Consider the following 57,671-nt stretch of genomic DNA (forward strand, 5'->3'; position numbering starts at 1 on the left):
AGTTTTCTCAGTTCATTGTCCAGATCTTCCAGCATTTCCAGCGCACTTAAATCAATGGCACTAATACTGGAACCGTTGATTACCACATGCTCCAGTTCCGGTTTCTGGCTGACTGCATTAATCAGGAAACCTTTTAAGGTATTGGAGTTTAAAAAGGTCAGGTCTTCATCAATCCGGATCGACAGCACTTTGGCCGAGGTCATGACCTGATGACGCTGGATATTACGGAAATGCTGGGTGCCTTCGACCAGTCCAATTTCGGCAATATGCGGCCGGCTAATACGCCACAGCAGCAGAATAAAGGTTGAAACAATCCCGATAATCAGCCCGGTAGAAATATCAATAAATAACACGCCGAAGAAGGTAATCCACATCGCCAGACCATCAGCCTTGGAATAACGCCAAGTGTCGATAAACGGTTTTAGCTCGACCAGTTTCCAGATTGACACAATAATGGTTGCCGCCAGTACAGTCAGTGGCAGATCACGGAAAAAACCGGTGAAATACAGACTGACCAGCACAATAAACAAAGATGACAGCACGCCAGCCATAGAGGTTTTGGCGCCAGCATCGGCATTGACCACGGTACGTGATAGGCTGCCGGTCACCGGAAAGGCTGAACTGAGGCCGGCCCCAATATTGGCTGCACCCAAGGCAATGAGTTCCTGATTGCTATTCAGCTGGCTACGTTGCTGCAAGGCGGTGGCCTGGGCAATGGATAATGACTCCACAAAGCTGATCATGGCAATCATCGCGGCGCCGGGTAACAGTTGCAGTACCAGCTCCAGATTCCAGAACGGCATCGACAGCGCCGGGAAACCGGAAGGAATTTCACCGACAGTTTTAATGCCCACCTGTTGCAGATTGAAGAAATAGACCAGGGCAATGGAGACCACCACCAGCACCAGCGGTAAAGATTTAATAATAAATCCGCTGGCCCCGAGGCGCTGTTTGACTGCTTCCAGATTAAAAAACTTCGGCATGAAGACCAAAAACAGAATGGATGCGATACCAAAGATCAGGCTTTCCCAATGCATCAGGCCGATATATTCAAAGACACTCAGCACAAATTCTGGAATATTGTTGGCTTGTAACGGCACATTAAACAGAAACTTTAACTGGCCCAGTGCAATCAGCAGTGCCGAAGCAATAATAAAGCTTTTAATAACCGGATGGCTGATCAGCTGGATCAGGAAGCCAAAGCGCAGCATACCGAGCAATAGGGAAATGACCCCAACCATCAGCGCCAGCAGACAGGCGGCTTGAATATACACCGGAGAGCCGACTTCAAATAAGGGATTTAAAGTGGCAAAGGTCATCATGGAGATGATGGCCACCGGGCCAATCGAAAGCGTAGGACTGCTGCCGAAAAAGGCATAGATGATCATCGGCAGTACACTGGCATACAGTCCCATCACCGGTGGAAGACCAGCCAGCATGGCATAAGCCATACCTTGCGGCACCAGCATCGCAATGACAATTAGCGAGGCCAGCAGGTCAGATTTCAGGGTCACGGTATTATAATGTTTTAACCATTGCCAGGCGGGTAAACGATCGAGCAGGCGTGACTTAAAATCTGACATATAAAAATCTAAATCATAAATTTAGATATATTATGCATAAAAAATGCTAAGAAATCTGCCTATGCAAAATTTATTAAAGTGGGGTAGCCGGGCAATACAGTCGATAGAGCGTGCTGAGAACTTCAACCAGTTTCGGATCTTTAATGGTGTAATAAATCTGTTTACCGTCTCGGCGGGTGTTCACCACATCACTTTTACGCAACATCATCAGCTGTTGCGACAGGGTCGGCTGGCGAATTTGAGTAATTTCCTCAATTTGCGATACATTCAACTCTTGTTGGGAAAGATGGCAAAGAATCAATAGACGGTCGGTATTGGCAAGCGATTTTAAAATCGTTACAACAGTTTCAGCAGAATCACGCATTACGTCTATTTCAAGACCATCACTCATAGTTAATTTCTCTAAAACACGTTGCTGCTAGTATAGAGCGAGTCGGGGCAAAGCGCTGAATAAAAGCGCCAAAACCCCATTGTTTTTTGTGAATAAATATATCAAATTAACTGATAAGATCGTGTGATTAGTATCACAATAATATCTGAGAATCTGATACTTTATTTTTTACTATACTCTTTAAACTGTTTGATTTCTTTCTCAGAGAACAGCAGCTTATCTGCAATGTGCTGTTGCAGCTCAGGGGCATACCAGCCCAGATAATCTGATATTTCTGTATCAAATTGTGGTTTCAGTTGTAACTGCTGACCTTGCATCTCCAGCAGTCCAAGCTGTTGTAAACTGCCCATAAAGCTCTTTAACGTGGCACTGTCGAAGTAATAACCGCTGTTTAAATTGCCTGACTCTGCCAGCCGTTTAAATACGGTTTTGGCCATTTTTTCCAGCGCTTTTAAATCTAACTGATACGGCTCGGCATATTCCTGCAATAACTGGCTAATCAACACAAAGTTGTTCAGGCTGCTGCGTGCCAGCGTTGCCAGACTGTGCATTGGATGTGTTGCTTGGAGTTCAAGCAGCTGAATGTTCTCCGATACCTCAATCCAGCCCAGTTGCTGCATGCTGTCGAGAATACGGTCAATCTGTGCAGGAAGTTCTGTGGCCGACCATTTTAAAAACAGCTCCGATTTCAAGAATGGATATAAGCGGCTGACGTGCTGCTTAAGCTGCGCTGTGGTGATCGCCGGCATATCCTGCACGAGCAGGGCAATCAGTGCCGGTAAGCTTAAGCAGTGCAGAATATTATTGCTAAAGTAGCTGAGTAAAATACGCTGACTCTCGGCCACACGAATCCAGGTCTGGTTATCCTGCTGATAATGCTCGACCTGTTTCAGCTTCAGCGCATATTCAATAATTTCTGGTGCCGACAGCTGGGTGATAATCATCCGATCATCATAATGGGTGGCTTTAAGCAGCTCACGATACTGTTCAATTTGGCGCAGTAAATCATCCTGGCTTAAGGCATGTTGCGGTGCATTCAGCAAGATGGTGGAAATCAGCGAAATCGGGTTAATCACCACCGCTTTATTGATATTTTCCAGAATTTCCCGTGCTGCCTGATCAACCGTGTTGATGACTGGACGTGGCAATTCATCATGAATTGAAAGCTGGATCTGATCGGCCTGATTCTGTTGCAGAATATTGTCCAGAAACACCGGTTCGCCGAAGTTGACATAGACCTGGCCAAATACTTTTTCAATTTTCCGCGCCGAGTTCAAAATGCCCCATAACGATTCAGCTTCTTTGGGCTTGCCATTCAGCTCATTTAAATAAGAGGTACCTTCCATCAGCTTTTCATAGCCAAAATAGGTCGGAATAAAGGCAATCGGTTTGGTGGCACCGCGTAAATGGCTTTGCACCGTCATCGACAGCATGCCTTTTTTCGGTGGCAGCAATAAGCCGGTACGGGAACGGCCACCTTCAATAAAATATTCCAGCGGGGTATTGCGTGACAGCAGGCTGTGCAGATATTCCTTAAATACCGATGTATATAGTGCATTACCACTAAAGGTACGGCGAATAAAATAGGCACCGCCACCACGTAAAATTTGCCCAACCACCGGTAAATTCAGGTTAATGCCGGCAGCAATATGCGGCACCATCAGGCCACGGTTAAAAATCACATAGGACAGCAGCAGATAGTCAATATGACTGCGATGACACGGCGTATAGACAATTTCATAGTCTTTGGCCAGTTCACGCACGGTATCGAAATGATGCACTTCAATCCCGTCATAGAGCTGGGTCCAGAGTTTGGTCAGTGCCAGCTCGGCAAAGCGTAAAGTCGAATAGGAAAAGTCCGATACAATTTCGGTCAGATAGCTTTTGGCACGGTTTTCTGCCTCAAACATGCTGACTTTTTTATCAATGCTTTCTTTACGAATCGCCTGTTGCACCGCCTCGGTTTTCATTAGTTTATTGATCAGGTTGCGGCGGTCGGACAGGTCAGGGCCTAAAATGGCTTCTTTATATTGGTTAAAGTTCTGGTCCAGGGTTTGCACCACAAAATGCGCCGGAGAAAAGTTCGGGCGCTCGGTCTGCGCGGTTTCCAGCAAAGCTCTTAACGATACCGGCTTGTGAAATTCAATATAGTTTTCACGGCCATATAAGGAAATATTCAGGGTTTGTTTCAGCTTGTTCGGTTTGGCCCAGGCATCGGCAAACAGCGCTTTAAACCAGGAATCTTCATATTCCGGCGCACGACCCCAGAGCACAGTTACCGGTACTAGCTGCACATCCTGATCCGGATGCTGCTGCAAGGCCTCAATTAGACGAATCAGGCGGGCTGAATAATGATAGCTGTCATGCGGATGATCCTGCTCATTCAGTGCCAGCATCGAGTTATCTTCATTGTACTGGCCTAAAATCAGTGGTGAAAACACCGAAGGCAGGCCACGCGCTTGCGCTTCTTTATCAATCAGTACAGTATTACTTAAAGAGGCATCTTGCAGTACATAGCAGATACGGGTATGTAGCTGATTCTGCGCCAGATTCTGTTCCAGTTCGCTGGTGCTGCCCAGGACTTGCGGGGTCACAATCTTATCTAGAATTTTTTGCGTCAGGTTACGATAAAGTCGGCTGTAACTCTTGTTAGACATTGCATTCCCTAAATATTTTCATGGGCCGGATGGGCTGTTTTTACAGTAGAACCTGAGGCCGGTGGGCTGACACGGTCGTCAGTCAAGATCAAAATTGAACTAAGTTTACAGCGATTTATAGGCTGGACTGAATAGATTTCATGGGGTGATCACCTAATTTAACGAAAAACTGGCCGTATTTGTGTGAAACTTATTCAGTTTTTATTGTAACCAATCTTAGAGAAATCGAATTTTAAAATTTAAAGAAGCCTGTATGATAGAAGGTGAGGTAAATGAAAAAAGACTTAAGGAAAACATGATGACAACAGATACAGCTTTTACCGCCCCGGACAATTTGGGGATTGCGGTTTATGCCAACAATGCCGAAGCCATTGGCAATACGCCACTGGTGCGCATTAATCGTGTCATTGGCGGGGGAGCCAATGTATTTGCCAAAGTGGAAAGCCGTAATCCGGCATTTTCCGTCAAGTGCCGGATTGGTGCGGCAATGGTGGCCGATGCAGAACAGCGTGGCGCGCTTAAAGCTGGCATGCATATTGTTGAGCCAACCAGCGGCAACACCGGTATTGCGCTGGCTTTTGTAGCAGCAGCCAAAGGTTATCCGATTACTTTAACCATGCCGGCCAGCATGAGTATTGAACGCCGTAAAGTATTAAAAGCGCTGGGCGCCAATCTGGTATTGACCGAACCAGCCAAAGGCATGAAAGGCGCGATTGAAGAAGCCGAGCGTTTGGTGGCGGAGCAACCGGATGTCTATTTTATGCCGCAGCAGTTTGAAAACCCGGCCAACCCGGACATTCATGAAAAAACCACTGGGGTTGAAATCTGGCAGGCGACTGGCGGTCAGGTCGATATTCTGGTTGCCGGCGTGGGCACAGGCGGTACGCTTACCGGTATTTCGCGTTATTTCGAAAAAGTGCAGAACCAGCCGTTGTATTCGGTGGCGGTTGAGCCGGCAGAATCAGCCATTATTGGTCAGGCCAAACGTGGTGAAGCGATTAGCCCGGCACCACACAAAATTCAGGGTATTGGCGCCAACTTTATTCCTAAAAACCTCGATTTAGACCTGGTTGATGAAGTCATTGCCATTCCAAGCCAGGAAGCAATTGATTTTGCGCGTAAGACAGCAACGCAGGAAGGCATTCTGGTTGGAATTTCCAGTGGTGCCGCAATGGCGGCTGCGGCACAGCTGGCTGCACGTCCGGAAAATGCCGGTAAAAATATTGTGGTGATTTTGCCAGATGGTGGCGAGCGCTATTTATCTTCAGTGCTGTTTGAAGATATTTCTGCCGACTAAGTCTGTCGACTGCAAAAATAGCCATAAAAAAGCTCGCCATCGTTGCGGGCTTTTTTTATTCGGCGTGACCTGAGGGTAGCGGATAAATACAGCGTTGACTGACCGCAGCACTCTCCACCTCGGGCACATCCAGCGCATCCCATTTCAACATTTGCTCGGTAAGCCAGACAAAATCCTGCGCTTGCGGCTGGGCTGACGATTCATCCACCAAACTGCGAATAATATTCTGAATAAAATAATAGCGTTCGACATGGACCTGTGCGGAGCAAGGAAACTGGATGATGCCGGCCTCATTTAGCATTTGCCAGACTGCTTGTACATCTTCCAGCTGGTGCAATTCGGCTTGCGCGCGCTGAATGGCAGAGGTCATGGCATTTAAGGTATTCGGATGCTGGGCGGCCCATTCTGCGGTTACCGCCAGTACTTTATCGGCCACTTGCGGAATAACCTGCTGACCCGAGAGCAGGATTTTAGAATAGCCTTGTAATTCGGCCTGGGTATTCCAGGGTTCGCCGACGCAAAAGCCATCAATCTGCTGCTGGGAAATCGCTTCGACCATATATGGCGGTGGCAGCGTACTGAGCTGAATATTTTTCGCCAGGATCGGGTCGGCCAAGGCCAGCCATTCTCTTAAACAGTAATGATGAATCGAGGTGTGAAACACATGCGCCAGTTGTATCGGGCGTTGCTGATGGGCATTTATCAGTTTTGTGGCGATGTGTGCGGCATCATCTTCCGACTGGATGCCCAGTTCAAAACACAGCGATTGACTCAGGCTGATGTAAGCCTGATTGGTACTTAGCACCAGCGGCGTTTGCAGCGGAATCCCCAGTTGGTCGGTGCCGAGCGCCGCCGCCGGTAACATGGCCGACAGGCAATGCGCGGCATCCATAAAACCAAAGGCCAGCCGGTCTCTTAAACTGGCCCAGGACGGTTCTTTTAGCAGTTCGACATTGAGGCCGGCATCGGCAAAAAAGCCACGCTGTTTGGCCCATAAAATGGCGACGCAGTCGAGCAAAGGAATATAGCCAATCTGAAGTTCGGTTTTTTCTAAGTTATGCATGGCTAATCCTTAAATTGGTTTTGCAGGAGTTGCTGGGCATCGAGCAGGCGCCGTGCCATTTCACCAATGGTCATCCGGTGGCTCATGGCATTTTTGCGTAGCAGGCCAAAGGCATCTTCTTCGCTTAAGGCATGCATCTGCATCAGCAAGACCTTGGCTTTTTCGATATCTTTACGGTCAGCCAGTTTGCCTTTGGTTTCTTCCAGATCGTGCAGCAGCTTTTTGTGTTTTTTAAACTGCTCGATAGAAATTTCCAGAATGCTGTCCAGTTTGGCCGGATCAATCCCATCGACAATATAAGCCGTAACACCGGCATCAATGGCATTTTTGATGGTGTCTTTGTGGCTGTTTTTGGTGAACAGCACGGTTGGTAAATCAAACTGGCTGACGCAGCTTTCAATAATGTCCCGATGTGGATGGTCCATATCCAGCAGAATCACATCGGCATGCAGTTGCTGTAAATGGAACATATTGGAATGATTGATAATTAAACAGGCAACCACCTCAAATTCATGCTGAATCAAGGAGGTTTTGATGAACTCTGTGCGCTCGAGATCATCATCAATTAACGCGATTTTCAGTTTTGGCATGCAACTCTCAATAGAGTCTGTACAACGAGTACTTTTAATAATGCAAAGATGGTGCCAAACCCGAATTTATTAAAATAAAACCTTTAAAATCAAAAATTAAATCTGAGCTTGACGGGAAGATGCACTTGCATGAAACAAAACGCACCAAGATAAGGCAGGGGACTTCAAAAAATAAAACAGGAGGCTGCCAGAACCGTGAAATCGGGAGGTAGACAGCATCTGAATACATTCACCCAGAATAAATAACTTTCAAAACCCAATAAAAAACAGCAAGCTACTGAGTTTTTCTAAAAAGTTGGCACGCTATCTGCATTATTCCAGCTGAGTCAAAGAAGACTCCCAAAATTTGAAAGACGGCCAACGACGTCCGCTCTGTTCGAATCTGTTATACAGCTATCCGTATAGCAGGTTAACCCACACGTTCAGTTCAGGTGGGAGATGGTCATGTCTTCAAATTTGCAAGCGAATAAAGCGACAAAAATAAGTCTATTTAACTTTAAAACTTCAGCGATGAGAGCCTTCCATATGAGTTGGCTCGCATTTTTTGTCTGTTTCTTTGCCTGGTTTGCCTGCGCACCGTTAATGCCAGTCATTGCCGGCGAGTTCAACCTAACCAAAGATCAGATCGCCAATATCAATATTGCCGCGGTGGCCATCACCATTCTGGTCCGCTTAATTGTCGGGCCGCTGTGTGATAAATACGGCCCGCGCAAAACCTATACCGCCTTGTTAATTATCGGCAGTATTCCGGTGTTTGGGGTGGCGGCTTCCAACAGTTATGAATCTTTCCTGTTTTTCCGTTTGCTGATTGGCGCCATTGGTGCCAGCTTCGTGATTACCCAATATCACACCAGCATCATGTTTGCACCGAATGTGGTGGGAACCGCCAATGCCACTACGGCAGGCTGGGGCAATGCCGGCGGTGGTGCGACCCAGGCACTGATGCCTTTGCTGTTATCTGCCTTGGTGATGTTTGGGGTCGAGCAGGCCATGGGTTGGCGTATTGCTTTGCTGGTACCGGGCATCATGATGATTATTGTCGGCATCCTGTACTGGAAACTGACTCAGGACTGTACCCAAGGCAACTTTAAAGAATTACGCGAACAGGGCATTCAGGTCGGCAGCGACAAAAAAGGCGGTATGGCGATTCTGCTGCATGCTGCACGTAACTACCGCGTCTGGATTTTATTTGGTGCCTATGCTGCCTGTTTCGGGATTGAAATCTTTATTCACAACATTGTGGTGATGTATTACGTCGAACACTTCAGCTTTGGCCTGAAAGAAGCCGGCATGGCAGCGGGCATCTTCGGTTTGCTGGCCCTGTTTGCCCGTGCATTGGGCGGCATTGTCTCTGACAAGGTAGCACTAAAAAGCGGTCTGGATGGGCGTACCAAAGTGCTGTTTGCCATGATTTTAATGGAAGGCTTGTTCCTGATTCTGTTCTCGCAAATGAACAGCGCCATGCTGGCCATTTTAGTCATGACCATTTTTGCCCTGTTTACCCATATGGCCTGCGGCGCGACCTATGCACTGGTGCCATTTATTGACCGCGACGCACTGGGCGGCGTGGCCGGCATTATTGGGGCAGGTGGGAACGTCGGCGCAGTCGCCGCAGGCTTCCTGTTAAAAGGCGTACTGGATATTCAGACCTGCCTGATGGTTCTGGGCGGACTGGTGGTAATTGCCGCAAGTTTTGTCCTGATGATTCGCTTCTCGGTGGAGCATAAAGAAAAAGAACAACGCCTATTCGAACAGGCCATTGTTGAACGCAATAACGCAGCCTAAGCCAACACAGAATATTATTGAGGAGAACTGTATGAAACTTGTCATGATTGGCCACGGTATGGTCGGCCACAAATTTATCGAATCGGTTTTGGAAACTGCGGGCGATGAAGTTGAAATCACCATTTTGGCAGAAGAACCGCGTTTAGCTTATGATCGCGTACATTTAACTGAATACTTCACCGGCAAGTCTGCCAAAGACCTAAGTCTATGCCGCAGTGACTTCGCCGATGCCTATGGCATTGATCTGCGCCTCAATACCAAAGCCACGGCTATTGACCCGGTACATAAACTGGTCACCACCAATCAGGGTGATGTGATTGCCTATGACAAACTGGTACTGGCGACGGGCTCTTATGCCTTTGTGCCACCTATTCCGGGCAATGACCGTGAAAACTGCTTTGTTTACCGCACTATTGAAGATCTGGATGCAATTAAAGCCGCTAGTCTGAATGCCAAATCTGGTGTCGTGATTGGTGGCGGTTTACTTGGTCTGGAAGCAGCCAAAGCCTTAAAAGACCTAAATCTGGAAACCCATGTAGTCGAGTTTGCGCCGCGTCTGATGGCGGTGCAGGTTGATGACCTGGGCGGTAAGGTGCTGCGCAGCAAAATTGAAGATCTGGGCGTGAAAGTCCATACCCAGAAAGCCACCTCCTCAATTGAAGATGGCGCGTCGGCCAAGCATGTGATGAAGTTTGGTGATGGCGCTGAACTGGAAACCGATATCATCCTGTTTTCTGCCGGGATTCGTCCACGTGATGAACTGGCGCGCCAAAGCGGACTCAGCATTGGCGAGCGCGGCGGGATTGTGATTAATGATTACTGTCAGACTTCCAATCTGGATATTTATGCGATTGGGGAATGTGCGCTGTGGCAAAACAAGATTTACGGTCTGGTCGCACCGGGCTATGACATGGCTCGAATTGCCGCCAAGCATGTGATGCAGCAAAACCCGAACTGCTTTGCTGGCGCCGACATGAGCACTAAATTAAAGCTGATGGGTGTGGATGTGGCATCTATTGGTGATGCACATGCCATGACTCCAAATTCACTCAGCTATTTTTATGCCGATGAAGATGCGCTGATCTACAAGAAAATTGTGGTTAATGCGGAAAAAAACCGATTGCTGGGTGCGGTGCTGGTTGGCTGTGCCAAAGAATATAACGATCTACTGCAAATGATGCTGAATGGTCTGGCAGTTCCAGAACAGCCAGAAAGCCTGATCATGCCGGGCTTTGCCGAGTCAGGTGCCAAAGCCGGTGGCAGCGGTGTCGATTTGCTGCCAGACAGCGCCACCATCTGTTCCTGTAATAACGTGTCTAAAGCCGATATCTGCCAGGCGATTGAAGCCGGTTCAACTTCACTTGGGGCACTGAAGAAATGTACCCAGGCCGCAACTGCTTGTGGGGGCTGTGCACCTTTAGTGACTCAGGTATTAAAAGCCGAATTGCAGCGTCAAGGGGTGACGGTCAATAACCATCTTTGTGAACACTTTGCCTATTCGCGTCAGGAACTGTATCACCTGGTGCGTGTGAACGAGATCAAGACTTTTGAAGATTTAATCCAGCAACATGGTCACGGTCTGGGCTGTGATATCTGTAAACCAACTGTGGCCAATATTCTGGCCTCCTGCTGGAATGACTTTGTGCTAAAACCAAGTCATGCCGGCCTGCAAGATAGCAATGACTACTATCTGGGCAATATCCAGAAAGATGGTTCTTATTCGGTGGTCCCACGAATGGCCGGTGGTGAAGTGACTCCAGATGGCCTGATTGCCATTGGCCAGATTGCCAAGGAATACGGCCTGTACACCAAACTGACCGGTGGTCAGCGCGTGGATATGTTTGGGGCGCAGGTACATCAGTTACCGGAAATCTGGCAAAAACTGATTGATGCCGGTTTTGAATCGGGTCATGCCTACGGCAAGTCACTGCGTACCGTGAAATCTTGCGTGGGTAGCACCTGGTGCCGTTATGGCGTGGATGATTCAGTTGGTTTGGCGATTTTCCTGGAAAACCGTTACAAAGGCCTGCGCTCTCCACACAAACTGAAAATGGCCGTATCGGGCTGTACCCGTGAATGTGCCGAAGCACAAAGTAAAGATGTGGGCGTGATTGCCACTGAAAAAGGCTGGAACCTGTATGTTTGCGGTAACGGTGGCATGAAACCGCGTCATGCCGAGCTGCTGGCTTCCGATCTGGATACCAGCACCTTAATCAAATACATCGACCGCTTCTTTATGTTCTACATTCAAACCGCAGACCGTTTACAACGTACTTCGGTTTGGCGCGACAACCTGGAGGGCGGGCTGGATTATCTGAAAGACGTGATTGTGCACGATTCCTTAGGTCTGGCCGCAGAACTGGAACGTCGCATGCAGCATGTGGTGGGTACTTATCAGGATGAATGGCGTACTGCGATTGAAGATCCGGAAGTACGCAAACGCTTTAAAACCTTTATCAATGCCAAAGCCGAGCAGCAGCACGATCCGCACATCCAGTTTGCCACCGAGCGTGGGCAGATTCGCCCGAAAACGGCAGCCGAGCGTGATGAAAGCCGGATTCCGGTGATGCGGGCATAACCTTCAAGATCAAGATGCATCTTCTAAAGCAAATCCGCCAGAAAAACCAAATGGGATATGCAGCAGAAGATGCCAAAGCACAGGATAACGATGATGACAATTTTAAAAGATATGAATGAATTGGATTGGGTAGAGGTCTGTCATCTGGAGGAGATTACACCACATACCGGCGTGGCAGCCTTGGTGGAAGGCCAGCAGATTGCAATTTTCCGTGTGGGGCAGGAACAGCGTGTTTATGCCCTGAGTAATCAGGACCCGTTTAGCGGCGCCAATGTGATGTCGCGCGGCATTCTTGGCGATTTGCAAGGTGAGCGTGTGGTGGCATCACCAATCTATAAACAGCATTTCAGTCTGGCCACCGGCCGCTGTCTGGAAGATAAAGACCAGAAATTACTGGTGTTTCCAAGCAAAATTGAACAGGGCCGGGTTTTTGTCAGTCCGACCGCACAAAAAACCTATATCACCAATAATGGCGTGCAACAGGAAAAAATGAAGCTGGTGCTGGTGGGTAATGGTCTGGCGGGCATGCGCTGTCTGGAAGATTTGCTGGATATGGCACCTGATCGTTACGAGATTACCGTGATTGGCGAAGAACCGTGGGGCAACTACAACCGGATTATGCTGTCCCCGGTCTTGGCCGGTGATAAAACGGTGGACGATATCATGCTGCATCCGCATGCCTGGTATGCCGAAAAAGGTATTCAGCTGATTGCCGGTGATGCTGCGGTGAAAATTGATCGTCCACGCAAGCAAGTCTTCACCCAGTCGGGGCAGGTGGTGAATTATGACCGGCTGATTTTAGCCACTGGCTCGCAGCCCTTTATTCCACCAATTCCGGGCACAGAGCTGGACGGTGTGCTCAGCTTCCGCGATATCTATGATGTGAACAGGATGCTGCAATATTGCGAACAGAAACGAAATGCTGTGGTTATTGGTGGTGGTTTACTTGGACTTGAAGCGGCCTATGGTTTGAAACAGCGTGGCATGAACGTTACCGTGCTGCATCTGATGGACCGTATTATGGATCGTCAGCTGGATAGCAAAGCCAGCCTGATGCTGAAAAACAGTATTGAAGAAAAAGGTATTCATGTACTGACCGAAGCCAATACCGGAATGCTGCTTGGTGAAAATGGCCATGTCACACAAGTCCGGCTAAAAGATGGCACGCTGCTCGATGCCGATCTGGTGGTGTTTGCGGTAGGAATCCGTCCGAATATTGCACTGGCGCAAAGTGCCGGCCTGCGCTGTCAGCGTGGGGTGCTGGTCAATGACACCATGCAAAGTTATGACCCGAGTATTTATGCAGTCGGTGAGTGTATCGAACATCGTGGTCAAACTTTTGGTCTGGTAGAGCCGCTGTGGGGACAGGCCTTCATTTGCGCCTCGCATCTGGCAGAACACGGCAGCTTGACCTTTAAGGCACCTACTGTTCCGACCCAGCTCAAAGTCAGTGGTTGTGATGTGTTCTCGGCCGGTAATTTTGAACCGGAAGATGATTTTGAAGACATTGTCCTGAAGGATGAAAAACGTCAGATTTATAAACGCATCATCATCCAGAAAGACAAAGTCATTGGTGCAGTACTGTTTGGCGATACCGAAGATGGCGCCTGGTATGCCGAGCTGATTGCAGATCAGACCCCGATTCATCAAATCCGCAACAAACTGCTGTTTGGTAAAGATTTTGCATTAAAGAAAGCGGGTTAAGAACAAACTATTCTGTCCTGTACTTAAGCGGATACACGGAAACGTCATCCGCAACTGTTTGAGCCAGGACAAAATATGAAAATGAATGTTTCTGCAACCTTTTTGATAAATGCCCGATGAAGGCGAGTTTTGCGGTTCTTACGCCACAGTGTGGCTCAGGTTTTGCCTACTTTTCCCGAAAGAAAAGTAGGTCGAACCGAAGCTTAATCCAGATAAATGAGTTGCATTGAAAAGACAGCGTTGGAATGAATCTTTTTGAAAAGAATTAAATTGTGTTTCAGCATCTAAGGAGCATCCATGAACAGCATTCCCGTTGTGGAACTTGAAAGCTCCACAGAATTAAAAACGATGACTACGCAAACCACCTGTCCTTATTGTGGGGTTGGTTGTGGGGTGAGGGCTCATGTCAGCCATTCACCACAAGGCGTGCAGGTGAAAGTCGAAGGCGATGTGCAGCATCCAGCCAACTTTGGCAAGCTGTGTATTAAAGGTAGCAATCTGGCCGATACCTTGGGGCTAGAGACACGGGTATTAACCCCAATGCTGGGCCGTAAGGACAACCGTCAGCCAACAGACTGGCAGACTGCCACCACCGAAATTGCGCAAAAATTCCAGCATTGTATCGAGCAGTATGGTCCGGAAAGTATTGCTTTTTATGTTTCTGGGCAATTGCTGACCGAAGACTATTATGTGGTCAATAAATTCGTCAAAGGTTATTTGGGCACGGCCAATATTGATACCAACTCGCGGCTGTGTATGTCCTCTGCGGTGGCGGCGCATAAACGGGCCTTTGGTGAAGATCTGGTGCCTGCTAGCTATGCAGATTTTGAACAGACCGAGATGGTGGTGCTGGTCGGTTCCAATACTGCCTGGTGCCATCCGGTTCTGTATCAGCGTATGATGCAGGCCAAAGAACAGTGCAATCTGTTTGTGGTGGTGGTCGCCCCACGCTTTACCGCGACCTGTGAAGCGGCCGATTTACATTTGCCGATTATGCTCGGGCAAGATGTGGCGCTGTTTAACGGCTTGCTGCAGTACTTACAGCAAAACGGTCATCAGGACCACAATTTTACCGCTGCCTATACCGAAGGCTTGCAGCAGGCGTTAGAAGCCAGCGCCGCGGAGCAGCAGCTGGAAAATGTGGCAGCGCGTACCGGGATTTCTGCCGAGAAATTACAGCTGTTTTTTGAAAAGTTTGCCCAGACTGACAAAGTCATGACCCTGTTTTCGATGGGGGTGAACCAGTCTTCACAAGGGGTGAATAAAGCCAACAGTATTATCAATTGCCATCTGTTAACAGGCAAAATTGGCAAGCCGGGCGCAGCACCGTTTTCCATGACCGGACAACCGAATGCCATGGGTGGCCGTGAAGTGGGGGGACTGGCCAATATGCTGGCGGCACATCTGGATCTGGATCAGCCGGCCCATCAGCAGCTGGTACAGCAGTTCTGGGACAGCCCCAAAATTGCCTCTCAAGCCGGGTTAAAAGCGGTCGATCTGTTTGAAGCGGTAGAAGCCGGGAAAATCAAGGCACTGTGGATTATGGCCACCAATCCGGTGGTGAGTTTACCCAATGCCGATCAGGTCAAACGCGCCTTGGCGCAATGTGATTTTGTGGTGGTGTCGGATATCTGTCAGGATACCGATAGCACTGCCTATGCCGATGTTTTATTACCAGCTTTGGGCTGGGGCGAAAAAGAAGGCAGTGTTACCAATTCCGAACGGCGCATTTCCAGACAGCGTGCCTTTTTGCCCGTACCGGGTCAGGCCAAGGCCGACTGGTGGGCGATCAGTCAGGTGGCCAAGGCCATGGGCTTTCGAGGTTTCGATTATCAGCATGTGCATGAGATTTTTCTGGAACATGCGGCTTTATCGGCCTGTGAAAATGGTCCGGTGACACAGCGTCAGGACTATCCGCTATTTCGCTACTTTAATTTAAGCGGTCTGAGCCAGCTAAGCCTGCAACAGTATGAACAGCTGCAGCCGTTGCAATGGCCAGTATTAACGCCTCAGCAGAATCCACCGGTGGAACAGCTGTTTACCCAGGGGCAGTTTAGCTTTCCGAATGGCAAAGCCCGTTTTATTGCCACTCAGGCCATCGACCCGGTACATGGCGCTTGTGAAGATTATTCTCTCATTCTGAATACTGGCCGGATTCGTGACCAGTGGCACACCATGAGCCGTACCGGTTTATCGGCCAATTTAAGCACTCACAAAGCCGAGCCCTATTGTGAAATTCACCCCAATGATGCACTGAAATATGGCCTGAAAGATGGGGAACTGGTGGAGCTGAAATCCCGCTGGGGCAGTTGTGTACTGCGGGTTGAAGTTTCGACTGGTATTCGCCGTGGTCAGCTGTTTGCGCCCATTCACTGGAATGATCAGGTCGCTTCCGATGCGCGAATTGGAAAAGTGGTCAATCCGGTGGTGGATGCCATTTCCGGCGAACCCGAATTTAAACATACCCCGGCTAGCATCCAGCCATTTTATACCGACTGGCAGGGCGTGCTGTATATTCGCCACGGTCATGAAGCGGCAGTTCAGGCCACTTTGGCGCAGGTAGCGTGGTGGAGCAAGATTCAGACCGCCAAAGCGGTGCGTTATGAACTGGCCGACCGGAAAAAATTTAAACATACCGCCGCACAGATTAAACAGCTGCTGCAGCTGGAAGATAGCCGCTTTGAATGGCTGCAGCTGGAAGATCCATCGGCATTCATCAGCCATAGTGTGGTGTTACAGGACGGGATTTTAATTGCCAGCCTGTATATTGCGCCCAACGCTTTATTGCCCGATCGGGACTGGGTTGCCAGCCTGTTTAAACGTGAGCGTTTAAGTGCCACGCATCGCAAAGCCTTGCTGGCCGGACAGGCCATGTCGGTACAGAACAATGAAGGACCGCTGGTATGTAGCTGCTTTAAAGTCGGCAAAAACCGCATCATCCAGACCATTCGGGAGCAGCAGTTAAGCCATGAAAAACAGGTCACGGCCTGTTTAAAAGCTGGCGGCAATTGCGGTTCATGTTTACCGGAAATTCGTGGCCTGATTAAAGCCTGTCAGATGGAGGAAATGCCATGAATCGCAACTATGCCACCATTCAGATGGATTATCCTGCCACGGATCTGGTCATTCTGGCGGGCGGACAAGCCCGCCGCATGAATGGCATGAACAAGCTGCTACAAAAGTTTGATGATGATATCCAGCTGCTCAAAATCCAGCGGCGCTTTAAAACGGAAATTCAGCAATTGTGGATCAATAGCCATCGTGATCGTTCCATTTATGCCAGATTGCTGCCGCATCTGCATTGTTATCATGATGATGAAGGCGGTTTTCTAGGCCCGTTGATGGGCATGAAAAGCGCCTGGGGCCATGTACAGGCCGACTATGTGCTGTTTATTCCCTGTGATGTGACCTATATTCCGCCCGATGTGCTGCCACGGTTGCATCAGCGTCTGGCCAGACAGCCGCAGGCCGACGTGGCCTATGTGATGATGAACGGGCAGGCGCTGTATCCATTTTGTCTGATGAAACGCAGCAGTTTGCCCACACTTCGCGCGCATCTTGCACAACATCAGCGCAGTTTAAAGCACTGTTTCGCAGAAATGCATGCTCAGGTGGCAAAATTTAAAAATCGTGCGCTATTTTTTCACAGTATTAACTCGCTGGATGAACTGCAACAGTATCGTCAGCTGAAATTTCTTTAAAAATCATCTCATTTCTTCGCTTCTAGCATGTGCTGGGCAGAATTTAAACACTCTCTTTATTAAAAGCCCAAAGTTGGAACATTAATTGCAAATTCAAGCCTAAAGCGCGGCATGTGATCCGTGCAAACCTATTGCCTATTGCACAGCCATGAAGCAATTGCCCAGAGGATAACAGGCGTGATCAATCCCCAGATTCCCGTGAGACCCGCATATTTTCAGGATCAGTTTGGCCGGAGCAAACGCAAACTGCGGATTTCTGTGACCGATCGCTGCAATTTTAAATGCGTCTACTGTATGCCTGAACATCCTGAATGGATGAAGAAACATCAGTTGCTGAGTTTTGAAGCCTTGCTGCAGTTTTGCCAGTTGATGGTTGAGCAGGGGATTCAGCATATCCGCATTACCGGCGGCGAACCGTTGATGCGTCAGGGGGTGGTGCATTTTATCCGGGATTTACAGCCGCTACGCCAATTGGGGCTGGCGAGAATTTCCATGACCACAAATGGCCATTATTTAAGCCACTATGCGCAGGAATTAAAACAGGCCGGTCTGGATGATTTAAATATCAGCCTCGACAGTTTAGATCCGCAGCAGTTTTTTACGCTAACCCAAAAACAGTTAAAGCCGGTACTTGACGGGATTCAGGCCGCCCAGCAGGCGCATTTGCCTGTCAAACTAAATAGCGTGCTCATTAAAGGCATTAATGACGACCAGATGGTGCCACTTTTGCAGTGGAGCAAAGCCCGGCAGATTGCGCTACGTTTTATTGAATTTATGCCGCTGGATGGTGATGGTCGCTGGAGCGCCGCGCATGTAGTGACGGAACAGGAGATTTTGCAACGCCTAAGCCTGCATTTTCCGGTCGAAGCCATCCACAGCCAAGGCGCGAATCCGGCACGGGAATATCGGGTCGATGGCCACCCGGTAGGGATTATTTCCACCATCAGTCATGCCTTTTGTGGCCAGTGTGACCGGTTGCGTTTAAGTGCCCAGGGTGAACTGTATAACTGCCTGTTTGCCGAACAGCCTGTGCCCTTAAAAGTATTGATTGAACAGCTACAGACTCACACGGCGCCCGTGGCACGTGAGCAGTTACTGCAGCAATTACAAAGCTATATCTGGCAGAAAAAAGCCGGCTTTCATGCCATTCATTCTCAAGCCACAACCACTGCCGGGAGCACCCGGAAAATCAGCATGTATATGATTGGAGGTTAAGTATGCACGATATCCTGATTCAGATTGAAGCCTTTGGCGCTGTAAAACAGGCGCTGCCAGAAACTATTCAGATGCAGTGCCTGCCCGGTACGGCCATTGCGGACTTGTTGCTGCAGTTAAACCACAGTTATCCAGCGGCAGCGTCTCTGGTCGAACGTTGTGCCTGCGCGATTGGTGAAGATATTGTGCCACGCCAGCAGACTTTGCAGCACAGTACCACGCTGGTGTTGCTGTCACCGGTGGCAGGAGGTTAAACGATGCAACATCTAAAACAGTTTGCCCGGATTCAGGATATGCCACTCAGCCAGTCCAGCTTCGATGAGATTCAGCACTTTCCCGAATGTGGTGGCATTGGCATTTTTGTGGGCACAGTTCGCAACCATCATGAAGGTAAAGCGGTGCAGTCGCTGAAATATACCGCCTATGCACCGGTGGCAGAAAAAATGATCCGGCAGATTGAGCAGGAAATTCAGCAGCAATATGGCGTGTCGTATGTGCGGGTCATCCACCGGATTGGGGATTTAGCCATTGGTGAAACCGCAATTATTGCCATGGCGTATGCACCGCATCGCCGTGAAGCCTTTCAGGCCTGTGAGGTGGCGGTGGAGCGGGTCAAACATGAAGTCCCGGTTTGGAAAGAAGAATTTTATTGCGATGGCAGCAGCCAGTATGTCGAAGGCTGTTGTATTCGTAAAGATCATCCGCCAGTGGAAGCGAATACGCAAACCGATTGCTGCAATCACTCCCATGCAGGCGAAAACGCCTATCAATGGCCGCTTTAAATCCGATGTTAAGCCTAATTTTTTAAATCAATAATTCCGGAATAAAGTCATGAAAAATGTAGGCATGAAAGCCGAAACCTATCGTACTGCGGTGGCCAGTGCCATTTTATATGCGCCGCCGCACTGTATCGAGCTGCTGCGTCAGGGCAATACCGAAAAAGGCGATGCGCTGAAAACTGCGCGTATTGCCGGTATTCTGGCAGCCAAACGTACCGATGAGCTGATTCCGCTGTGCCATCCTTTACCCATTTACCGGGCTGATGTGGATTATGAACTGCATGAACAGCATGTCGAGATTATTGCCACGGTAGAAACTATTGGTCCGACCGGTGTCGAGATGGAAGCCTTAACCGCAGCCAGTCTGGCCGGACTGACCTTATACGACATGCTGAAACCGCATTGTGAACCGGAAGATTTGTGTCTGGATCAATGCAAATTACAGCAGAAAAAAGGCGGTAAATCCCATTTTAGCCGGGTCTTGGCGCAGCCGATGCCAGCCTCGGTGATTGTGCTGTCCGATACCGTCGCCGCGGGTAAAAAACCGGATACCGCCGGCCAGAAGATTCTGGAAATATTGGCAGAGGCCAATTTCCAGCAGGTTCAGTATCAGGTGATTCCGGATAGCCCGGAACAGCTGCTGGCTTTAATTGAACAGCAGAAAAATCAGTATCCGCTGATTTTAACCGTCGGCGGCACCGGTCTTGGCCCGAAAGATTTAACCGTAGAAACCCTGGCTCCGCTATTAGAACGGGAAATTCCGGGGCTAATGGAAGCCTCGCGCAGTTTTGGCCAGAAACGCACGCCGTATGCGGCTTTAAGCCGTGGAGTGGCTGGCTATATTGAAAATAGTCTGGTGATGACTTTACCGGGCAGCCGTCAAGGCGCGAAGGAATCCTTGCTGGCGGTATTACCGGCCTTGGTGCATGTCTTTGATGTGCAGAAAAATATTCCACATGCAGGAGGCTATCAATAATGTCAGGCTGTGGTGCAGAAAGCGGGCTGATCAGTCTGGATCAGGCGTTGGACAAGATAATTGCGGCAACGCCCTGTCTGGAGGTGGAAACCCTGCAGCTACAACAGGGCTTGCATCGCTATTTAGCTGAAGATATTTATGCGGGGATTGATCTGCCTTTATTTTCCCAAAGTGCAGTCGATGGTTATGCCCTGTGTAGCGATGGAGAGATAGCGCCAGGCGCGCAGTTCCAGCTGGTCGGTGAAATCCGGGCAGGTCAATCAGCCGATGTGACGCTGCAGCGTGGACAGGCGATGCGTATTTTTACCGGCGCGCCCATTCCTGCCGGCACCACCACGGTGGCACGTCAGGAAATTGTACAGCGGATGTCTAGTCATCTGATTCAGCTGGAGGCTGCGCTCAAACTGCATGCCGATATCCGGGATGTGGGCGAAGAAATTAGCCAAGGTAAGTTACTGGCGTCAGCCGGACAATATTTAAATATCGGCGCAATTGCCGCCTTAAGCATGGCCGGTATTGATCAGGTACAGGTCTATCAGCAGCCTAAAGTTGCCGTGCTGATTACCGGCGATGAAGTCGCGCAGTCGGCTGCAGATCTGCAAGCAGGAAAAATTTTTGATGCCAATGCGCCTTTAATTGCATCCTGGTGTCAGGCACGGCATCAACCTGTGCATATTGTGCATGTGGAAGATAATGAAATTGCCTTAATCCGATACTTTCAGCAACTTCAGGAGGAGTATGATGTCATCATCAGCACTGGCGGAATTTCGGTTGGTGATTATGATTTTATCCGTCCGGTGGCTTTAAATGTAGGCTTTGAGCAGGTGTTCTGGAAAGTGAAACAGAAGCCGGGGAAACCGGTTTTTTTCGCCAGATACCGAAAATCGGCTAACAAATTTTGTCACTTATTGGCATTGCCGGGCAATCCTGCGGCGGTATATGTTGGAATCTCGATCTATACACAAACTTTATTAGAAGTATTACAAGGGCAAAGTCAGCCGCCCGCGTGGTGGACAGGGCAAATACAACATGACTTAAAGCCCGATGCGAGAGAAAGGATTTTAAGAATGGCCGCCTGTTTTGAAGATGGGGTGTTGAAACTGCACAGTTTAGCCAAGCAGCAGTCGCATATGCTCAGTAATCTGATGTATGCCAACTGTCTGGTGCGTGTGCCTGCCCATCAGCCGATTCAAAAAGGCCAATGCTTAAAGGGAATATTCATACAGCATTGAGGGAGTGCGTTTTGAAGACCATCCAACTGGGTTTAATCTGTGTCGCCTTGTGCTTAAGCACATTCAGTCGAGCCAATTCCGTTCAGGTGTATGCAGCTGCAAGTCTGGGCCCGGCATTGACGGATGTGATTCGGCATTATCAGCTGCAACATCCAGAAGCCAAGATTGTACCGGTTTTTGGCACTTCATCGACCTTGGCCAAACATATTGTCCGCGGTGCAAAAGTCGATCTTTATTTTCCGGCCGATCAGGACTGGATGACCTATCTGGTGAAACGCAACAAGGTCAAAGCCAGTCAGGTCAAACCAATTATTTATAACCAGCTGGTGGCAATTGCCCTGAAAGATGCGCGGATTCCGTTTCGGGCGCATCCTACCTTTAATTTTCCTCAGGCCTTTACGGGCCGGCTGTGTACCGGACAGGTCGATTCGGTGGCGATTGGAAAATATGCCAAACATAGTCTGACCAAGCTGGGCTGGTATAAACGGCTGGAAAAACGCATTATTGGCGCGTCGGATGCCCGGGCTGCTTTGGCCTTTGTCGAGCGCGGTGCCTGTCAGGTCGGCATTGTTTATCGCAGCGATGCCGTCAGTAGCGATAAAGTAAAAGTGCTGGGTGCGTTTCCGGTACAGACCCATCCGGACATTGTCTATACCGCGGCTTTAACCAAACAGGGTGAAAAGAATCGTCAGGCGGTCAAGTTCCGGCGCTATCTGGGTAGCGTCGCGGCTCACAAGATTTTTGTTCAACATGGTTTTCGTCCCTAGGTTGCTGCTTTGATGCTCAGTCCCGAAGAACTAAGTGGTTTATATCTGTCTGCTAAAGTGGCCAGTGTCGCGACCTTGTTTTGCCTGCCATTTGCAATTTGTCTGGGCTGGATGCTGGCACGCTATGAATTTCGCAGCAAGTTTTTGCTTGAAGCCATGTTACAACTGCCGATGGTTTTACCACCGGTAGTGCTGGGCTATGTATTGCTGGTGCTGTTTAGCCCGCAAGGCTGGATTGGACAGGTTTTGGCCCACTGGGCATTGAGCTGGCGTTTAACTGGAAAGGCGCAGTACTGGCTGCCATGCTAGTGGCGTTTCCCTTGCTGGTTCAACCGATTCGTTTGTCTTTGCAAATGTTAAATCCACAGCTGGAACAGGTGGCAGCCTCACTTGGGGCTGCGCAGCTGAAAGTCTTTTTCAGTATTAGCTTACCGCTGGTGCTGCCCGGGATTCTTATGGGCAGTATTCTGGGCTTTAGCCGCAGTCTGGGTGAATTTGGCGCCACCATTACCTTTGTTGGCAATATCCCGGATGAAACCCGCACCATTCCCATCGCTATTTATACGCTCATTCAACAGCCTGATGGCGAAGCTGCTGCCATGCGTCTGGTGCTGTTATCCACCGGCTTGGCTTTTGCCGCCTTACTGGCCAATTATTTTATTCTGCACAGATATCAACGTAAATTGGGGCAAAGCTGATGCTGGATTGTCAGATTGATTATCAGAATGCGCAGTTCAAATTACAGCTGCAGCTGGCCTGTGCAGAGCAGATTGTTGGCATTCTGGGGCCCTCCGGTTCCGGGAAAACCAGCTTTCTGCATCTGCTGGCTGGACTGTTACGGCCGCAACAGGGCCGGATTGTGCTGAATCACCGTTTATTGCTCGATACCCAGCAGCAGGTATTTGTGCCTGTGCATCAACGTAAAATTGCCCTGATTTTTCAGAAAGCCCTGTTATTTCCGCATTTGAATGTTGAGCAGAATTTAAGATATGCAGAAGGTTTACAGCCGCTGGCACAGCGTAAATTTGAGTTTGAGCAGATTGTTGAGCTGTTAGAACTGTCCAGGCTGATTCGACGCAAAGCGCATCAATTATCCGGCGGGGAAGCACAGCGCGTTTCGATTGGCCGGGCTTTATTGTCTGCACCGCAGTTATTGCTGCTGGATGAACCTTTAAGCGGACTGGATCAGCAGTTAAAACAGCAGATACTGCCATTTTTAAAACGCATTCAGCGCGAATTGCAGCTGGGTATGATTTATGTGACCCATCATCCGGAAGAACTGCTGGAACTTCAGGCCACGGTGTATCAAATGCAAAAAGTGCAGGGCATCAGCAGTTTGCAACGGGACAAGGTAGTACCTTTGATTCAGCCGGTTTGTTAAAGCTCGGCAATTTGCTGTTGTAGCTGCTCCATCTGCTCGGTTAACTGTTTCATCATGATTTGCGCAATCCGGGAAAGCTGTCGTTTCGGTGCCACACACAGGGCCAGCGTCAGTGGATATAAACCTTTGTCCTGAACCGGTTTAAAGATGGCTGTTTGATGTTCCAGGAGCGGCAGTGCATCTAAATAACTCATTAGCCCCAGCCCCAAATTCTGCTTTAACAATGACATTAACATGCGAATGTCATTACATTCGATGCGGCTACGAGGACTAAACTGATGGTGCTTATACAGCGCGCTGACATATTCATGAATAATCAGCGGTGGTGCTGGCATTAAATGGGCATAAGGCAAGGTATCGGAAAAATACAGCGGTGTTTGTTCTGCCAGAGGATGCTCAACTGGAATCACAAAACCCAGCGGAATTTCCACAAAAGCCACCACTTCTAAATGCGGATGCGCTTGCGGATTCAGCAGCAGACCAAAATCCAGCTCCGCGGCCTGAATCATCTGCGCGACTTTTTCACTGTCCAGCACATGCACGTGAAAATCAATCCAGGGATAATGCTGGCTCATGTGTTGCATCGACTGCAGCACAAAACTTTCGCTGAGCGCTGAAATTAAGCCAAATTCAATGCTGCCACGATGCAGGCCCTGAATTTCATCAAAACGGATGCGGGTCTGCTGAAATTCCTTTTGCCATTTTAACAGATCGGCATACAGTAACTCTCCGGCCAAAGTCAGCCGTAGCCCATGATTCAGACGTTCAAATAGTGCAATCCCAAGTTCCTGCTCGGCCAGTACAATTTGTCGATGCACGGCAGATACCGAAATAAACAGCTGTTCGGCTGCCTTACGCAAGCTGCCGGTTTGCGCCACCGCAATAAAATAGTCTGAAAAACGCGAAAATGGGGTATTCACCATTTAAGACCTGACCAGCGTGATATTGATAGATTTTAAAAGAGCAAGATCTGCGCCAGTTCAGGCCAATTTTGACTAAAGTGTTCGAATATTTAGAACAGATCATCAAAAACATTCTAATAGACAGAAAAAGCAGAAGCTCTTAATTTAAAACAGGAAATTAACAATAAACGACATGAGAAAACCGCGGATTTCCGTTTGTTCTTGACCCTGTATAGCTTAAAAGTGAGCCAGCCTATGAATGCGATTCCTGTAATCCACCTGTTTGCCCAACCCCATGACAGCCGCTTTGATGCCAGTGACTGGCATATTCTGGCGCAGCATTGGTATCCGGTGGCGCGAATTCAGGATGTCAGCAGCCAGCCGCAACAGGTGACCTTGCTAGATGTGAAAATGGCGCTGTACCGGACAGAAAGTGGTGACATCCAGCTGGTGCGGGATATTTGCCCACATCGCGGTGTGCCTTTAAGCAAAGGCTGGGTAGAGGGCGTGGAAATTGTCTGTCCTTATCATGGGCTGCACTATAACCGTGCCGGCAAATGCACCAAAATTCCGGCCCAGCCCGACCTGACCCAGATTTCGGAGCGTTTTAGCCTGACCACGTTTCCGGTGGTGCTGAAATATGGTCTGGTCTGGACCAGCCTGTTCGGGCGCGATGAACAGGCAGCCAATTTTCCGGTGCTGGATACTTGGGAAGATGCTGAGCATCAATCCATTTTACCACCCAGTGTGGATATTGCCGGTTCCAGCGGCCGTCAGTTAGAAGGCTTTATTGATGTTGCACATTTTGCCTGGGTACATCATCAGGCCTTTGCCGATCGGGACAATCCGGTGGTGCCGAAATATCATACTGAACGTACTGACTATGGCCTGAAAAGTATCTATATTTCCAATGTCAGTAATTATCCGCATGGCATGCAGCATTTAGCACCCGAAGGCTTTTTATGGACGCGTGAGTTTGAGGTTTATCCACCCTTTGCAGCGACCTTGACCATTTATTTTCCGAATGATGGCATCTTGAAAATCTTAAATGCCTGCTGTCCGGTATCGGCCAATCAGACCCGGCTATTTGTGCCTTTAACCCGGAATTTTGATACCACCGGTGACCTGCAAGCGGTTTACGATTTTAATGCGCAGATTTTTGCCGAAGATCAGGACATGGTAGAAAGCCAGAAACCGGAAGAGCTGCCGCTGGATTTAAGCATGGAAGCCCATTTTGAGGCAGATCGCTCCTCGGCCTTATACCGCCGGATTCTGGCCGAATGGGGTCTAAGTAAACGCTATATCGTGTAGCAAATTTCATTGAGTTGAAAGCGAGGAATTGAAGGCGAGTTTAGGCAGGATGACTGGCCTGATTGGATTTAAAGGCTTTATCCAGCACATGCCGGTGAATAAAACGCAGCTTGTCTTTTACTGGCTCGGTCAGTTTAAACGGATAGGCATCATCCAGCCCGATACTGCGATTCAGCGCATTCAGATTAAAGGTCAGGGCAATCCAGTTTTCTAGAATATGTTCAATATCCTTGCCGCCAATGGGACATTCGGTAAAGTACAGATTGGCCAGGGTGCGGCCGTTACCTTGCACCCGGATTCCGGCAAAATAGGCGGTTTCCAAAGTATCCATCATGTGCAGATAATGCGCCCAGGTTTCAGCCCAGTCTTCCCAGGGATGGGTAGTGGCATAGGTGCTGATATAGCTGTCTTGCCAGTCGGAGGGCGGGCCTTGTTCATAATGGCGTTTGAGCGCCATACCATAATCCTGACGCTCATCACCAAAATAGTAGCGGAATTCATCGACCAGTTCCGGATGGCGGTTTTGCATCACATCAAAATAATAATGGCCGCTTTCATGGCGAAAATGGCCGAGCAGGGTACGGTAGTTTTCTCCCATGGTTACGCGCGTGGTTTCCCGATAAACCACATCGGCTTCAATGGCATTGAGGGTAATCAGACCATTGGCGTGGCCGGTCAGCACCGGTTGGCCTTCCATGGGCATTAAAAATTCATAGCGCAGGCCATAGCGGTCATCTTCAGAACGTTTTGGCCGCGGCATAATATTCATGCGCTGCGCCAGATATAAAAACCGCCGTTTAGCCTGTTCCAGATAACGCCAGTACTGGATATTTTCCGGTTCATCTAAATTGGGGATGGTGTGGGTAAGCTGGCAGGATTCGCAATAGATATTTTCATCATCGACGGGAATCATCCAGTTGCAGACCTGATAGTGACTATAATTAAAACAGGGCTTAAATTTCTGATTACGATAGCTTTCATTCAGGCTGACCCATTCATTGTCGCTATCCTTACGAAAGGTGCCCATATCTTTTTCGGAGGCAACAAAGCCAATGGGTGCCTTGCAATATTCACAAAATGAGGCACCAAAAAAAATCTGCTGATGGCATACCGCACATTCAAAATACTTCATTCTTGATCCTCAGCCTGCAGGATACGTCCATTTATCTAAACATAGATTGAGTCAGGAGGGTATTTGAAACCCGCTATAAAATTGTAGCAGATTTACAAAGTTGCCTGATGCGATCAGTCGCTTAGCCTCATTTTGAGTCGAAAAACCATGTGGATGCAAACGGCAAGCATGTGCCTTGCAGTCATTGCATTCCGGATTAAAAGGAACATAAAAGCTGCAAATAGACAGAATTGGAGATTTATTCAGCAAAGCCACGGTAAATGAATGAAAAATGGTCGAATATGCGCCATGAAAGGAGTAGATTAAACCTTATTCCCGATCATATTTTTCATACTCGCATGGCCAGTACCTGGATTCTTTTTACCCTGATGGCTGCATTTATGCAGGCCTGGCGCAATGCCTTTCAAAAACAGCTCAGCATGACGGTCGACGTTTATGGCGTCACGCTTGCACGCTTTATTTTTGCCTTGCCGTTTGCGGTCGGTTATTTGAGTTTTTTATATCTGCAGCAGCCTGCCGCAACGCCGGTTAGCTTTAGCGGGAAATTCTGGCTGTATATTGCTGTGGTGGCTTTTTGCCAGATTCTGGCCACCATTCTCATGGTGCAGCTGTTCAAGCAGAAAAACTATGCCATTGGGGTCGGACTGGCCAAAAGCGAGGCGATTCTGGCGGCTTTAATTGGCGTGGCACTACTGGGCGAATATTTAAGTCTGCTGGGCTGGGTTGGCGTCGTATTAGGCGGCGTGGCAGTCTTTTTACTCAGTAAAGGGCCGGCCAATACCAAGCTTTCTGTCAGCACGTTGGCGATTGGGGTGGGCAGTGGTCTCAGTTTTGCCATTACCTCACTGCTGGTGCGTGAAGCGAGTCTGGAACTGGAGAATTTACCCTTTTTACATCGTGCCGGCTGGGTATTATGTTTTGTGATCGGGCTGCAATGTATCAGCATGTTGTTGTATTTGGGGCTGTTTAGCCGGCATACCTTACAGGCCATGTGGCAGCGACTGGGACTGACCTTTAAGGTGAGTATTTGCAGTTTTCTGGCCTCCCTTGGCTGGTTTAGTGCCATGAGTATGCAGACTGTGGCCTTGGTCAAAACTTTGGGACAGATTGAAATTCTATTTAGCTTGCTGATTTCTGCCTTTTTCTTTAAGGAAAAACTGGCCCGAACCGATCATCTGGGCTTGGTACTGGTGGTGATTGCCGCGATGCTGGTGATCTGGGCTTAAAGTTGAAGTAGATGGGCAGGGCATCTCAGTAGAATCATCAATCTTTTTAAAAATTGCCTAAAAACAAAAAAAGATAATCCGGAGATTATCTTTTTTTAAATGCTTTCAACCGAGCTGGGTTTAGCGTTGAATAAACGCCTGCACCGCCTGATTAAAGGCTTCTGGCTGTTCAATATTGGAAATATGCGAAGCATTAATTTCAAACAGTTCAGCGTTGGCAATGCGTTGTTGCATAAATTCACCATCGGCTACAGTTGTTACCGGGTCTTGCTGACCAGCAACAATGAATACCGGTACCTGAATGTCTTTTAACTGTTCACGTACATCCGCTTTAGCCAAAGCTTCGCAGCAGCTTGCATAACCCTCAGGGCTGCCAGCTCCCAGGTCGTTTGAAAGAGTCGCTACAGTTGCTGCGTTACTTTGGATAAAGGGTTCGGTAAACCAACGACCGGCCGCCGTTGATGCAATAGGGGCCAAACCTTGTTCCCGGACCAGTGCGGCACGCTCATTCCAAGCCTGTTCCTGACCAATTTTAGCGGCTGTATTACAGACCACAACATGGCTAAAACGTTCAGGCTTGTTAATTGCCAGCCACTGACCGGTCAAACCACCCATCGAAATCCCACAGAAGGCTGCTTTTTCAATATTTAAATGATCGAGCAGATTCACCACGTCTTGGCCGAGCTGGTCAAGCGTATATGGACCTTGTGGAGCAGAAGATGCGCCGTGACCACGGGTGTCATAGCAAATGACAAAAAAGTCCTGCTGGAAGTGGTCAATTTGCGGTTGCCACATTTTAAAGTTGGTACCTAGCGAGTTAGAAAATACCAGCGCAGGTTTTGTCGCATCACCAAAGGTTTGGTAATTAATTTCAGCATCTTGAGATGTAAATGTTGGCATTGAATCCCTCCCGACCTCCCTTTAAAAAAGGGAGGGGAAATTTAATTTGTTATCGTATCTTTAAACGCGTTCAATAATCAAAGCGATGCCTTGACCGACACCAATACACATTGAGCACAGGCCATATTTGCCGCCAGTGGCTTCCAGCTGGTTCAGGGCCGTGGTGACCAGACGCGCACCTGATGCACCGAGTGGATGACCCAGTGAAATGGCGCCACCATTCGGGTTCACTTTCGCGGCACAATCTTCCAGACCAAGGTCACGGGTACACGCCAGTGCTTGAGCAGCAAAAGCTTCGTTTAGCTCAATCACATCCATCTGCTCTAACGTCAGACCGGTTTGGGCCAACAGTTTTTTAATGGCTGGCGCTGGACCAAAGCCCATAATGCGTGGTTCTACACCGACTACTGTTGCACCAATAATTTTGGCACGTGGTTTTAAACCGTATTCCGCTACCGCTTCATCAGAGGCAATTAATAATGCTGCTGCACCATCGTTAATACCTGAGGCATTACCAGCAGTCACGGTACCATCGGCTTTGACCACAGGTTTTAGCTTGGCCAAACCTTCTAACGTGGTTGATGCACGTGGATGCTCATCGGTATCGACCACAACTGGTTCGCCTTTACGCTGTGGAATCACTACAGGTACGATTTCATTTTTAAAGAAACCTTTGGCTTGTGCGGCAGCGGTACGTTGCTGGCTTTCAAACGCAAACTTGTCCTGATCTTCACGGTTAATGTTGAACTGTTCTGCCACGTTTTCTGCAGTTTGTGGCATGGTTTCAACACCATACATTTCTTTCAGTTTCGGGTTAATGAAGCGCCAGCCCATGGTGGTGTCTTCAATTTTCTGGCTACGGCCATAGGCAGATTCAGATTTACCCATCACAAATGGTGCACGTGACATGCTTTCTACACCACCCGCCACAATCAGATGTGCTTCACCGGCTTTAATGGTACGCGCCGCCATGGCAACCGCATCCAGTGATGAACCACATAAACGGTTTAAAGTTGTTGCAGGCACCTGATGCGGCACACCCGCTAATAGCGCAGACATACGACCCACGTTACGGTTGTCTTCGCCGGCCTGGTTGGCACAGCCGTAGATCACGTCATCTACTTTTTCCCAGTTAACACTTGGGTTACGCTCCATCAGCGCCTGAATGGGAATGGCACCCAGGTCATCTGTACGTACAGGAGCAAGTCCACCTGCGTAGCGACCGAATGGGGTGCGAATAGCATCAATGATATATGCGTTTTTCATTTTTTCTGTTTCCTAAATTCTTTTTTAATCCCCCTAAATCCCCCTTTAAAAAAGGGGGACTTTTCCTCCCTTGCTTGCGCTGAGTTTTTAAAGCCGTGCTTTAAAACTCGCTCAGGGAGGTTGGGAGGGATTACTTAACCCTGTGTCGCATCAATCAGCTTCGCACCGGTCAGGGATTGCAGCTCTTCAAATGACAGACCGTCAACTTTCTCAATCACTTTCATGCCTTCAGCAGTCACATCAATCACGCACAGGTCGGTATAAATACGATCTACACATTTCAGGCCAGTTGCTGGATAGCTCAGCTCCGCTACAATTTTCGGCTCGCCTTTTTTAGTCACGTGATCGGTAGTGATAAAGACTTTCTTGGCACCAACTGCAAGGTCCATTGCACCACCTACTGCAGGAATTGCATCTGGGGCACCAGTATGCCAGTTGGCCAGGTCACCATTTTCTGCAATCTGGAAGGCACCCAATACGGCGATGTCCAAGTGACCGCCACGCATCATCGCGAAAGAATCTCCATGATGGAAGAAACAGCCACCGGTTAGCATGGTTACATATTCTTTACCGGCATTGATCAGTTCCGGATCTTCTTCACCTGGCGCAGGTTTTGGACCAAAGGCCAATAAACCGTTTTCAGAATGCAGGAATACATCTTTATCTGCAGGCAGGTAGTTTGAAATTTTGGTTGGCAGGCCAATCCCGAGGTTGACATAGGCACCATCTGGAATGTCTTGGGCAACGCGTTCAGCAATCTGGTCACGTGTTAATTTGGTATAGCTCATCGTGTTCTCCTTCACGTATTTATGCTGATTGTTCAGGCTGTTTGGCAGCAACTGACACCACATGCTGTACAAAAATACCCGGAGTGATGATGTGCTCAGGATCAAGCTCACCCAGTTCAACCACTTCTGCGACCTGTGCAATGGTGACATCTGCCGCCATGGCCATAATCGGGCCAAAGTTACGAGCAGATTTACGGTACACCAGGTTGCCCCAACGGTCGCCTTTGTAGGCTTTAATTAAAGCAAAATCGGCTTTAATCGGGTTTTCCAGAACGAATTCTTTGCCTTCGTAATTTAAGGTCGGTTTACCTTCAGCCAGTAAAGTACCAAAGCCAGTTGGGGTGTAGATTGGGCCTAAACCCATACCTGCAGCCTGAATACGGCAAGCCAGGTTACCTTGCGGCACCAGTTCCAGCTCGATTTTGCCAGCACGATACAGTTCATCAAAAATATAAGAGTCAGACTGACGAGGGAACGAGCAGATGATTTTACGTACAGCGCCTGCTTTGAGTAATTTGGCCAAACCGTAGTCGCCATTACCGGCATTGTTATTGACGATGACCAAATCCTTGATGCCCAGTTCAATCAGGCCATCAATCAGTTCAGCAGGCTGACCTGCTGTACCGAAACCACCAATCATGATGGTTGAACCATCTTTAATTTGAGAGAGCACATCTTTTAAAGATGCTGAGCTTTTATCAATCATAGTTGTTTCCTAGTCAAACAAACTTCATTGACCCGTGCTTTTGCTTGGGCTTGAAGGTGAGGTCAGTCCTGATAAACCGGTTCTGCTTAAAATGACATGAGCCAGAATACCCAGACAAATTCCCCAAAAAACTGAGCTGAGACCTAAAAACTGCATACCCGATGCAGTTGCCAGGAAGGTAATAAGTGCTGCGTCACGCTGGTTTTCCTGATGCATGGCGGCATTTAAATTGATGCCAATGGCTCCTAGAAGTGCCAGACCGGCCAATGCTGCCACCAATTCTTTCGGGAGCAGGCTAAACAGCATCACAATGCTGCCGGCAAATAAACCGCCTAAAATGTAGAACAGGCCGTTGGCAATCCCGGCGATATAGCGCTTTTCTTTCAGTTCATGCGCGTCTTTGCCCATGCACAGCGCGGCGGTAATTGAGGCCAGGACAATAGTGATCCCGCCAACACACGCCACCGCCAGCGAAGCGATACTGGTGGTGGTAATAATGGGTTTAGCCGGCGTGTCGTAGCCACTGAGCTTTAAAATGGCCATCCCCGGTAGAAACTGACCAGACAGGCTGACTAAAATCAGCGGTAAGGCCAGGTTAAGGGTCGAGTTCCAGGTCCATTCCGGCGCAATAAACTGCGGCACTGCCAGGCTAAAACTCATTTCGACCGGATTCATGGTGCCGAGCAACAGGCTCAGGCCAATTCCGGTCAATAGTACATACAGCATGGCATAGCGCGGACTAAAACGTTTGGCCAGTAAGAACACCAGCAACATGCCAAATACAATAAACGGCATGTTATTACTGGCAGTAAACAGGCCAAAGCCAAACTGGCACAAAATGCCGGCCATCATGCCCGCTGCAACCGCTTGCGGAATTAAGGCCAGCAATTTGTCGAAATAACCGGTAATCCCAATAATGAAAATCACCACGGCTGAGGTGATGTAGGCTGCAACGGCTTCGTTCAGGGAAATATCAGGAAAGAGGGTGACCAGCAAGGCCGTTCCGGGTGCCGACCAGGCGGTAACCACCGGAACTTTGAATTTAATTGAAAGGAAGATACCGGCAACGGCTGCGCCAATAGAAATGCCCCAAATCCATGAAATCATCATGGCATTGGACACTTGAGCCTGTTGGGCTGCCTGGAAGAAGATGATTAAAGGACCGGCATAGGAAATCAGTACAGCTAAAAATCCTGCAACTGTGGCTGATAAGGACCAGTCTTTTCTTAAGGTATCTAACAGGTGACTCATTGTTTGCCTCCGTGCAAGTCTGGCAATGATCCTGTACAAAAAAGATGATCAGGTTAACCCTGATCACCACCACCTACAGGTACAACCGTACCTGTCATGTACGATGATTCATCAGAAGCAAGGAATAAAATCGCATTCACTTGTTCCTGAATGGTGCCGTAGCGCCCCAAGAAAGTACGATCAATTGTTTGATCTACCACTTCTTGCATCCACGCTTGTTCTGATTCAGAAAGCGGGTTGGCATTACGTGGTACTTTGCGTGGTGGTGCTTCAGTGCCGCCTGTGGCAATTGCATTGACGCGAATACCGTCTTTGGCGTGTTCAAAGGCAAGGGAAGCGGTTAAGCCATTCACACCACCTTTTGAAGCCGAATACGGCACACGGTTAATACCACGTGTTGCAATAGAAGATACGTTTACAATCGTACCTTTTTGATTCTTAATCATTTCTGGCAACACGGCACGGCAGCACCATAGGGTTGGGAACAATGAACGATTCACTTCCTTGATAATTTCTTCTTCAGAAAATTCTTGGAAAGGTTTCATCCAGATTGCACCACCGACGTTGTTGATGAGTACATCTACACGACCATAGGTATCGAGTGCTTTTGCAACGACAGATTCTGCACCTGCAAAAGTTTCAAGATTGGCTTTTACAGTAACAGCATCGCCACCAAGCTCTTCAATTTCAGCCAACACTTCTTCTACATAAGGAGAAAGGTCAGCCATGACTACTTGTGCGCCTTCGCTAGCCACTTGTAAAGCCACACCGCGACCAATGCCTTGAGCAGCACCAGTCACGATTACAACTTTGTTTTCAAATCTTTTTGAGCGATTCATTGTATTCTCCGACTATGTTTCTAGACTGTCTAACAAACTTAGTTGGCAGAGAATTTTTCAAATAGGAAGCTTGCAGGTTTAACACCTTCTGCATCTAACCAGCCACGTACCGCTTCTACCATTGGCACTGGACCACATAGGTAGATGTCTACATCACCACCGTTGAGCCATTCGTTTTCGATATGGCCAGTCACGTAACCTTTACGCTCGTGTGCAGATTCTGGATTTGCCACAACAGTGCGGTACTCGAACCAAGAGAATTTTTCTTGTAGTTCGTTTAATTTTTCAATTGCAACCAAGTCAAAGTCATTGGTCACACCAAAGACTAAACGTACAGGGTGCTCAGAACCTTTTTCTTCAAGCACTTGCAGCATAGACATAAATGGTGCAATACCCGTACCACCCGCTAACATCACCACAGGGCGTGCTACATTACGTAAGTAGAAGCTACCAAATGGACCCGTAAAGGTCATTTTGTCGCCAGCTTTAGCGTTTTGGCTTAAGAATTCGCTCATTTTGCCGTTTGGTACGTTACGTACCACAAAGCCAGTTAAGCGGTTGCCAGGCTTAGAGCTGAAAGAATACGAACGAGTTTCTGTTGTGCCTGGAATACCCACATTCACATATTGACCTGCAAGGAAGTGAATATCTGGTTGACCTTCATCTAACTGAATATCAAAGGTAATAGTCGAGTCAGATAAGTTTTCAACACGTGCCAATGTACCTTCAAATGCATGAATTTCAGTTTTACATACATCAGAAGTGGCTTGAATTTGGAATACTGCGTCTGAAGTTGGTTTACATTGGCATGCAAGAATATAGCCTTGTTCAGCTTCTTCTGGTGTCAATGCATCTTCAATATAAGTTTCTTCAGGCATGTCATACGAACCTGATTCACAAAACGCACGGCACGTTCCACATGCACCGTCACGGCAGTCCAAAGGAATATTGATCTTTTGACGGTAAGCTGCGTCTGACAGTGTTTCACCATCTGTAACAGAAATAAAACGTGTAACGCCATCTTCAAATTGAAGTGCAACATTGTGGTTTGACATGGCTGAATATCCTATAGAAATCTTTAAAACTTGACCTTTCAGCCAAAATTCCATCTGGCTGAAAGGTTTTTACCTAGCTGTAAATCAATACAGTCTTAGAGGTGATAAATGTCGATTACTTGGTTGATGTAATCGTTTTTCAGCACCACGTACTTGCTTAAAATTTGTGGTTTGTCGCCAGAAAAGTCGATTTCGTAGCGTGACATACCAAAGTAGCTGTAGTTGGTTTTGTAACGGAAACTTAAGGTGTTCCAGTTAAAACGTACAGTCACTTTATCGCCATCACGTTCAACAATTTCAATATTGCTGAGGTTATGGCAGGTACGTGTGTCTGGCATGGTTGCAGACGAACGTTCAGTTTTGATACGGAACACACGGTCTTCCAAACCTTGACGGTCTGGGTAGTAAATCAAAGAGATTTCAAACTGTGGATCTGTAGTTAATTGGTCATCGTCATCCCAAGCTGGCATCCAGAAAGAAGCAGTAGGAGCGTAGCACTGTAACCACTCATCCCATTGTTCATCATCTAAAAAGCGAGCTTCTTGATAAAGGAACTGTGCAACTTTTTCTAAAGTGATGTCGCTCATGCGTTTTCTCCTTCAGTTGCAGCAAGCTCTTTCTCGTCAGCAATCGCTTTTTTCATAAGTTTGAGCCAGAATTCGTGTTGAGCAAGGTATAAACCTTCGTCTTCAGTTTTAATACCTGAAAGTTTTGGTTTTAAACCAATTTCGTTGGCTGCATCGTCTGGACCTTGGATCCAGTGTTTGGCACCACGGCTCATGTCGTTCCATTCCAGGGCAATACCGGCATAACCTGCCTGACATGCACGGAATTCTTCAAGATCGTCTGGGGTTGCCATACCTGATGCGTTAAAGAAATCTTCGTATTGACGGATACGGCGTGCGCGTGCTTCTGGCTCTTCACCCACAGGTGCGATACAGTAAATAGTCACTTCAGTCTTATCTACAGACAGCGGACGTAACACACGAATTTGTGAACCGAACTGATCCATGAAGTACACGTTTGGATAGATACACAGGTTACGGGAACGCTCGATCATCCATTTCGCCATTGGCGCACCGAATTTCTCGGTATATTCATCTTTTTTGGCAAAGTTTGGACGGTCTTCCGGGTTGGCCCATTGTGTCCAAAGCAGCATGTGACCATTTTCAAAGCCGTAAGAACCACCGCCTTGTTTGCCCCATGAACCTGCACTCATAGCACGAATATTGTCGCCAGCTTCTTTTTCTTTACGTTGCTGAGTTGTTGCAGCGTAGTTCCAGTGTACTGCAGATACGTGGTAACCATCGGCACCGTTTTCAGCAGTCAGCTTCCAGTTACCTTCATAGGTATAGGTTGATGAGCCGCGTAATACTTCCAGACCCTGGTCAGACTGACCCACGATCATGTCAATAATTTTGGTGGCTTCGCCAAGATATTCTTCTAGTGGTGGAACATCCGGGTTTAAGCTACCGAACAAGAAACCTTTATAGCTTTCAAAACGGGCAACTTTTTTCAAGTCGTGTGAACCGTCTTTATTGAAGCAATCTGAATAACCCGCATCGGCAGGGTCTTTCACTTTTAACAACTTACCAGAGTTGTTGAAAGTCCAACCGTGGAATGGGCAAGTATAAGTTGCTTTGTTACCACGCTTGTAACGACATAACTGTGCACCACGGTGTGAACACGCATTGATCATGGCATTCAGTTCACCTTGACGGTTACGTGCAATGATGATTGGCTGACGGCCCATGTAAGTGGTGTAGTAGTCATTGTTGTTTGGAATTTGGCTTTCGTGTGCCAAATAAACCCAGTTGCCTTCAAAAATGTATTTCATTTCTAGGTCAAACAGGGCTTGGTCTGTGAATACTGAACGGTGTAGTTTAAATTCACCAGATTCAAAATCATCAACCAATAGCTCATCAATGCGGTCTAAGTGGCTGGTGTTAATTACAGGAATACGAGGCATGTCCTTTCTCCGACTTTCCAAGGAGGGGAAGTCATCGGGATGAATCTAATGATTACATCCCGATTCCATTCAAATTATGCGCTTGCGCGGCGACGTTCAACTTCAGTAGAAGGAGCGCCTTCTTTATCTTTCTGAAGAACAACGTTGAATTGGATATATTTGAAAGGACCTTTCAAACCACGACGTGCGATTTCAGCTTCGTCAGTTACGTCTACAGCTTCAGCAACTAGACCTTCACGAGTACCGAATGCGAAGTCGTCCCAAAGGTATTTATCACCTTCGATGTTGAACTGAGTCGTAAGCTTACGGTAGCCAGGTGCAGAGATGAAGTAGTGCACGTGAGCTGGACGTTGACCGTGACGAGAGATTTGGTTCAATACACCTTGAAGTGGACCTTCAGGGTTTAAGCCATAACCTACAGGCATAGTTGTTTGAGCAACATATTGACCTTTTTCGTCAGCTAAGATTGAGCGACGTAGGTTGAAGTGGCTTTGTGACTTATCAAAGAATGAATAGTTACCGTGGCTGTTTGCATGCCATACTTCAACTTTAGCACCAGGAATGATGTTGCCGTCAGTGTCAGTTACTGTACCTTCAATGATTAAAGTCGGGATTTTGCCTTCTTCAGAACCATCGTCCATACGAGCAAAACCAGTAGATTCAGGCGCACCTGCAACATACAATGGACCTTCAATTGTACGTGGCGTACCACCAGTCAAGCCTGCTTTCGCGTCAGCTTCGTCAGCACGTAAGTCTAGGAAGTGTTCAAGACCTACAGCAGAACCCATCAATGCAAACTCATCAGCTTTTGCAATATCAATGATAGTTTCAATACCTTTCCAAACTTCTGATTGGCTTAAATCTAAGTCTTCAATCGCTTGGAATAAATCTGTAACTAAACGAACAAGTACCTGTTGTACACGTGCATTTACTGGACCTTCTGAAGTGTCCACGTTACAAGCTTTAACTACATTTTCAATGGTTTGACGATCCATACAATTACTCCTTGAATGTATGTATATAGTTGTCGTGGCTGCCTGAATGCTTGTTTGGCTGGCTGATCTGGCTGGCCACAATCCTTGTTTATTTACCCTTTGGACTTCTAAAGTCGCTACCCCGATAGCGGCTTTAAATTCTTAAAATACCGATATGAACTGTGAATCAGGTGTCATCATCACGGACAGAAGATGGGTGGCGGTTAAGCGCCATCACTTCAATATTCATGTATGGATACAACGGCAGACCTTGCAGCAGGTTGTGCAGTTCTTCGTTGCTCTCAACATCAAAAATACTGATGTTTGAATACTGGCCTGTAATGCGCCAGATATGACGCCATTTACCTTGGCGCTGTAATTCCTGCGAATATGCCTTTTCAACGGCTTTAATTTCATTAGCGCGTTCAGCTGGCATATCGAGTGGAATATTGACATCCATGCGTACGTGGAAAAGCATGTCTAGCTCCTTTATTGACGACGTAAGCGGTCAAGCTTGTCTTCATCCAGTTCAATACCTAAACCGGCAGTGGTTGGTAACACCAATTCAAAGTTTTGATATTGCAATGGTGTTTTTAAAATTTCTTCCGTCAGTAGCAATGGACCAAACAGTTCGGTGCCGTAAGCCAGGCTTTCAAACGTCGAGAACACATGCGCTGAAGCAATGGTTCCTACCGGGCCTTCAAGCATGGTGCCGCCGTATAGGTCGATATTGGCCAGCTTGGCAATTTTGCCAACCTCACATCCTTCAATCAGGCCGCCGGACTGCGCCACTTTAACTGCAAAAACTGATGCGCCATTGTTACGGGCAATCTGGTAAGCGCTGTTTGGACCCATTAACGATTCGTCTGCCATAATGGCAATATCGAAACGGCGGGTGAGGCGACGCATCGCATCGAGGTTTTCAATGCCGCATGGCTGTTCAATCAGGTCAACACCGCCATCTTGCAGCAGCTGAATACCTTTAATGGCTTCAAGCTCTGACCAGGCACGGTTGACGTCAACACGAATAGAAACGTCTTTGCCTAATGCTTTTTTGATTGCCAGCACGTGTTCAACATCTTCTTCAACCGGACGAGAACCGATTTTCAGCTTGAACACATTGTGACGTTTGATTTCAATCATCTTCTGCGCTTCAGCGATGTCTTTTTCAGTATTGCCTGAAGCCAATACCCAAAGCACAGGAACGCTGTCACGTAAACGGCCACCAAGAATTTCACTCAGTGGTAAACCGAGGCGCTGTGCCTGAATGTCCAGTAAAGCAGTCTGGATGGCACATTTGGCAAAACGGTTGCCGTTAATATTCTTTTTCAGGGCACGCATGGTTTGTGCAAAGTTCAAACCTGCCAATGTTTTTAGCAAAGGTGCGAAGTAAGTATCAATATTGGTTTTTACGCTTTCTGGGCTTTCTTCACCGTAGCCTAATCCACCAATTGTGGTTGCTTCGCCCCAGCCCACAAAACCATCGTCTGTGGAGATCTTTACCAATACCAGGGTTTGCGTCTGCATTGTCGCCACCGCCATTTTGTGTGGACGAATGGTTGGAATCTCGACAAGCATGGTTTCAATGGATTTATACATCACTTTACTCTTCGCAATCTTGCGTTGTGTATCTGATGTGATATACCTTAAAAGAATAGAAACGCACTGTCGAAGATCATTTTGGCATTTTATTATATTCTAAAGGTATGGAAAGGGTATGGAACTTAGACATCTCAGATACTTTGTTGCTGTGGTAGAAGAACAGAGTTTTACCAAAGCAGCTGAAAAACTGTTTATTGCGCAACCACCTTTAAGCCGTCAGATCCAAAATCTGGAAAGTGAGCTTGGAATTCAGCTATTTGAGCGCGGTAGCCGCCCATTACAGACCACTCCGGCAGGCCAATTTTTCTATCAGCATGCCGTAAAACTTTTGTCTAATGCGGAAGAGATCAAAACCATGACCAAGCGGGTGGGAATGGTCGAGAAAACCGTGACCATTGGTTTTGTGGGCTCTTTACTTTATGGTTTACTCCCCAGAATAGTCTATTTATTCCGCCAACAACATCCTAATTTAAAGATAGAACTGGTTGAAATGACCACCACCAACCAGATTCAGGCCTTAAAGGAAGGTCGTATAGATGTCGGATTTGGCCGTTTACGCATTTCCGATCCGGCCATTCGACGTATTTTATTGCGTGAAGAACCGCTCATGGTCGCTGTGCATGACAGTCATATATTTGCAACAAAGCGGCAGGGTATATACCTTTCAGATATTGTCGAAGAAAATATTTTTCTCTATCCAAACCATCCCAAACCGAATTTTTCGACCCAAGTGCGCGGCCTGTTTTCCGAATACAGTCTGGAGCCGCGCAGTTTAAAAGAAGTGCGTGAAATTCAGCTGGCTTTGGGGCTGGTAGCTGCCGGCGAAGGTATGTGTATAGTCCCGGAAAGCGCGCGTACCATACAGTTGCCGCATTTGAACTATATTCCTTTACTCGATGATGCTGCTAAAAGCCCGATTTTCCTGGCGATTCGCAGTATGGATGAAAGCGAAGATATCCGCTCACTGTTTGACAGTATTTATCAGGTCTATGATCTGGAAGCGATTAAATATGATCGTACTGTAATTTAAGGGCGTTGAAGTTTAGCTCTTTCCATCCTTTATATAGATAAAGTTGCAACAGGTCTGAACGGCGCGCTTTTGTTCAGACCTTTTTTTATGTTTCACAGTTTAAAAATAAACTTTAATTTATATTTCCTACATAAAGATAGATTGTTTAAAACATAAACAATTGTTTATAAAACTAATTTTTTCGCCTAACTTTTTAGGTATGAATATATATGCAATCGGTTTTGGACAAAAATAACGCATTGGGTCATTGTTTACAAAAATTTGGACGGTTTCACAAGCAGGAGGCTTATCGTGAATACAACAGATTCAGTAAACATCAATACGGTGGTTGATAACGCGAAATTTACGCCATTTCACTGGGGCGTACTTTTATGGTGTTTATTAATTATTATCTTCGACGGCTATGACCTGGTTATTTACGGGGTGGCTTTACCACTATTGATGCAGGAATGGTCACTTGGTGCGGTAGAGGCAGGGCTATTGGCCAGTACTGCACTATTCGGGATGATGTTCGGTGCCATGAGTTTCGGAACGCTCTCCGATAAACTGGGCCGAAAAAAGACCATTATGATCTGTGTGGCCATTTTCAGTGGCTTTACCTTCCTGGGCGCTTTTGCCAGTAACCCGATTGAGTTTGGTATTTTACGTTTCCTTGCCGGTTTAGGTATTGGCGGCGTGATGCCAAACGTGGTGGCATTAATGACTGAATACGCGCCAAAACGGATTCGGAGTACTCTGGTTGCCGTGATGTTCAGTGGCTATGCTATTGGCGGGATGACCTCTGCCTTGTTAGGTGCATGGCTGGTGGCAGATTATGGCTGGAAAATCATGTTCTACCTAGCAGGTACACCATTATTGCTGTTACCGCTGCTGTGGAAATTCTTGCCAGAATCCCTGATGTTCCTCACCAAAAAAGGTGAAACAGAACAGGTCCGCACCTTTGTACAGAAAATTGCTCCAGAACAGAATATTGCGCCAAATACCCAGTTTGTGCTAAATGAAGTGATGGCCGGTGATGAAGCCCCATTACGTGCACTGTTCCAGCAAGGTCGTACCTTCAGTACCTTAATGTTCTGGGTTGCGTTCTTCATGTGTCTGTTAATGGTCTATGCATTGGGCAGCTGGTTACCAAAACTGATGATTCAGGCCGGTTATTCACTCGGTGCAAGTATGCTGTTCCTGTTCGCGCTGAATATTGGCGGTATGGTCGGTGCAATTGGTGGCGGTGCCTTGTCAGATCGTTTCCATCTGAAACCGGTATTGACCATTATGTTCACCGTGGGGGCAATTGCGCTAATCCTGCTTGGCTTTAACAGTCCACAGCCAGTGCTGTATACCTTAATTGCCATTGCCGGTGCAGCCACCATTGGATCACAAATTTTACTATATACTTTCGTCGCACAGTTTTACCCGACTACAGTACGTTCAACCGGTATGGGTTGGGCCTCTGGAATTGGCCGGATCGGCGCGATTGTCGGGCCTGTGCTGACTGGTGCACTGCTTACTTTAAACCTGCCACACCAGATGAATTTCATGATGATTGCCATCCCTGGTCTAATTGCAGCCGTAGCGATCTTTATGGTAAATCTGAAAGTCTCGGTAGATGGTGCCAAAGCCAAGCAGGAAAGCTTCGCCAACAGCAATGTCAAAGCAGTCAAAAGCTCTGCACATTAATCTCTGAGCAAACCGCTAGCTTGAGTTCTTCAGGCTAGCCAAACTTTAAAACAATGAAACTTTGTCAGGAACGACAAAAACGGATAGTCACAGGATAAGTGTGCCCATGAAAACAATGATGATCAAACCTTTAGTAATTGCTGTCGGTTTAACAATGAGTGTAATGGCCAATGCGCAAAGCAGCCAGGAAGTTGAGCAGCTTCGTCAGGAAGTGCAACAACTGAAAGCACTTGTTCATCAATATGCTCAACAAAATCAAACGGTTCAAGCGAATTTAAACCAACTTGCCAATACTGCGGTACAACCACCTGTTGCACAAAAAGCCAGCACTGAAAAGCGCGGCTTGGGTATGACGCTGGGTAATGCTGAATTTAACCTGTATGGAAACGTCCGTATGGATGGTTCTTATCAGGTTGAGGGCAGTAGCCGAGATTTGCCATATAACCATATTAATGCCGTAGCGTTAGAAGGCAATAATGAAAGTAGTGATCGTTTAAGATCAACACTTTCTGCTACACGTTTAGGTTTGGATTTCAAAAGCCCTGTGGGTGATCAAGACGTAAAAGGTAAAATTGAAGTCGACTTCTTGGGCGGTTCAAATTTTGATAACTTACGTATTCGTCATGCTTACTTAAATTATGGCAACTGGTTAATTGGTCAAACCTGGTCTAACTTTGCGGTACCGGATTATATGCCGGAAACAGTCGATGCTTTGGCCTATGCCGGTGGCGCAGTTAAACGTACCCCGCAAGTGCGTTATACCGCGAAATTCAGCCCGCAAACCAATCTGGTGGTGGCTGCTGAAGACCCAAAAGATAACAGCATCACCCAGCGTTTACCGGCTTTAACTGCGCGCTTAAATCATCAGTTCGCCGATAACATGAGCGTGAGCGCACGTGCCATGGGCCATGAAAAACGCATCAATTCTGATGAAGAAATGGCGTGGGGTGTGGGCTTGGGCGCTAAATATGATGTGACCCCAAGCACGACTTTAAAAGCAGACTACTACCATGTGAAGGGTGATAGCAGTTTTGTGTCTTTTGCCAATACCGGCACCATCCAGGGGGTGAATGGTCTGGAGCAAAGCGAGTTTGATTCGATTACTGTCGGTCTGACCCAGAAGTTTAATGAAAAACTGCGCGGCACAGTGGGTTATGGCTATATGAGCTTTGATCAGGATGCTGATTATCTGGCAGCGACTCCAGCAGATAAACGAACTGGCGTTAACAAAGACTTATGGCAGGCATGGGCCAATGTCTTCTATAGCCCGATCAAGCCGGTTAGCTTAGGTCTGGAATATGTCTATGGTGAGCGTGAAGCAGTAGTTCCTGCGGCCAATGGCAGCAAAACAGGTGAAGACAACCGTATTAATATGGTGGCCATCTATAACTTCTAATTACACGCTATACATTAAAAAAGCCAGAAGGACACTTCTGGCTTTTTTTGTTTTAGACTTTTTTGGACTTAAGTCTAATGTGGGGGGGAAATTACAGCAAAAATATCAGGCATTTTCACCGAGTCTGACAAAAGCATACGACATTTTCATGAAAAATCCTGCGCCTGCACAAAAGCAAATCAGAACAATAAAACTTCTCCCATCGAAGTCGGGACCGAAAAAGTGCAGAATCTTGTCAGACAAAACCAGCTAAAACATAAGGAAAAGACAAGTTTTGTCCTGCATTCACATGGAATCGAGATCATGAATCTATATAGTGGGCATGAACATTAAAAAAAGAACATCCGTTCACTGAAAAAATCATGAGGCCGCTATGAGCACTTCTGTAGAGTATAAACCCGAGTGGATTCGAGAAGATTTTATTGATTTTATTGCAGAAAAAATAAATCCAGTCTGGGCATTGAAAAAGGTCAAAGCCTGCGTTGTTGAAATTCAGGCATTAAGTCCAGACTTTTATAAAATTCATTTACGTCCCAACCAGAATTTTCAGGCACAGCGTTTTCAGGCCGGACAAAGTATTCTGGTCACGCTGGCGATGAATGGGGTACGCCAGCAGCGCAGCTATTCCATTGTCACTTTGCTCGATAACGGCGATGTGATTCTGGCCATCAAACGACAAGGTAAAATGTCCAATGCTTTGACCCGGTTACCGGCAGGGGCTGTGGTGGAGCTGTCCCAGCCGCAGGGCAATTTTGTGCTGCCGGCACAAGTTCCATCTTTATGTTTTATTGCATCGGGCAGTGGGATTACCGCCATTTATTCCTTATTACAAAAAGCCGTGGTCAGCTCGACCCAGCCGATAGACCTGCTGTATTTCACCCGGGATGATGCCTTCCATGCCGAAATTAAAACCCTGGCGCTGATGTATCCGCATTTTAAATATCATCATTTTAATACCGTAGAACAGCGTCAGCATTTGTCTTTGGCCTTACTGCAAAACACGGTCGAGCAACTGGGTGAGCGACATATTTATGCTTGTGGTTCAGCCTCGATGATGCAGGCCGCCCAGCAGATTTGTCAGCAGCTGGATTTAAGCGAGCAGTTTCATTCCGAGTATTTTCAAATGACCGCAGATGAAACTCTGGAGGCGCAGCCGGTGCAGTTCTTGCGCTCGCAGCAGGATTTTCAGGCCAACAGCAATTTGCTGGACAGTGCCGAAGCCGCCGGGCTAAGACCGGCCCATGGCTGTCGTATGGGAATCTGCAATACCTGCTCCTGTACCAAAGTCAGTGGCAGCGTGCGTAATCTGCTGACCGGTGAAATTGACCATAACCATAATACCCAAATCAAACTTTGTGTGACGCAGGCAATCAGTCCTGTCGTGATTAACTTATAATCTGGAGGGAACATCACATGAATATGCCTGCCGCGTTACATCCGAACAGCAAGTCAAAATATTTAACCGAGGCTCAGATTCAGGAATTTGGTGCCAAAGTGGAAGCCATCCGCCGTGAAGTCATGGACGATCTGGGCGAGAAAGATGCCCAGTATATTTATAAAATCCGTAATTTTGTCCGCTATAGTGAAATTGCCTCACGTGGGATGCTGATGTTTGGCGGCTGGATTCCGCCAGTATGGTTATTGGGGACTGGTTTACTCGGATTATCCAAAATTGTTGAAAATATGGAGCTGGGTCATAACGTCATGCATGGCCAGTTTGACTGGATGAATGATCCGACCCTGAACGGTGCCAGTTATGACTGGGACACCATTGCCACCGGAGACGACTGGAAATATACCCATAACTATATTCATCACACCTATACCAATATTGTCGACAAAGACCACGATGTCGGCTATGGCTTGCTACGGGTTAGCGAAGCACAAAAATGGGAACCGCGTTTTTTGATGAATATTCCGCTGGCCATTCAGCTGATGGTATTTTTTGAATGGTATGTGGGGCTGCAACGTCTGCATTTAGAAGATGTACTGGTTTATAAAACCAAAACCTGGAAACAGGTCTGGGATGAAGCGGCCGGTTTAAGAAAGAAAATGCGCCGTCAGGTGGTCAAAGATTATGTCTTTTTCCCGCTGCTTGCCGGGCCAAATGCCATTCCGGTTTTTGCCGGCAATGCTGTCGCCAATGTGATTCGCAGCCTGTGGGCATCCGCGGTGATCTTTAACGGCCATTTCACTGAAGATGCGGAAAATTTTGAAGCCGACAACACCGAAAATGAAAGCCGGGCTGAATGGTATATCCGCCAGATTCGCGGTTCGAGTAATTTTAGTGGCACCCAGTGGCTGCATATTTTAAGTGGAAATTTAAGCCATCAGATTGAGCACCATTTATTTCCGGATATGCCGGCCAACCGTTATGCCGAAGTAGCGCCAAAAATTAAAGCGCTGTGTGCAGAATATGGTATTCATTATAATGAAGCCAATTTTATCCAGCAGTTTTCCAGTGTCTGGGTGCGTCTGGCCAAGTGTTCGGTGCCAAATCACTGGCAGGACAAAATCGGGCAGGGCGGTCACCTGATTCGTACCTGTCTGGCCCAGCTGAAAGCCAAATTCCAGTAACAGCAGATTTAGCCAGCTTTTATAAGACCAGAAGATAAGATGTCTTTTGGTCTTTTTTTATTTTGCATAACTGCTGCATTTTTTACTCAAGACTCAAACTTGAGTGCAACAGCGCTACAGGAGCATGAGCTATTTTTACAGAAAAAACGCCCGGTCTTGCCGATTATGTAACTGAATTATATTTATAAGTTTCTGATATCTCTGCGCTTTATTTTTGAGCAGCTGGCAAGTTAACGTGGTTTAACAAAACTGAACTATGGTGATTTTGGCGAATCTCCTAAGCTGGTTTGAGTGAAAAATAATGGAAAATAACAAGATGTCAGTTGTCTCTCAGAACAGTTATCGCCCCTTAAAACTCGAACGACAAAAAAGCTATCGGGAGCTGTTTCATTTCTTTCTGGATGAAAGCACGCCAGCACCAGAAAAAGAAAAGCTTTCGGCCCAGCTTTTACAGCGCGAGCTTCACCAGATAGATCCCCCATCTATTCCTTTACCCGATGAGCCAGTCCAGATCAAAGACTGGCTTTTTCAGCAGAATATGCAGAATTGTGAACGCTATCAGCAGTATTTAAGCCGGCGTCAGGCAGGTGGTCAGCGTGAATACTTTCAGCATGTAGCAGCAGCCTATGACTTTCTGGTGAAAGTCGCGCCAGTAAAATATGTCGATGGTTCCTGGCTGTATAGCACCTTAAAACATTGGTCTGATCCGAATTTTCAGCATCTGATCATGATTTATCTGGAAGAGCTGGGCCTCGGTTCAGCCAAAGCCAATCACGTGTCGATGTATCAGCAATTGCTCAGCAGTCTGAATCTGCAAGATCTGGTCGAAGGACTGGAAGATGAATACTATTATCAGCCCGTGGTACAACTGGCGCTGGCCTATGCGCCGCAGCAATATCTGCCGGAAGTGATTGGTTTTAATTTAGGCTATGAACAGTTGCCGTTGCATTTGCTGATCAGTAATTATGAACTGGCTGAACTGGGGCTGGATCATCAGTATTTTAATGTGCACATTACCATTGATAACCTGGACAATGGTCACGCGCATCGTTCAGTCGCCGCACTGGAATATGGCTATAGTCAGGCCGCCAATAAAACAGAGTTTATTGACAAACTGAAACGCGGCTATGCTCTGAATGATGTTGGCCTAGGCTCGACTGAAATTATTAAAAACAGTGATTTAACCCCGCTGATTGAAAAGATTTTCAAGAAAAAAGCCGTGGTCGGCAAGCTGATTCATAATAACCGCTGCCGCTTTGCTCAAGCATCGGTGAATGAATGGCTCAGCAATGACCAGAAAGTGGTCGAGTTCCTTCAGGTATTACAGGATAAACAGTGGATTAAACGCGGCCAGCATCCGAGTGAAAGCCGCTTCTGGCAGCTGATTCACAATGAAGAAGGCAAAATGTTCGGTGTATTTTCAGTCGCTGAACAGCAGATTATTTATGACTGGATTGCTCAAGCCTATACCGAACGCCGTGCGCCGTTCAAAGCCATAACGCCAGTGCAGCAGGCCGATGATTATATTGTCGATTATTTCAATTCCAGCGAACAGCAGGCCTTGCAGCAACAACTGAAGCTGGCGCGTAACGCGGAAGAAAAAATCAATCTGCTGTTGCCTTACTTGGCGCCGCATCAGCATCATAATCCCACTGGTTTATGGGCCACGCGTCAACTGACCCAGTTTTTATTCCCGCAGGCGCTGCAGCAGATTCAATAAAATCTGATGATCTACTTGTCATCACCTAACAAAATGCCAATCCTAAGGATTGGCATTTTTATAGAAGTTTAAAAGGGTTCCAGCAGAACAGAAGGGCATTTAGTGAGATTTCTTTTTACCGCCGCCATCCTGTTTATTGACGGTAGACCAGCCAATGCGTTCTGCTTCTTCTTCGGAATGGCCTCGCTCTTTTTCCGATTCAATAATATGGCGGGCCTGACGTTTCTGCTTGTCGGTATAGGCCGACTTATCACCTCTAGACATCAGTTTCACTCCTGTATAGATCTGCATGTTTCAATAAAACTCAAAATGTTATCTACATTGCTTGTGTGCCTTTAAATGCCGTTAACCATTGACAATAGTACCGCCATTAACATGAATCACCTGACCGGAAATATAGCTGGCTTCATCGGAGGCTAAAAACAGATAAGCTGGCGCAACTTCACTTGGCTGACCCATACGGCCCATGGGGGTATCTTCACCAAAACCTTTTAGCTGTTCTTCATCAAAACTGCTTGGAATTAACGGCGTCCAGATTGGGCCGGGTGCGACACCATTCACCCGAATCCCGGTTTTATTTTTTAGCAGGTTGGTCGACAGGCTACGGGTAAAGGCAGTAATAGCCCCTTTGGTACTGGCATAATCAATCAGCTCATTATGGCCCTGATAGCTGGTGATACTGGTGGTATTGATAATACTGTCACCGGGCTGCATTTGAGGAATGAGTAACTGGGTCACATAAAACAGCGGGTAGAGGTTGGTTTCAAAGGTTTTATGCAGCTGTTCGGGATTAATGTCCTCAATGGTTTTTTGTGGATATTGCACAGCAGCATTATTGACCAGAATATTAATATGCGGAAACTGCTGCAAAGCCAGATCGACCATCTGCTGCACTGCCGCATGTTGGCGCAGGTCACACTGAATCAGCAGACATTGACGACCTTCCTGCTCAACCAGTCGCTTGGTGTCTTGCGCATCCTGATCTTCTTCTAAATAGGGAATAATAATATTGGCACCTTCGCGGGCAAACAGCACCGCCACAGATCGGCCGATGCCGCTATCACCGCCGGTAATTAAAGCTACCTTGTCTTTGAGTTTTTGACTGCCCTGATAATGGTTTTTAATAATTTCAGGTTCGGGCGTCATTTTATATTGCACACCGGGCTGATGCTCCTGTTTCTCTTGCGGAGATGGGCTGTCAGGATAATGATTCATGGGGTTCTCCAAATTTTTGGGTCGATTTATTGTTTTGCTCAATCAGATGAAATCGTTAGCGATAAAAAAGCACGAGTCTGGGCAGATCGTGCTTTTTAGAAGTTATACCGCTTCCCACTGACGGGTGACTTCTTCAGAATTCTTGTTCAGGATAATCTGGTTGCCACGAATTTCTTCCACCCAAGAGATCGGAATGTAATGGTGCATCCCATCGCCAGAATCCTGCTTGGTCAGTTTGATTTTATCGCTGCCTTCCAGATGATCGACCGTACCGACATGGGTGCCGCATGAGGCAATAACTTCGCTATGTTTCTGAATGTTATTTAAATTAATATCAGCCATTTTTATTACTCCAATTCAGATGAAATAAATATCTCTATTTAATTTAAACGCCTCAAAGAGATAAAAATAGCTTTATTTAAAATCGAAACAACTCCGCCATAGAGTATAACAATTCACTACATGGAGATATATATTACACATTATGAAATATCTAAATGATTGAGGCTAAATTTAAATAATTAAAGCTATTGTTATATTGAAATAGATGAGTTGAGATAATCAAAAATCATATATTTATAAATCTCATTTTATTATTTTTAAATAAAAATTATAAACTACAGAAGATCTCTAGCTACTTATTGGTTTAAACGCTTAATCCTGAAACAGCTAGCTGGTTGAGCGGTCGGAATAATCAAAACTGAAAGGGCAGGGCTGTGTATCTGTATGTAAGCCAATTTTCAGGCAATCACTAAAACTCATTAAACTGATTGAATAAAACAATCAACCTATTAAGCATTTGTTTTTAAATGATTATATAAAAATATTGCAGCTGGAATTTTTCAAAAAAACGAGAAAAATGAAGTACTTTTTGTCATTACAAAATTGTTTGTAAAATAGACAAAAAAGGGCTGTACAGTGCTGTGAATTGTGTATAATTCCGCCAACAAAAGCCCCTGCAAGTTTATAGATTTTCCTATAAGTGTGCAGGGGTTTTTCTATGGACAATTTTTTGGAATGGGATGCCCTGTTTTTAGAAGGTGGCACATACATGTTGTTTTCCAAAACCACAGTCGTTGATGCATCTGCCCAGCTCAATGCACAAGGTCTGGCAACCAAACTCAGCTTTTTTGGTCTGGGTTTAAGTACGGCATCTTGGGCACCGCTCATTCCATTTGCACAACAACGTCTTTCTTTAAACCATGCAGACTTTGGTCTGTTGCTGCTTTGTATGGGGATTGGATCGATGCTGGCCATGCCTGCGGCCGGTCTGTTAATCCAGCGTATTGGCTGCCGTATTTTAATCGGGATTGCGCTGGTTGCAGCGATGATCATTTTGCCGTTACTGACGGTATTTGGTACTGCCTTAAGCATGGCAATTGTGCTGTTTATCTTTGGGACCGCGGTGGGTGCATTTGGTGTGGCCATTAATTTACAGGCGGTGATTGTTGAAAAGAACAGCCTGAAAAATATGATGTCCAGCTTCCATGGTATGTGCAGTCTGGGCGGTTTACTTGGTGTGCTGACTGTGACTGTGCTGCTGTCATTGGGTGTTTCACCGCTAATGAGCGCTTTAATCATGAGCGCGGTGCTGGCCTTTATTGCCATTCTGGCCGTTCCCAACAGCCTGTCTGAAATTGAGAAAAAATCAGACACAGCCCCAGAAGACACCGCACCATCAGCGAAGCAGAAATTTCGCCCAAGCCCGATGATTCTGTTAATTGGTTTGGTCTGTTTTATTGCCTTTTTATCGGAAGGCTCGGCAATGGACTGGAGCGGAATTTATCTGGTTAGCAACTTTGGGATGGACGCTTCTTTTGCCGGTCTGGCCTATACTTTCTTTGCCATTACCATGACCATCGGCCGTTTTTCCGGACGTCGTTTATTAAGAATGTGGGGCGAGAAAAACATCATCACCTATAGCGCGCTGTGTGCGGCCTTGGGTCTAGGCATTATTGTGATGGCGCCGCACTGGGCAGTAGTCCTGTTGGGCTATGCCTTACTCGGTTTTGGCTGTTCCAATATTGTGCCGGTGATGTTCTCCCGTGTCGGACGTCAGAATATTATGCCTAAAGCGGCTGCTTTATCGCTGGTATCGACCATTGCCTATAGCGGTTCATTAAGTGGCCCGGCGCTGGTCGGTTTCCTAAGTGAAGCCATTGGCCTGAGCACCGTCTTTGCGCTGGTGGCCTTATTGCTGCTGTCGATTGCTGTCTTAAACCGCTTTACCCAGGTCGACTAAATCGGACATTCAGCTACTTATCTGTGTCTTCCTTTTCGCCAGTCAGCGCTCACTGACTGGATTTTTTTATATTTAAGCCGCAATTCATAAGACAATGAAAGTGAAATCAAGGGACTAAAGAATATATTTAAAAATTATGGACTCTATTTAAATATTTTTTATTATTAAGAAAATAAACCACTTCATCTTAACGCGTCTATTATTTAATTTTGTAAATAAAAACATCTGAAATATAAAGATGGTAAAAAATTAAAAAAGATATTTAAAAGAATAAAATTTTACTATTTTAAATACAGCCTGTTAATTTTTTAAAATAAAAAAGACCTGCTACATTCCAATGATCTGAAACAAAGCCTAGCTGTTTATTTTAATTTTCACTCTTATCTGGCTTTGTTGCACAAAGATTTCATAACTATATGATTTTAAAAGTTTTGATTATTTTTTGATCCAAAATTAAATTTATTTAAATCAGATGCTTACATATTTATGCAACAAAGCCCTCTTATCTTAAAAGAGTCGCAACATAGACAATCAAAATAAATAACAGGAAGGGTGAATCATGGCCAATACACGTAATGAGGGTACTTCAAATCGTGGATTTGCGAGTATGGATCCAGATGAACAAAGAGAAATTGCCAGTGGTGGTGGGCGCGCAGCCCATGCCAGCGGCAATGCGCATGAATTTACATCCGAAGAAGCGCGTGAAGCCGGCCGCGCAGCCCATGCCAGCGGCAATGCGCATGAGTTTACGTCAGAAGAAGCACGCCGTGCCGGCGCCAGAAGTCATATAAACGATGACAATCGCCGTGGTCGCAACCGCGACGATGATGATGACGATCGCCGTGGCCGCAGCTCATCTTCCAGCACGCGTAAACGCGACCGTTATGGACGCTTTACCTCGGACTAGTACAGCTTGCTAAAAAACCTAGGCTTAATCTGACCGGATAAAACAGCAATCGTTTTTGTCCGGGAAGATTAAGCCTATTTTTATGGGGGAATGAATGTGGTTTTGATCTTTACTTGATCATCTTTATGAATAAGGTAAGCGCAGATTTTTGTGATTGCTTAGAGTTTTAAGCTCAACACAAACTCATCTTAATAGGATTTATACGGCAAAAATTTCCCGGATAGCACCACATTTACCCGGTCGCCATTTTCATGGCTTTCCCGTTGAATATCCATACTAAAATCAATTGCGCTCATAATCCCGTCGCCAAATTCTTCATGAATCAGCTCTTTAATGGTAGAACCATAGACATTCATCACTTCATACCAGCGGTAAATTAAAGGATCGGTCGGAACGCTGGTTGGCAGAGAGCCTTTATACGGCACAATCTGTAACCAGGCCACGGCTTCATCACTCAGGTTAAATATCTGACCAATTTTTTCGGCCTGTTCCTTATTCAATGCCATTTGCCCCAAACAGGCTGCCGTTACCCATTCTTTGGATAAACCAATTTCCTGCGCCACGCTGGACCACTGAATATTGTTCAGTACCTTGGCAGATAAAATCATGTCTGTCACTTGTTGGCGGTGGCTAATCATATCTATTTCCTCAACTGCTTATGGCTAAAACACTGAGAAGGGAAAAGCACAATGTATGCCAGCTTAAAATCAGCTCAGATCTTGAATCTGACCATGGCGTAAATTTATCTTTCACCCAAAGTTGGTACGTTCCTTGCTGTATCTCCACTGAACTGATGGCAACGACGCCATAAATTTTTAAAACATGCTGGATGATTCAGGCAATGGCGCCTAAGACGTGAAAGTCGTCTTGGGCGCTTTTTATTTGCAAATCATCTCACTGCTAAATTTCAATCGTTGAGGGGTACTCGCAATGGCTTATCTTGCACCTTCCGAATTTGCAACCAAAGTTGTGGATGCCGGTGAATCGAAACTACATATGGCAAACCGTGATGTGCTGATCCGCGCCACCATGGCCGGGGCTATTCTGGCGCTGGCAGCGGTTTTTGCGGTCACCATTGCAGTGCAAACCGGCGTGCCTTTAATTGGTGCATTATTATTCCCGGTCGGCTTTTGTATGCTGTATCTGCTGGGCTATGACCTGCTGACCGGGGTATTTGTCCTGACGCCATTGGCCTGGCTGGATAAACGTCCGGGCGTGACCTGGGCCAGAATCCTGAAAAACTGGGGCGTGGTCTTTGTCGGTAACTTCACTGGTGCGCTGATTGTGGCGGTGATGATGGCAGCGGTCTATACCTACGGCTTTTCGACCGAACCAAACAAGGTCGGTCTGGCGATTGCACATATTGGTGAAGACCGGACGCTGGGCTACAAAGAATATGGCGTAGCTGGCTGGATCACAATTTTCATTCGCGGCATGCTCTGTAACTGGATGGTGTCGCTTGGCGTGATTGGCGCGATGATGTCGACCACCGTTAGTGGCAAGTTTATTGCGATGTGGATGCCGATCATGCTGTTCTTTGCCATGGGCTTTGAACATTCGGTGGTGAATATGTTCCTGTTCCCGTTCGCGATGATGATGAGCGGCGATTTCTCGGTGATGGACTACTTTATCTGGAATGAGTTACCGGTAGCGCTGGGGAACCTGGTAGGTGGTTTGGCTTTAACTGGTCTTGCGCTTTATACCACGCATGTCCGCACTGCACCAAAACGCGAGTTCTAAGTTTTAAGCCCACAGGATGAATTTTGGAATCAGGGAAGATTCCAGCCAGTTGAGATCAGCGCATGTCCACTTTGCCATCTTCACACCAGACTTCACTTCAAATTCGGCTTGGGCAATATAGTGCTGCCGGCCGCAAAGAGAGCAATCAGGATTTTCACGGCGCGGCTGTTCCGGAGGGCTATCTGGCACAGCAAAAGGGCATTGCCTGCGCCATTGCCGATGGCATTAGCAGCAGCAATGTCAGTCATATCGCCAGTGAAACCGCTGTGTCCAGTTTTCTGGCCGATTACTTTTCGACGCCCGATTCCTGGAGCGTCAAAACTTCGGTCGACCGGGTGATTCGTGCCACCAATTCCTGGCTCTATGCCCAGACCCAGCAAAGTCAGAGCCGTGTCGATAAAGACCGCGGCTATGTCTGCACTTTTAGCGCGCTGGTATTCAAACATGAAACTGTACATCTGTTTCATATTGGTGATGCCCGTATTTACCGCTTGCGTGAGCAACAGCTGGAACAGCTCAGTGTCGATCATCGGGTCTGGTTATCTTCCCGGGAAAGCTATTTAAGCCGGGCTTTGGGCGTGGCGCAGAAAGTAGAGGTGGATTATTTGAGTCTGCCGTTGGCACAGGATGATATTTTCCTGTTGATGACCGATGGTGTATATGAATATCTGTCGGATAGTCAAATCATTGATGCGCTCCACGATTCCGAAACTTTAGATCTTGATCAGGTAGCAGAAATGCTGGTCCATCTGGCTGATGCACAGGGCAGTCCTGACAATTTAACCCTGCAAATTGTACAGGTACAGCAGCTGCCACAGCAGGCTCAGTCACAATTTCAGCCGAGTCGAAACCAGCTGAGTCTGGCCCCGGATTTAAGCATAGGTCAGCAGTTTGAAGGCTACCGGATTCAAAATGTACTGCACCAGAACCATCGTAGCCGTTTATATCTGGCTTGGGATGAAACGTGGCAGCAGCAACTGGTCATTAAAATTCCGTCACTGGATTTAACCCAGGATGCGCAGGCACTGGAGCGTTTTTTGCTGGAAGAGTGGGTGGCGAAACGGATTCAGCATCCACAAGTTTTAGCGGCCTATCCGCATCAGCGCAGTAAATCTTATTATTTTCAAACCTATGAATATTTATCTGGCCAGACCTTAAATACCTGGCTGCATCAGCAGCGCCAGCCGATTGCGCTTGAAACCGCCATCCAGATTACGGAACAGATCATTAAAGGTTTGCAGGCTTTTCACCGGCTGGACATGCTGCATCAGGATATTCGCCCTGAAAATATCATGCTGAATGCACAGTTAGAGCTAAAACTGATTGATTTTGGTGCAACCCTGGTCAAGGGGATTTCCGAATCACAGCCGCAACATGCCGCGGCTTTGGGCACCTTGGCCTTTATGGCGCCGGAATATTTTTGCTCGCGGCCGGTTTCCACCCGTTCAGACCAGTTTTCACTGGCCGTGGTACTGTATTATGTACTTAGCAAACAGTTACCCTATGGCACCGAACTGGCGCGTTGTCAGACGCTTAAACAGCTAAAAACGGTGCGTTATCATTCAATTTTAGAATATCGGCCAGATATTCCGGTGTGGATTGATGGAGCCTTGCATAAGGCCTTGGCCCTGATGCCAAATGAACGCTATGAGGTATTGTCGGAATTTCTGTATGATCTTAAGCATCCTAACCGGTATTTTTTAAAGCCGGTTCAGTCTTCCTTGCTGGATAAAAATCCTGTTAGATTCTGGCAGGCGGTTTCAGCTATGTTATTTTTATGCTTGCTGTTGTCTTTGGCGTTGATGTTTAGTGTTTAAATTAAATCAGTGATTTTTAAATGCTGGACTGATTATAAAATCAGAGCCACTTGGCTCAGCGATTGTCGTTTCAATACAGCCCCATTTTGATGATGAAATCCGCGCTTAAAATGTATTAATCCCAGCTCCCGAAGGAACTGGGATTACCTACAAAATTAAAGTGAAGAGTTATTCATAACGTCTTCAGGATTGGGTAAATGAGCCAGAAGCTTCGTTCTGACTCATCGGAATTACCTTACATATTCGGGTAATTCGGACCACCACCACCTTCCGGTGTTACCCAGGTGATGTTCTGTGATGGATCTTTAATGTCACAGGTCTTGCAGTGTACGCAGTTGGCTGCGTTAATCTGGAAGCGCTTGGAACCATCATCATTTTCCATAATTTCATACACACCCGCAGGGCAGTAACGCTGTGCCGGCTCATCCCATTTAGGCAAGTTCACATCGACCGGAATCGAGGCATTGGTTAGTTTCAGGTGCGCTGGCTGGTTTTCTTCGTGTACGGTATTGGATACAAACACCGAAGACAAACGGTCAAAGGTCAGCTTGCCATCCGGTTTTGGATAGTTCGGCTTAAAGCTTACCGCATCTACGGTTTTCAGTGCGCTGAAGTCAGGCACTAAATCATGCAGGGTAAATGGCACTTTAAAGATGTTCTGGTCGATAAAGTTAAACGCACCACCAAACCATTGACCAAACTTGTGCATTGCCGGGCCAAAGTTACGCGCGTTGTAGAGCTCTTCTTTCAGCCAGCTGTTGTTGAACTTCTCGGTATAAGACGTTAATTCTTTTGTAAAGAAATCTTCACCCTCAGTCACGCGGGCAATGGCCAGATCACCACCTTTTTCGACACCGGCAGCAATCGCTTCAAAGACTGCCTCACCACAAAGCATGCCGGATTTCATTGCGGTATGAGAACCTTTGATTTTGGCAAAGTTCAGGAAGCCTGCATCATCACCAATTAAGGAACCACCCGGGAAAGTGAATTTAGGCAGCGAGTTAAAGCCACCTTTGGTTACGGCACGCGCACCATAAGAAATACGCTTACCGCCTTCCAAGTATTGCTTAATCAGAGGATGAGTCTTCCAGCGCTGCATTTCCATAAATGGATACATATGCGGATTTTCATAAGACAGATCGACGATCATCCCCAGTGTGACCTGGTTGTTTTCCGCGTGGTAGAGCCACCAGCCGCCGGAAGAACCAGTTTCAGACAATGGCCAGCCGGCACCGTGCATCACCAGACCTGGCTTATGTTTGGCCGGATCAATTTCCCAAAGCTCTTTAATGCCGATACCGTAGTGTTGTGGATCGGCATCTTTGTCCAGATTAAATTTCTGGATCAGGCGTTTGCCTAAGTGACCACGACAGCCTTCAGCAAACAGGGTATATTTGGCATGCAGTTCATAACCTGGGGCAAAGTTATGGGTCGGTTCACCATCTTTACCAATGCCCATATCACCGGTTTGAATGCCTTTTACGGTGCCATCTTCATGGTACAGAATCTCAGACGCCGCAAAGCCCGGGAAAATCGACACTTCCAGCTCTTCGGCTTTCTGGCCTAACCAGCGCACCACGTTGCCGAGTGAAATGACATAGTTGCCATCGTTGTGCATGGTTTTTGGTACCATCCAGTGTGGTGCTTCTTTCGAAGTGGTTTCAGACAGCAGGAAGAAAGTTTTGTCTTCTGTCACCGGTACATTTAAAGGTGCACCTTCTTCTTTCCAGTTC

The 57,671-nt window shown here is 47.1% G+C and carries 48 protein-coding genes and 2 pseudogenes (2 of these 50 cut by a window edge); 26 read left to right on the top strand and 24 right to left on the bottom strand.

Annotated features, from left to right (window positions below):
• The 3 genes from FTT89_RS09620 to plsB all read right to left on the bottom strand — a co-directional run.
• Positions 1 to 1,583, bottom strand: partial view of a SulP family inorganic anion transporter gene (locus tag FTT89_RS09620; RefSeq protein ID WP_104484117.1) — the 5' portion only. The gene continues 142 nt to the left of window position 1, outside the view; the window shows 1,583 of its 1,725 coding nt (coding positions 1-1,583); its start codon is at positions 1,581 to 1,583; the stop codon falls past the left edge of the window.
• Positions 1,584 to 1,656: 73 nt separating this feature from the next.
• Positions 1,657 to 1,974, bottom strand: coding sequence for a helix-turn-helix transcriptional regulator (locus FTT89_RS09625; RefSeq protein WP_005178157.1), 318 nt, complete (start codon positions 1,972 to 1,974; stop codon positions 1,657 to 1,659).
• A gap of 161 nt (positions 1,975 to 2,135) precedes the next feature.
• On the bottom strand, positions 2,136 to 4,631 hold the full coding sequence (plsB, locus tag FTT89_RS09630) for a glycerol-3-phosphate 1-O-acyltransferase PlsB (RefSeq protein WP_180108545.1): 2,496 nt from the start codon (positions 4,629 to 4,631) through the stop codon (positions 2,136 to 2,138).
• 298 nt (positions 4,632 to 4,929) lie between these two features.
• Between plsB and cysK the strand changes: the two genes are divergently transcribed.
• A complete protein-coding gene (cysK, locus tag FTT89_RS09635; RefSeq protein WP_016658093.1) occupies positions 4,930 to 5,928 on the top strand; it encodes a cysteine synthase A in 999 nt (332 codons plus the stop codon).
• A 55-nt stretch (positions 5,929 to 5,983) separates the two neighbouring features.
• Here cysK and FTT89_RS09640 read toward each other — a convergent pair whose 3' ends face one another.
• Entirely contained in the window at positions 5,984 to 6,991 is a 1,008-nt protein-coding gene (locus tag FTT89_RS09640) for an ABC transporter substrate-binding protein (RefSeq protein ID WP_180108546.1), read from the bottom strand.
• Between the two features lie 2 nt (positions 6,992 to 6,993).
• Positions 6,994 to 7,581, bottom strand: coding sequence for an ANTAR domain-containing response regulator (locus FTT89_RS09645; RefSeq protein WP_180108547.1), 588 nt, complete (start codon positions 7,579 to 7,581; stop codon positions 6,994 to 6,996).
• Between the two features lie 444 nt (positions 7,582 to 8,025).
• Here FTT89_RS09645 and FTT89_RS09650 point away from each other — a divergent pair, with 444 nt between their 5' ends.
• The 13 genes and pseudogenes from FTT89_RS09650 to FTT89_RS09710 all read left to right on the top strand — a co-directional run bounded on the left by FTT89_RS09650 (position 8,026) and on the right by FTT89_RS09710 (position 23,699).
• Positions 8,026 to 9,366: an MFS transporter gene (locus tag FTT89_RS09650; protein ID WP_373684850.1), complete on the top strand. Its 1,341-nt coding sequence runs from the start codon at positions 8,026 to 8,028 to the stop codon at positions 9,364 to 9,366.
• A gap of 31 nt (positions 9,367 to 9,397) precedes the next feature.
• Positions 9,398 to 11,944: a nitrite reductase large subunit NirB gene (gene nirB, locus FTT89_RS09655; RefSeq protein WP_218954829.1), complete on the top strand. Its 2,547-nt coding sequence runs from the start codon at positions 9,398 to 9,400 to the stop codon at positions 11,942 to 11,944.
• 93 nt (positions 11,945 to 12,037) lie between these two features.
• Positions 12,038 to 13,648 (top strand): nitrite reductase small subunit NirD, encoded by a 1,611-nt coding sequence (nirD, locus tag FTT89_RS09660; protein ID WP_180134138.1) that lies wholly within the window; start codon positions 12,038 to 12,040, stop codon positions 13,646 to 13,648.
• Between the two features lie 297 nt (positions 13,649 to 13,945).
• Positions 13,946 to 16,723 carry a nitrate reductase gene (locus tag FTT89_RS09665; protein WP_180134137.1) on the top strand — a complete coding sequence of 926 codons (2,778 nt, stop codon included), beginning with the start codon at positions 13,946 to 13,948 and terminating at the stop codon, positions 16,721 to 16,723.
• The gene (locus FTT89_RS09670) at positions 16,720 to 17,349 is read left to right on the top strand and encodes a molybdenum cofactor guanylyltransferase (protein ID WP_127799927.1); all 630 of its coding nucleotides are present in this window, start codon (positions 16,720 to 16,722) and stop codon (positions 17,347 to 17,349) included. The genes FTT89_RS09665 and FTT89_RS09670 overlap by 4 nt, the downstream gene beginning before the upstream one ends.
• 177 nt (positions 17,350 to 17,526) lie before the next feature.
• Positions 17,527 to 18,564 carry a GTP 3',8-cyclase MoaA gene (moaA, locus tag FTT89_RS09675; protein ID WP_168398182.1) on the top strand — a complete coding sequence of 346 codons (1,038 nt, stop codon included), beginning with the start codon at positions 17,527 to 17,529 and terminating at the stop codon, positions 18,562 to 18,564.
• Positions 18,565 to 18,566: 2 nt separating this feature from the next.
• Positions 18,567 to 18,818, top strand: a complete 252-nt coding sequence (locus tag FTT89_RS09680; protein WP_016658102.1) for a MoaD/ThiS family protein — start codon at positions 18,567 to 18,569, stop codon at positions 18,816 to 18,818.
• Positions 18,819 to 18,821: 3 nt separating this feature from the next.
• Entirely contained in the window at positions 18,822 to 19,346 is a 525-nt protein-coding gene (locus FTT89_RS09685; RefSeq protein WP_160241290.1) for a molybdenum cofactor biosynthesis protein MoaE, read from the top strand.
• Positions 19,347 to 19,395: 49 nt separating this feature from the next.
• Positions 19,396 to 20,319, top strand: a complete 924-nt coding sequence (moaCB, locus tag FTT89_RS09690; protein ID WP_180006482.1) for a bifunctional molybdenum cofactor biosynthesis protein MoaC/MoaB — start codon at positions 19,396 to 19,398, stop codon at positions 20,317 to 20,319.
• Positions 20,319 to 21,551, top strand: a complete 1,233-nt coding sequence (locus tag FTT89_RS09695) for a molybdopterin molybdotransferase MoeA (RefSeq protein WP_180006483.1) — start codon at positions 20,319 to 20,321, stop codon at positions 21,549 to 21,551. The genes moaCB and FTT89_RS09695 overlap by 1 nt, the downstream gene beginning before the upstream one ends.
• Before the next feature lie 11 nt (positions 21,552 to 21,562).
• Positions 21,563 to 22,318, top strand: a complete 756-nt coding sequence (gene modA / locus FTT89_RS09700; protein WP_168405625.1) for a molybdate ABC transporter substrate-binding protein — start codon at positions 21,563 to 21,565, stop codon at positions 22,316 to 22,318.
• A gap of 12 nt (positions 22,319 to 22,330) precedes the next feature.
• Positions 22,331 to 23,016: pseudogene (gene modB / locus FTT89_RS09705) on the top strand (molybdate ABC transporter permease subunit).
• Positions 23,016 to 23,699, top strand: coding sequence for an ATP-binding cassette domain-containing protein (locus FTT89_RS09710; protein ID WP_168407200.1), 684 nt, complete (start codon positions 23,016 to 23,018; stop codon positions 23,697 to 23,699). Before modB ends, FTT89_RS09710 begins: the two are co-directional and overlap by 1 nt.
• Here the strand turns inward: FTT89_RS09710 and FTT89_RS09715 are convergent.
• Positions 23,696 to 24,619 carry a LysR family transcriptional regulator gene (locus tag FTT89_RS09715; RefSeq protein ID WP_180108553.1) on the bottom strand — a complete coding sequence of 308 codons (924 nt, stop codon included), beginning with the start codon at positions 24,617 to 24,619 and terminating at the stop codon, positions 23,696 to 23,698. The genes FTT89_RS09710 and FTT89_RS09715 overlap by 4 nt on opposite strands.
• A gap of 237 nt (positions 24,620 to 24,856) precedes the next feature.
• On the opposite strand from FTT89_RS09715, the gene FTT89_RS09720 reads away from it, so the two are divergent.
• On the top strand, positions 24,857 to 25,912 hold the full coding sequence (locus FTT89_RS09720) for an aromatic ring-hydroxylating dioxygenase subunit alpha (RefSeq protein WP_180108554.1): 1,056 nt from the start codon (positions 24,857 to 24,859) through the stop codon (positions 25,910 to 25,912).
• A 40-nt stretch (positions 25,913 to 25,952) separates the two neighbouring features.
• On the opposite strand, the gene FTT89_RS09725 is transcribed toward FTT89_RS09720, so the two are convergent.
• Positions 25,953 to 27,044 carry a putative zinc-binding metallopeptidase gene (locus FTT89_RS09725; RefSeq protein ID WP_168397673.1) on the bottom strand — a complete coding sequence of 364 codons (1,092 nt, stop codon included), beginning with the start codon at positions 27,042 to 27,044 and terminating at the stop codon, positions 25,953 to 25,955.
• Between the two features lie 338 nt (positions 27,045 to 27,382).
• Here FTT89_RS09725 and FTT89_RS09730 point away from each other — a divergent pair, with 338 nt between their 5' ends.
• The gene (locus FTT89_RS09730; RefSeq protein ID WP_180172851.1) at positions 27,383 to 28,270 is read left to right on the top strand and encodes a DMT family transporter; all 888 of its coding nucleotides are present in this window, start codon (positions 27,383 to 27,385) and stop codon (positions 28,268 to 28,270) included.
• Between the two features lie 120 nt (positions 28,271 to 28,390).
• Here FTT89_RS09730 and pcaD read toward each other — a convergent pair whose 3' ends face one another.
• The 12 genes from pcaD to FTT89_RS09790 form a co-directional block, all read right to left on the bottom strand.
• Positions 28,391 to 29,170, bottom strand: coding sequence for a 3-oxoadipate enol-lactonase (pcaD, locus tag FTT89_RS09735; protein WP_005178103.1), 780 nt, complete (start codon positions 29,168 to 29,170; stop codon positions 28,391 to 28,393).
• 60 nt (positions 29,171 to 29,230) lie between these two features.
• Entirely contained in the window at positions 29,231 to 30,436 is a 1,206-nt protein-coding gene (gene pcaF / locus FTT89_RS09740; protein WP_180172852.1) for a 3-oxoadipyl-CoA thiolase, read from the bottom strand.
• A 134-nt stretch (positions 30,437 to 30,570) separates the two neighbouring features.
• A complete protein-coding gene (locus FTT89_RS09745) occupies positions 30,571 to 31,224 on the bottom strand; it encodes a 3-oxoacid CoA-transferase subunit B (RefSeq protein WP_016658115.1) in 654 nt (217 codons plus the stop codon).
• A 19-nt stretch (positions 31,225 to 31,243) separates the two neighbouring features.
• Complete coding sequence (locus FTT89_RS09750; RefSeq protein ID WP_016658116.1) at positions 31,244 to 31,930, bottom strand: 3-oxoacid CoA-transferase subunit A; 687 nt, start codon at positions 31,928 to 31,930, stop codon at positions 31,244 to 31,246.
• A 24-nt stretch (positions 31,931 to 31,954) separates the two neighbouring features.
• Positions 31,955 to 33,181 (bottom strand): benzoate/H(+) symporter BenE, encoded by a 1,227-nt coding sequence (gene benE / locus FTT89_RS09755; RefSeq protein WP_087662389.1) that lies wholly within the window; start codon positions 33,179 to 33,181, stop codon positions 31,955 to 31,957.
• Between the two features lie 53 nt (positions 33,182 to 33,234).
• Positions 33,235 to 34,020: a benzoate diol dehydrogenase BenD gene (benD, locus tag FTT89_RS09760; protein ID WP_160241299.1), complete on the bottom strand. Its 786-nt coding sequence runs from the start codon at positions 34,018 to 34,020 to the stop codon at positions 33,235 to 33,237.
• A gap of 38 nt (positions 34,021 to 34,058) precedes the next feature.
• The gene (benC, locus tag FTT89_RS09765) at positions 34,059 to 35,075 is read right to left on the bottom strand and encodes a benzoate 1,2-dioxygenase electron transfer component BenC (RefSeq protein ID WP_019837573.1); all 1,017 of its coding nucleotides are present in this window, start codon (positions 35,073 to 35,075) and stop codon (positions 34,059 to 34,061) included.
• Between the two features lie 95 nt (positions 35,076 to 35,170).
• On the bottom strand, positions 35,171 to 35,662 hold the full coding sequence (gene benB / locus FTT89_RS09770) for a benzoate 1,2-dioxygenase small subunit (RefSeq protein ID WP_180006487.1): 492 nt from the start codon (positions 35,660 to 35,662) through the stop codon (positions 35,171 to 35,173).
• A complete protein-coding gene (gene benA / locus FTT89_RS09775) occupies positions 35,659 to 37,044 on the bottom strand; it encodes a benzoate 1,2-dioxygenase large subunit (RefSeq protein ID WP_160241301.1) in 1,386 nt (461 codons plus the stop codon). The genes benB and benA overlap by 4 nt, the downstream gene beginning before the upstream one ends.
• Positions 37,045 to 37,118: 74 nt before the next feature.
• Positions 37,119 to 38,039 carry a catechol 1,2-dioxygenase gene (gene catA / locus FTT89_RS09780; RefSeq protein WP_160241302.1) on the bottom strand — a complete coding sequence of 307 codons (921 nt, stop codon included), beginning with the start codon at positions 38,037 to 38,039 and terminating at the stop codon, positions 37,119 to 37,121.
• Between the two features lie 166 nt (positions 38,040 to 38,205).
• Positions 38,206 to 38,496 carry a muconolactone Delta-isomerase gene (catC, locus tag FTT89_RS09785; protein ID WP_005178078.1) on the bottom strand — a complete coding sequence of 97 codons (291 nt, stop codon included), beginning with the start codon at positions 38,494 to 38,496 and terminating at the stop codon, positions 38,206 to 38,208.
• A gap of 11 nt (positions 38,497 to 38,507) precedes the next feature.
• Positions 38,508 to 39,617, bottom strand: coding sequence for a muconate/chloromuconate family cycloisomerase (locus FTT89_RS09790; RefSeq protein WP_016658119.1), 1,110 nt, complete (start codon positions 39,615 to 39,617; stop codon positions 38,508 to 38,510).
• A gap of 118 nt (positions 39,618 to 39,735) precedes the next feature.
• On the opposite strand from FTT89_RS09790, the gene FTT89_RS09795 reads away from it, so the two are divergent.
• The 6 genes from FTT89_RS09795 to FTT89_RS09820 all read left to right on the top strand — a co-directional run bounded on the left by FTT89_RS09795 (position 39,736) and on the right by FTT89_RS09820 (position 48,017).
• A complete protein-coding gene (locus tag FTT89_RS09795; RefSeq protein ID WP_104473128.1) occupies positions 39,736 to 40,650 on the top strand; it encodes a LysR family transcriptional regulator in 915 nt (304 codons plus the stop codon).
• 291 nt (positions 40,651 to 40,941) lie between these two features.
• Positions 40,942 to 42,324: an aromatic acid/H+ symport family MFS transporter gene (locus FTT89_RS09800; protein WP_005178072.1), complete on the top strand. Its 1,383-nt coding sequence runs from the start codon at positions 40,942 to 40,944 to the stop codon at positions 42,322 to 42,324.
• Positions 42,325 to 42,430: 106 nt separating this feature from the next.
• Positions 42,431 to 43,720, top strand: coding sequence for a DcaP family trimeric outer membrane transporter (locus FTT89_RS09805; RefSeq protein WP_180006488.1), 1,290 nt, complete (start codon positions 42,431 to 42,433; stop codon positions 43,718 to 43,720).
• Positions 43,721 to 44,093: 373 nt separating this feature from the next.
• Complete coding sequence (locus tag FTT89_RS09810; protein WP_180006489.1) at positions 44,094 to 45,116, top strand: ferredoxin reductase; 1,023 nt, start codon at positions 44,094 to 44,096, stop codon at positions 45,114 to 45,116.
• Between the two features lie 17 nt (positions 45,117 to 45,133).
• Positions 45,134 to 46,297 (top strand): acyl-CoA desaturase, encoded by a 1,164-nt coding sequence (locus FTT89_RS09815; protein WP_005178063.1) that lies wholly within the window; start codon positions 45,134 to 45,136, stop codon positions 46,295 to 46,297.
• 316 nt (positions 46,298 to 46,613) lie between these two features.
• Positions 46,614 to 48,017 carry an iron-containing redox enzyme family protein gene (locus FTT89_RS09820; protein ID WP_228721972.1) on the top strand — a complete coding sequence of 468 codons (1,404 nt, stop codon included), beginning with the start codon at positions 46,614 to 46,616 and terminating at the stop codon, positions 48,015 to 48,017.
• Between the two features lie 99 nt (positions 48,018 to 48,116).
• Here the strand turns inward: FTT89_RS09820 and FTT89_RS09825 are convergent, their stop codons facing one another.
• The 3 genes from FTT89_RS09825 to FTT89_RS09835 all read right to left on the bottom strand — a co-directional run bounded on the left by FTT89_RS09825 (position 48,117) and on the right by FTT89_RS09835 (position 49,574).
• Positions 48,117 to 48,281 (bottom strand): hypothetical protein, encoded by a 165-nt coding sequence (locus FTT89_RS09825; RefSeq protein WP_016658124.1) that lies wholly within the window; start codon positions 48,279 to 48,281, stop codon positions 48,117 to 48,119.
• Positions 48,282 to 48,362: 81 nt separating this feature from the next.
• Positions 48,363 to 49,244: an SDR family oxidoreductase gene (locus tag FTT89_RS09830; protein WP_242898066.1), complete on the bottom strand. Its 882-nt coding sequence runs from the start codon at positions 49,242 to 49,244 to the stop codon at positions 48,363 to 48,365.
• Positions 49,245 to 49,334: 90 nt separating this feature from the next.
• Positions 49,335 to 49,574, bottom strand: a complete 240-nt coding sequence (locus tag FTT89_RS09835; RefSeq protein WP_104471337.1) for a DUF2171 domain-containing protein — start codon at positions 49,572 to 49,574, stop codon at positions 49,335 to 49,337.
• A 658-nt stretch (positions 49,575 to 50,232) separates the two neighbouring features.
• Between FTT89_RS09835 and FTT89_RS09840 the strand changes: the two genes are divergently transcribed.
• Positions 50,233 to 51,474 carry an MFS transporter gene (locus FTT89_RS09840; protein WP_016658127.1) on the top strand — a complete coding sequence of 414 codons (1,242 nt, stop codon included), beginning with the start codon at positions 50,233 to 50,235 and terminating at the stop codon, positions 51,472 to 51,474.
• A gap of 559 nt (positions 51,475 to 52,033) precedes the next feature.
• A pseudogene (locus FTT89_RS09845) lies at positions 52,034 to 52,360 on the top strand (KGG domain-containing protein); the annotation flags it as partial.
• 209 nt (positions 52,361 to 52,569) lie between these two features.
• Here the strand turns inward: FTT89_RS09845 and cynS are convergent.
• A complete protein-coding gene (gene cynS, locus FTT89_RS09850) occupies positions 52,570 to 53,019 on the bottom strand; it encodes a cyanase (protein ID WP_180108557.1) in 450 nt (149 codons plus the stop codon).
• A gap of 292 nt (positions 53,020 to 53,311) precedes the next feature.
• Between cynS and FTT89_RS09855 the strand changes: the two genes are divergently transcribed.
• Together FTT89_RS09855 and FTT89_RS09860 are read left to right on the top strand one after the other, a co-directional pair.
• A complete protein-coding gene (locus tag FTT89_RS09855) occupies positions 53,312 to 54,121 on the top strand; it encodes a formate/nitrite transporter family protein (protein ID WP_180108558.1) in 810 nt (269 codons plus the stop codon).
• A gap of 62 nt (positions 54,122 to 54,183) precedes the next feature.
• Positions 54,184 to 55,938, top strand: a complete 1,755-nt coding sequence (locus tag FTT89_RS09860) for a bifunctional protein-serine/threonine kinase/phosphatase (protein ID WP_180108559.1) — start codon at positions 54,184 to 54,186, stop codon at positions 55,936 to 55,938.
• Positions 55,939 to 56,173: 235 nt separating this feature from the next.
• Here FTT89_RS09860 and FTT89_RS09865 read toward each other — a convergent pair whose 3' ends face one another.
• Positions 56,174 to 57,671, bottom strand: partial view of an electron transfer flavoprotein-ubiquinone oxidoreductase gene (locus FTT89_RS09865; protein ID WP_180108560.1) — the 3' portion only. It continues 215 nt past the right edge of the window; 1,498 of the gene's 1,713 nt are visible here — the last part of the coding sequence; the start codon falls outside the window, past its right edge; the stop codon is at positions 56,174 to 56,176.

The organism is Acinetobacter sp. YH01025 (assembly GCF_013420185.1).
In the GTDB taxonomy this organism is placed as follows: domain Bacteria; phylum Pseudomonadota; class Gammaproteobacteria; order Pseudomonadales; family Moraxellaceae; genus Acinetobacter; species Acinetobacter indicus.

Bases quoted from the DNA above. Each gene is read 5' to 3' on its own strand.
- plsB (WP_180108545.1), bottom strand. From the start codon at position 4,631: ATGTCTAACAAGAGTTACAGCCGACTTTATCGTAACCTGACGCAAAAA.
- FTT89_RS09825 (WP_016658124.1), bottom strand. From the start codon at position 48,281: ATGTCTAGAGGTGATAAGTCGGCCTATACCGACAAGCAGAAACGTCAG.
- FTT89_RS09745 (WP_016658115.1), bottom strand. From the start codon at position 31,224: ATGAGCTATACCAAATTAACACGTGACCAGATTGCTGAACGCGTTGCC.
- FTT89_RS09710 (WP_168407200.1), top strand. From the start codon at position 23,016: ATGCTGGATTGTCAGATTGATTATCAGAATGCGCAGTTCAAATTACAG.
- FTT89_RS09670 (WP_127799927.1), top strand. From the start codon at position 16,720: ATGAATCGCAACTATGCCACCATTCAGATGGATTATCCTGCCACGGAT.
- cynS (WP_180108557.1), bottom strand. From the start codon at position 53,019: ATGATTAGCCACCGCCAACAAGTGACAGACATGATTTTATCTGCCAAG.
- moaCB (WP_180006482.1), top strand. From the start codon at position 19,396: ATGAAAAATGTAGGCATGAAAGCCGAAACCTATCGTACTGCGGTGGCC.
- FTT89_RS09860 (WP_180108559.1), top strand. From the start codon at position 54,184: ATGTCCACTTTGCCATCTTCACACCAGACTTCACTTCAAATTCGGCTT.
- FTT89_RS09650 (WP_373684850.1), top strand. From the start codon at position 8,026: ATGTCTTCAAATTTGCAAGCGAATAAAGCGACAAAAATAAGTCTATTT.
- FTT89_RS09695 (WP_180006483.1), top strand. From the start codon at position 20,319: ATGTCAGGCTGTGGTGCAGAAAGCGGGCTGATCAGTCTGGATCAGGCG.
- FTT89_RS09625 (WP_005178157.1), bottom strand. From the start codon at position 1,974: ATGAGTGATGGTCTTGAAATAGACGTAATGCGTGATTCTGCTGAAACT.
- FTT89_RS09820 (WP_228721972.1), top strand. From the start codon at position 46,614: ATGTCAGTTGTCTCTCAGAACAGTTATCGCCCCTTAAAACTCGAACGA.
- benA (WP_160241301.1), bottom strand. From the start codon at position 37,044: ATGCCTCGTATTCCTGTAATTAACACCAGCCACTTAGACCGCATTGAT.
- FTT89_RS09685 (WP_160241290.1), top strand. From the start codon at position 18,822: ATGCAACATCTAAAACAGTTTGCCCGGATTCAGGATATGCCACTCAGC.
- cysK (WP_016658093.1), top strand. From the start codon at position 4,930: ATGACAACAGATACAGCTTTTACCGCCCCGGACAATTTGGGGATTGCG.
- FTT89_RS09805 (WP_180006488.1), top strand. From the start codon at position 42,431: ATGAAAACAATGATGATCAAACCTTTAGTAATTGCTGTCGGTTTAACA.
- FTT89_RS09665 (WP_180134137.1), top strand. From the start codon at position 13,946: ATGAACAGCATTCCCGTTGTGGAACTTGAAAGCTCCACAGAATTAAAA.
- FTT89_RS09730 (WP_180172851.1), top strand. From the start codon at position 27,383: ATGGCCAGTACCTGGATTCTTTTTACCCTGATGGCTGCATTTATGCAG.
- benB (WP_180006487.1), bottom strand. From the start codon at position 35,662: ATGAGCGACATCACTTTAGAAAAAGTTGCACAGTTCCTTTATCAAGAA.
- catA (WP_160241302.1), bottom strand. From the start codon at position 38,039: ATGGATCGTCAAACCATTGAAAATGTAGTTAAAGCTTGTAACGTGGAC.
- FTT89_RS09725 (WP_168397673.1), bottom strand. From the start codon at position 27,044: ATGAAGTATTTTGAATGTGCGGTATGCCATCAGCAGATTTTTTTTGGT.
- catC (WP_005178078.1), bottom strand. From the start codon at position 38,496: ATGCTTTTCCACGTACGCATGGATGTCAATATTCCACTCGATATGCCA.
- pcaD (WP_005178103.1), bottom strand. From the start codon at position 29,170: ATGCCAACATTTACATCTCAAGATGCTGAAATTAATTACCAAACCTTT.
- FTT89_RS09645 (WP_180108547.1), bottom strand. From the start codon at position 7,581: ATGCCAAAACTGAAAATCGCGTTAATTGATGATGATCTCGAGCGCACA.
- nirD (WP_180134138.1), top strand. From the start codon at position 12,038: ATGACAATTTTAAAAGATATGAATGAATTGGATTGGGTAGAGGTCTGT.
- FTT89_RS09810 (WP_180006489.1), top strand. From the start codon at position 44,094: ATGAGCACTTCTGTAGAGTATAAACCCGAGTGGATTCGAGAAGATTTT.
- FTT89_RS09840 (WP_016658127.1), top strand. From the start codon at position 50,233: ATGGACAATTTTTTGGAATGGGATGCCCTGTTTTTAGAAGGTGGCACA.
- FTT89_RS09815 (WP_005178063.1), top strand. From the start codon at position 45,134: ATGAATATGCCTGCCGCGTTACATCCGAACAGCAAGTCAAAATATTTA.
- FTT89_RS09640 (WP_180108546.1), bottom strand. From the start codon at position 6,991: ATGCATAACTTAGAAAAAACCGAACTTCAGATTGGCTATATTCCTTTG.
- benC (WP_019837573.1), bottom strand. From the start codon at position 35,075: ATGTCAAACCACAATGTTGCACTTCAATTTGAAGATGGCGTTACACGT.
- benD (WP_160241299.1), bottom strand. From the start codon at position 34,020: ATGAATCGCTCAAAAAGATTTGAAAACAAAGTTGTAATCGTGACTGGT.
- nirB (WP_218954829.1), top strand. From the start codon at position 9,398: ATGAAACTTGTCATGATTGGCCACGGTATGGTCGGCCACAAATTTATC.
- benE (WP_087662389.1), bottom strand. From the start codon at position 33,181: ATGAGTCACCTGTTAGATACCTTAAGAAAAGACTGGTCCTTATCAGCC.
- FTT89_RS09790 (WP_016658119.1), bottom strand. From the start codon at position 39,617: ATGTATAAATCCATTGAAACCATGCTTGTCGAGATTCCAACCATTCGT.
- FTT89_RS09680 (WP_016658102.1), top strand. From the start codon at position 18,567: ATGCACGATATCCTGATTCAGATTGAAGCCTTTGGCGCTGTAAAACAG.
- FTT89_RS09795 (WP_104473128.1), top strand. From the start codon at position 39,736: ATGGAACTTAGACATCTCAGATACTTTGTTGCTGTGGTAGAAGAACAG.
- FTT89_RS09835 (WP_104471337.1), bottom strand. From the start codon at position 49,574: ATGGCTGATATTAATTTAAATAACATTCAGAAACATAGCGAAGTTATT.
- FTT89_RS09720 (WP_180108554.1), top strand. From the start codon at position 24,857: ATGAATGCGATTCCTGTAATCCACCTGTTTGCCCAACCCCATGACAGC.
- pcaF (WP_180172852.1), bottom strand. From the start codon at position 30,436: ATGAAAAACGCATATATCATTGATGCTATTCGCACCCCATTCGGTCGC.
- FTT89_RS09855 (WP_180108558.1), top strand. From the start codon at position 53,312: ATGGCTTATCTTGCACCTTCCGAATTTGCAACCAAAGTTGTGGATGCC.
- FTT89_RS09750 (WP_016658116.1), bottom strand. From the start codon at position 31,930: ATGATTGATAAAAGCTCAGCATCTTTAAAAGATGTGCTCTCTCAAATT.